The following is a 57671-nucleotide window of genomic DNA, read 5'->3' on the forward strand; positions in this document are numbered from 1 at the left end:
GTCAGCTCAAACAGCTTGAAAGATACTCGCTTAATCAGAGGAACAACTTTGTTGCACTTGACTTGACAATTGGGGAATTCTTTTTGAGACCAGGATCCATCATTTAAAAAAGCAGTATCATAAGGATACAATTTATCAGAACCTTCATACATTTTATTAGATTTTCTTTTTCTATTTGAAGAAGTTCCATACATAAAAAAATCTGATAAATAAACAAAAGCCGAAATTAATAAAGTAACGATAGAGATGATTCCCACCCATATAATACCACTTTCTACTTTTCGCCATGCTTTTTTAACGAATCCTAGTAAAGGATTATTCTTTTCTATAGGAACCGTGCTTATACTATATTCATGAGACGAAATACTTTCTATAATATCAATAACAGCTCCGTCATAGTCTTTGGCTCGCATCTTATCACGAGAGGCATCTAATATTTTCTTAGTCTTTGCATCGGTCAACGTAGCAGCCAAGTGATTAGAAGTTTCAATACGAAACTTTCTATCTTTTATAGCAATCAACAATAATGCACCCTTATTTGAATCCGAATAGCCAATTTTCCATGATCTGGCAATCGTATTTGCTGACTTTTCTAAAGATTCACCTTCCAAGCTATCAACTATATAAATAGCAATCTGAGTATCAGATTTACTATTTAATTCTCTTAGTCTATCTGAAACAACACTTGATAAATAATGATTTGGATCATAAATACCATTAGAAGGTCTATCTGGAATAACAATATCTGCTCGAACAGATCCTATCAAAAATAGCAGTGCTGTAATTAAAGACGCTAGAATTAAAGATAATTTTTTCATAATATACACCAATTTCATTAACGTTCAGTAATTCTCATTACATAAATTTCTTCTATAATTCCCTGTTCAAAAGCTAATTCTGACTTTCGACTCCTTTCCTTACTAGTTCTTAAATTTATTTATTGAAATTTTCAAATTTATCAATATTACAGATTGTATTCATCTACACATTGTTTTAAGTATAGTCATTGTATCACCTTTAGTACTGTAATTCAATACGAATAAATAATAAAATAGACCAGCTTCCTGATCTACTTTATTCTATAATCATTGACCAAAATATATTTTTTGGTCAAAATTTGGTCATGATTTGGTCAAAAAAATAAAAAATACTAAATTATTTTTAAAAATGAACTTGTGATAATTGCCTTTAAATAAACATTTTGAATTTTCTTTGTCTTTCTTTACATTACTAAAAATGCCCCCTGCAGGAATCGAACCTGCAACTACTCCTTAGGAGGGAGTTGTTATATCCATTGAACTAAGGGAGCTAGAGAAAAACTCTGCCGAATGAGCAGAGTTTTTTAGTCGAATTAACGACGGATTTCTTTGATACGAGCTGCTTTACCTTGAAGAGCACGCAAGTAGTACAATTTCGCACGACGTACTTTACCGTAACGAACAACTTCGATCTTTTCAACACGTGGAGTGTGGATTGGGAAGATACGCTCAACACCTACACCGTTAGAGATTTTACGAACTGTGTAGTTTTCAGAGATGCCAGCACCTTTACGTGCAATAACAACACCTTCAAAAATCTGGATACGTTCACGGTTACCTTCGACAACTTTCGCGTGTACACGAACAGTGTCACCAGGACGGAATGATGGGATATCAGTACGAAGTTGACCTTCTGTCAAGCTTTGGATTAATGGATTCATTTTATTCTCCTATCTTTGTCAATCTTGAGGAAACTTCCTCAGCGGATAAACTGTATTTTTGTGCGTCCATTACACACAATATACAGTTTACCAAATTTCCCAGAAGAAGTAAAGAAATTTATAGCAAAATTCCTAAAAAAATCGCTACCAAACCACCGAAGTAAGTTAAGAAATAATAGCTGAAAAATACTTTCCTATCGCTCAACAGTCTCTGGAGTTCATCATTTAAGGTTGAAAAAGTGGTTAGACCTCCACAAAAACCTGTAGCAAGAATAGCATAGAGCCCTTTATCTTCCACATAATTATAGAATAAACCAATTAAAAAACAACCTAAAAGATTTGCAAGAAGTGTTCCTAGTGGTAAAACCCTCTCTTGATTGAGGCTAGAAAGGAAATAACGGACAAGTGCGCCGACTCCACAAGCAAGTGCTAGATAAATGATTACCATTTCTTCCTCCCTAAACAATAAGCCAATAAAAGCCCTCCACCAATGCTCAAAACTAGATAGATTGCTAGACTTAGGTAAGAACCTGTATCCAGTAATTTTACGCCATCTAACATGAGGCTAGAAAAAGTGGTCAGCCCGCCACAAAAGCCAGTTCCAAGCGCTAAAATGACACCTTTACTGCTTCCCTTATAAACCAAATAACCTTTGACAAGATAAACTAAGCAGAAAATTCCTAGATAGTTAGCGAAAAGAGTCCCCCATGGAAAATCTGGGCTGGCTGGCAACCATATAGAAATCAGATATCGGACAAGCCCACCCAACATGGCAGCTAGAAAAATTCCTAACGGATAGAATTGTTCTTTTTTCATTTGATATTTTTACCCTGATAATCGCGCGAACGTTTGAGAATATCCGAAAAAGTCGCAACTATCGTCTCCTGATACTGCTTATCCTCTACACGATTTCTTACTTTCTCAAATATTATGCCCTCTCTTTTACTATCAAAGACTGGCTTTCCTGAAGTTTTTTTAAAGGTCACCACCTGATCTACTAAGGTCATACGTTTTTCTAAAAGGCCAACTAATTCTTGGTCAACTTGATCTATCTGTTGACGAATAACTTCCAAATCCATCTCGTCTCCTTTTTTATTTCATGGTTTTATACAAAAGTCTTCTTCAAAGTGGCGCAAAAAAGAAACTGCTAAGAAATGAAAAAGACTGCACCAACCTTGTTTAGCCAGCACAGTCAGATCTTTATCCTACTTTAGCAGCCAATTCTTCTGCAAATTGTTCCAAGCGTTCAATATCTTCTTCTTCTGCAGAGAGATCCACTTTTACGCACTCTGATCCCTTTTCAGCTCCTGATGCCACAAATACACGATCAAAGTCATCAACAGCTTTGCAGAACTCATCGTAGAAAGTATCGCCTGATCCTACCACACCGTAGATTTTACCACTCAAATTAAGATCTGCTAGGTCTTCGTAGAAGTCCATCATCTCATCTGGTAACTCTCCATCACCGTATGTGTAGGTTGCAACGATTGCGATATCTGCTTCAAGAAAATCAGATGCGTCAACAGTTGTACACTCATCAACATCCACCTCTAAGCCCAACTCACGCAATTTATCTGCTACAATATCTGCAATTTCTTCGGTATTACCGGTCATACTGGCAAATACAATTTTTGCTAATGCCATATCGTCCTCCTCAATTTATCTTTCTCCATTATATCACATCTTTTTCATTTTAAAAATAAAAACTCTTGTGCTACAATGAAATAAGAAAGAATTGAGGTCACTTATGGAAATTTGCCATCAAATTTTAGAAAAAATTAAAGCATACGATACCATCATCATTCACCGTCACATGAAACCAGATCCTGATGCCTTAGGAAGTCAGGTTGGACTCAAAGCACTTCTGGAACACCATTTCCCAGAAAAAAAAATCAAGGTAGTTGGTTATGATGAGCCAACCCTAACATGGCTTACAAAGATGGATCAGGTAGAAGACAAGGATTATCAAGGTGCGCTTTCTATCATATGTGATACAGCAAATACCGCTCGTATCGATGATAAACGTTATACTAATGCTGAAATCATTATTAAAATTGATCACCATCCAAATGACGAAGTCTATGGAGATCTTGTTTGGGTAGATACCAACTCTAGCAGTGCCAGTGAGATGATTGCTCTCTTTGCTGAAGCAACTAACCTAGAATTATCCGACTACGCTGCTAAAATGCTCTGTGCTGGAATTATTGGTGATACAGGCCGTTTCCTTTATCCATCAACTTCTGCACGTACTCTTCGTATAGCAAGTCAACTTAGAGAACATAACTTTGACTATGCTGAATTAACACGTAAAATGGACACTATGAGCTTTAAAATTGCTAAACTTCAAGGTTATGTCTATGATCACCTAGAAGTTGATGAAAATGGTGTCGCACGTGTCTTACTGACTCAAGAAATTCTAAAAACATATCAGGTAACAGATGCAGAAACAGCAGCCATTGTTGGAGCTCCAGGCCGTATCGATACAGTTAATCTTTGGGTAATATTTGTGGAACAAGCAGATGGCCACTATCGCGTTCGACTTCGCAGTAAATTCGTTCCTATCAATGGTGTTGCAAAAGAACATGATGGTGGAGGTCACCCACTTGCAAGTGGTGCTAACTCCTATAGCCTAGAGGAAAATGAAGTTATCTATCAAAAATTAAAAAACTTACTGAAAAAATAGATAAAAAGCTTGCCAAACTTATCAGAATCTGATAGACTAGTATGGTAACAATCTATGGCTCGCAAAGAGACCATGGCAGAAAGGAAATATTGCAAAATGAAAAAAGATATCCATCCAGAATATCGCCCAGTTGTCTTCATGGACACAACTACTGGTTACCAATTCCTTAGCGGTTCAACAAAACGCTCTAACGAAACTGTTGAGTTCGAAGGCGAAACTTACCCATTGATCCGTGTGGAAATTTCATCAGACTCACACCCATTCTACACTGGACGTCAAAAGTTCACTCAAGCAGATGGACGCGTGGATCGTTTCAACAAAAAATACGGTCTCAAATAATTACAAAAAGAACAGTTCCGACTGTTCTTTTTTTGTTTCTTCAAATTAGAAGTCAACCACAACTGCTGTACCACTACAAGTTACCATCAGCATACCATTTTCAGCACCTAAAGTTTCATAGTCCATTTTTATACCTATAATAGCATTTGCTCCTCGTTCACTTGCACGCTCCATCATTTCTGCTAGAGCTTCTTCTCTTGCTTGAGTCAACTCGCCTTCATAACTACTAGCTCGTCCTCCAAAAACATTACGGAAGCCAGCAGCCATATCTTTGAACATATTAACGCCAGCAACCACTTCACCAAAGACGATTCCTTTGTAGGCTAGGATTTTCTTGCCTTCAATTCCCGTAGTTGAAATAATCATCTTCCTTTCCTCCTAACTTCTTTTATATAATTGTAAACCCTTTCAATAACTCTGTCAAGAAATTCTATAAAGGGCTCAGTGCTTGAAAGGAAACTCTTCTCACCATCCTTGTTTGCTATCCATTTAGTGCCAATTGTATGGATGGTGGCCTAAATCTTTTCTTTGCAAGTCTAACTTGAGATAGCTTTCTCAGCTTCATCAATCTTACCAATGGGTATAGCTTAGAATTCATAACTGGCATAAAAGAGACTGTTCTCTCCTGCCCCCTTTTTGCCCCAAAACTACAAAAAAAGCCTATCGACCAAGCTAGAAAGCTTGATACAATGGGCTTTTTCTAAATTCATTATTTAACAGCGTCTTTAAGAGCTTTACCAGCTTTGAATGCTGGAACTTTTGATGCTGCGATAGTGATTTCTTTACCAGTTTGTGGGTTGCGACCTTTACGTGCTGCACGCTCACGAACTTCGAAATTACCAAAACCGATCAATTGAACTTTTTCACCAGCTGCAAGGTAATCAGCTACTGCTGCAAATACAGCATCCACTGCTGCTGCTGAATCTTTCTTAGTCAATTCTGTAGCTTCTGCTACTTTAGCGATCAAATCTTGTTTGTTTGCCATGTTAATAATTCCTCCAAATAATTTCTAATTAACAATTACAATCATATCCTAAATTCTCTTGTAGGTCAAGTCAAAAACGCTATTTCTTGCTATTTTCTTTATTTTTTTAGAGCTCATATCTGATCAAAATAGCCCAAGCATTTTCACCTGTATGGGTCTGAATAATCGACCCTGTTTCTAAAACAGAGATTGGTTTTTCTACGAATGGTTGTAGGATTTCTTTCATCTCTTCTGCCCAATCTCTAGTTCCAGAATAGGAAATACCAATTTCGGCAACAGAACGTTCTGACAATTTTGAAACTAGTTCATCCAACCATTTCTTAAAGGTCTTAGCTCCACGTCCTTTAACAATTGGTTGCAATTCGTCATCCTTCATCTCCATAACTACACGGATATTTAATAGAGAGCTTAGAAGACCTGTCACACGGCCAATACGTCCACCTTTAACAAGGTTTTCCAAGGTAGAAACACCGATGTAGAGCTCTGTATTTTTCTTGACTTCTTCAACATGAGCCACAATTGTTTCTATGTCTTGCCCTTCTTGAGCCAATCTAGCTGCTTCAACCACTTGAAATTTCAGGGCTTGGTCTGTAAAAGAACTATCTACTACAGTTACTTTAGCAGTCGATAGGCTGGCACCCTGACGAGCTGCTTCGACAGTTCCTGATAAGGCATGAGACATATGAATAGCTAAAATTTGACTACCGTCTTTACTCAACTCATCAAAGATTTCAGCAAAGAGTCCAACTGGAGGTTGACTTGTTTTAGGCAGATTTTTACTCGCTTTCATCAAGCGAAGAAATTCCCCTTCTTCAAGATCAGCATCCGAATAAAGAACACTATCAATCATTACAGAGAGCGGAACGATGGTAATATTTAATTCTTTGACCACTTCTGGTTCAATGGTAACAGAAGAATCTGTTACGATTTTTACTTGTGTCATAATTCAAATCTTTCTATGTTTCACTTTTTAAGTGAATTTTTTCAATTTAACTATAACAATTATATCAAAAAATAACTAAAAATTCATACTGTATCTATTCATTTTTATGTTGGAATTTATAGATTTTTAAATCTTTCATTTTATAAAAATAGTCGCCTGCTAAGACGACTATTTTAGTATCATAATAAACGTTCATACAAATCTTGCATCTGTATGTCATCGGGAACCAACTTGAGATAGTGTTGAATCTGCTCTTTTGCTTCTTCAAATTTTCCAAGCTCGCGTAGTAGATGAATGTATTGTTCTAAAAACTCTGGGTTTTCCTTGAGTTCTGCAACCAACACCTGATAAAATTCATAGGCAGAATCCAAATCTTCAGTTTCTTGGTAACTCCGTGCAATCATCCACTTAGTCAAGAGATTTTCTGGCTCATAAACTTCTAGGTCTAAAATATCCTCATACCGTTCTTGCTCCTGATACAGGGTTGCTAGTCGCAAGAGGATTTCCTCTTGGTCCTCTGCATCTTCTTGAGCTTGAAGAAGATAAGCTTCCGCTTGCTCAGGTTGATGCAATTCGTAAGATAATTGTGAAGCCAGGAGTAGCAAACGTGTTTCGAAAGGATTTTTTTCCAAACCTTGTTGAGCTATCTGTAAAGCTTGCTCAGTTTGATGTTCCTTATGTAGAGCCTGGCTATAGCCATATTCATAACCTTCAAAATCTGGAGAAATAGTATCTAACTGTTTAAAATATAAAACTGCCTTTTGATATTCCTCTTGGTCAAAGTAGAGACTCGCTAATTCAAAAGCAGTTTGATCTTCATACTCTAACTCTAAAGCTTTTTCTAAAAACTCTATGGCTGATTCAAACTTTCCAAGTCGAGCATAGGCAGTTCCAATCCGCTGATAAGTCGAAATCCCTGTCTGTTCATATATGTCACGGTTATCCAGTTGAGCATAGCCTTTAATCGCTTCTAAATCGTTTCCTAGTTCACTATCTAGCTCTGCTAACCCGAACGTCAGTAGCGGATCATCAGAGTAATGAAGAGCTTCTAAGAGCTTCTCTCGAGCGACATCCGTCAAGCCTTCCATTTGATAGAAATCAGCCTTTAAAACAAGCGCAGATACATAAGAATCGCTATTGGGTTGAATTTCTTCTAGATAGGCAAACGCTTCTTCAATTTGTCCGTCTTCGCTTGAGATACTAGCTAGATTCAGATTTACCTCTGGAAAAACTGGAGCAAGTTTTTCATAAATTTGACGAGCTTGAGGATAAAAACCAATACCTTCTAGATAATAAGCTAGTTCCAGAAGAAGATCATCCGAGTCTTCTACCAATGCTTTTTGAAAATAATGATCAGCTCTTATTAAATCTTGCTGATCCAAAGCTTCAAGCATTTCTTGACTATTGCTCACCTTCGACCTCCTCTTCTAACTCATACAGACCACTAACTTTTTTATACCATTCAAAAATCGCTGAAATAACAACTTTTGCTGAAGCATAGACAGGAATTCCTAATAGGACTCCCCAAACACCAAACATAGAACCAGAAGTCAACAGAACAAATAGAATCGTGATTGGATGAATATTGAGTTGACTACCTAAAATCAATGGAGATACAAATCGACCTTCAATTGTCTGCTCTACGATAAAAACAATAATAACTTTCAAGAGCATAACTGGTCCAGCAATTAAGCCTAGTACCAGAGCTGGTATCATGGCAAGGAAACTTCCAAGATAAGGGATAAGATTTAAAACCCCAGCAGTAATACCAAGGGTCACCGCATATCTCAAACCAATAATTTTAAAGAAGATGATAAACATAATCGCCACGATAACAGCAACAGTAATTTGTCCTCTAACGTAGTTAGCTAGTTGTTGGTTTACTTCTGATAGAACCTTACCTACTGGTTCTCTCAATTTATTTGGTAAGAATTGAGTGACATGATCTCTTAAACCTTTTCCGTCTCTAAGGAGATAAAAGAGCATAAACGGCATAATAATTAGAGCGACAATGACTTGTGAAGTTCCGCTAATAAGAGCACTAACCCAGTTCACAGCTTTTGAAGAAATATTACTTGCCCAAGCAGTTGCTTGTGTTGAGAATTGAGCTAGAACCTGTTCCAGTTGAGGTCTAAAGTCATCTGGTAGACGTTTGGTTACAAGATCATCAATAACTCTGTCAGCATCTTCGAGATAATTTGGTACATTTTGCGCAAAAATAACCACTTGACGTTGAAGATTTGGAATCGCAACGGCCAGACCAATAATCAAGAGTATGCCAATAATGACAAAGATAATACTAATGGATAAGACACGATTTATCTTGTACTTCTCCATCAAATCTACCAGTGGATTTAACAAATAAAAAAGCAATCCTGATAAAATAACAGGCAACATGACCACTGATAAAAAATCAACGACAGGGATAAATAAAAAACTAATCTTACTTAAAATAAAAATATTCAGACCTAGTAATAAGGTTACCAAAAAAACTGTAACAGCCTTATTATCTAAAAACCATTTAAAAAACCAGGATAAATTAAAATGTTTCTCTTTTTGTTCCATATCTACTTCCTTTCCTTTGTCTTTTCATTATACCATTTTTACAAGGAATAAACTGTTTTAAAAGTGTGGAGTAACCATTGAAAACTTTAAAAAATCCATCTTATATTTTACTGATTTTATACTTAGAAGTTTCATACTTTTTTATCTATTTTCTTCAGGTCTCCTAATTTATGATATAATAGAAACATCTTTATTTAGAGGTATAGATATGATTGAAACAATTTATTTTGGAACCTACACACGTCGTTTATCCCAAGGGATTTATCAAGCTGATTTTGATACAGAAACTGGGCAATTATCCAATCTTAAACTCTTTGCTGCTGAACCAAGTCCTACCTATCTTGCATTTGATCAAGAAAATCACCTATACACTGTCGGTAGCAAAGAGGGACAAGGGGGAATTGCTGCCTATCAAACTGATGGTACTTTACTAAACCATGTTGTAGCTGAAGGTGCACCTCACTGTTATGTGGCTGTCGATGAGAAACGTGGTCTAGTATATGGTGCTAACTATCACAAGGGACAAGTTCTGGTTTATAAACGTAAAGAAGATGGCAGTCTTGAATTAACTGACGTTGTTCAACATAGCGGTCATGGTCCTCATGAAAATCAAGCTTCTCCCCACGTTCACTTTACAGATTTAACACCTGACCACTATCTAGTGACCTGTGATTTGGGTACTGACCAAGTCATCACTTATGACCTTGATCAAGAAGGGAAATTATCTAAGCTCTATACCTACAATAGTATTCCTGGAGCTGGTTCTCGTCATATCGTTTTCCATAACCACTATAAAATTGCTTATCTCATTTGTGAACTCAATAGCACTATTGAAGTTCTAATCTACGATGGTGTTGGCGAATTTGAACGCATGCAAGTCATTTCAACTCTACCAGACGGTTATGAAGGCTTTAATGGTACTGCTGCTATTCATCTCTCTAAAGATGGTAAATACCTCTACGCTTCTAACCGTGGCCATGATTCTATCGCAGTATATACAATCCTTGCGGACGGTAGCTTAGAGTTGTTAGAAATCGTTCCGACACATGGTCAGACTCCACGTGATTTTGATTTGACACCAGACCAAGAATTTGTCATTGCTGTCCATCAAGACTCTGACAATGCAACCGTCTTTAAACGCAATTCTGAAACTGGACGTCTAGCAGAACTTTCTAATGACTTCCATGTACCAGAAGCAGTCTGCATCAGTTTTGCTCCTTAAGAAAACATAAAAAATGAACTTGGTAACTCAAGTTCATTTTTTTCTTATAGTCTATTTCCGACATTAATACGGTTAATGGCACGTTGCAGTGCAATCTTCGCACGACGTTCTTGGTCAATCAAATGCTTGTCATGTGCTTCTTCGATTTCTTGCTCAGCGCGACGTTTAGCGCGTTCTGCACGGCTAACATCAATATCACGAGCACGCTCAGCTGAATCTGCAACAATGGTAATCAAATCATTTGCAATTTCAATGACACCTCCATTCACTGCAATCCAGTTCACATGAGTATCATCATCGATGCGTTTAACCTTTACTTCATCAACTGCTAGAACCGCAATCATATTTTCATGTCGTGGCAAGATCCCCATCTCACCATCCAGAGTTCGTACCGATACAAAGCTGGCATGGTGATCATAGACGAGGCCATCTGGTGTCACGATCTGGACGGTTAACTGAGCCATAGATCACCTCTTAAAATCCCATTTTCTCTGCCTTAGCAATAACATCTTCGATTGAACCGACACCACGGAAGGCATCTTCTGGTAACTGGTCATGTTTTCCTTCAAGGATTTCCTTAAAGCCACGAACTGTTTCCGCTACTGGTACATAAGAACCAGGTTGACCAGTAAATTGTTCGGCAACGTTGAAGTTCTGAGACAAGAAGAACTGGATACGACGGGCACGTGCAACCAAGGTCTTTTCTTCATCAGAAAGTTCATCCATACCAAGGATAGCAATGATATCTTGCAATTCATGGTAACGTTGAAGGACACGTTTAACCTCAGCAGCAACTGCGTAGTGCTCCTCTCCAACAATTTCAGGTGCCAAGGCACGTGAGCTGGAAGCAAGTGGGTCAACGGCTGGGTAAATCCCCAATTGAAGCAATTTACGTTCCAAGTTAGTTGTTGAGTCCAAGTGAGCGAAGGCTGTTGCTGGCGCTGGGTCAGTATAGTCATCCGCTGGCACATAGATAGCCTGGATAGAGGTTACAGAACCCTTCTTAGTTGACGTGATACGTTCTTGCAATTGACCCATTTCTGTTGCGAGGGTTGGTTGATAACCAACGGCTGAAGGCATACGACCCAAAAGGGCAGATACTTCTGAACCAGCTTGTGTGAAACGGAAAATGTTGTCAATGAAGAGAAGAACGTCTTGACCTTCTACATCACGGAAGTATTCAGCGATTGTCAAACCAGTAAGGGCAACACGCATACGTGCTCCTGGTGGCTCATTCATCTGACCAAATACCATGGCTGTTTTTTCGATAACGCCTGATTCTTTCATTTCCCAGTATAGGTCATTCCCTTCACGAGTACGTTCCCCAACACCAGTAAATACTGAGATACCACCGTGTTCTTGTGCAATGTTGTGAATCAACTCTTGGATCAATACGGTCTTACCAACTCCGGCACCACCGAAGAGTCCGACCTTACCACCTTTAAGGTAAGGGGCAAGAAGGTCGATAACCTTGATCCCAGTTTCTAGAATTTCTGAAGAGGTAGACAATTCATCAAAAGTTGGTGCTTTTTTATGAATTGGCTGACGCTCTGCATCTTCATCAAAAGGAGCTTCCAAGTCAATGGTATCTCCCAAAACGTTGAAGACACGTCCTAGAGTTTCTTTCCCAACTGGTACTGAGATTGGACGACCTGTGTCCAATACTTCCAAACCACGGGTCAAGCCATCAGTTGATTCCATAGCGATGGTACGAACCATACCATCTCCCAACTCCAAGGCTACTTCAAGGACGATTTTTGTTTTTCTTTCGTCATTTTTGTAGACGACAAGTGCATTATTAATCTCTGGTAGTTTCTCACCTGCTGCAAACATGACGTCTACAACGGGACCGATAACCTGAGCAATTTTACCTGAACTCATCTACTTCTCCTATTCTATATAAGATACTACCGGTTCCTAGCTCAGCTAGGTCCTAATACTCTTCGAAAATCAAATTCAAACCACGTCAGCGTCGCCTTACCGTATATATGATTACTGACATCGTCAGTTTCAGCTACAACCTCAAAGCAGTGCTTTGAGCAACCTGCGGCTAGCTTCCTAGTTTGCTTTTTGATTTTCATTGAGTATAAGTTCATTTTCATACGAGCTGGACTAGAGCCTATTCTAAAGCACTAGCTCCTGCCACAATTTCTGTGATTTCTTGTGTAATCGCCGCCTGTCTGGCACGGTTATACTGAATGGTCAAATCATTGATAACTTTTTTAGCATTATCTGTCGCTGTTTGCATAGCTGTCATCCCTGCCGCATTTTCAGCTGTCTTGGCATCGATAATAGCACCGTAAATCATACTTTCTGCAAACTGTGGCAATAGTTGATCCAAGATTTCTTCACGGCTAGTCTCTAGCTCAAAGGTCAGGCTATAGTTGTCATCTGCTTCATTTGGATCCAAGTCGACAATTGGAAGCATCTGCTCAACACGCATTTGACTTGTCAGTGTATTCACGTGGTGATTGTAGCAAACATAGAGCTCATCGAAAAGTTCATTTTGGTACATTTCAATAGTTTTTGAAATAATCTTGCGAACTTCATCGAAGCTTGGTTGACTGGCTAGACCACGCAATTCATAAATTGGCTGAATCCCACGAGCTTTAAAGAAGTCTGCTCCCATACCACCAATACAGATGACCTCAAAGTCATCACCTGAAGGATGGTATTCTTGCTGAATTTCCATGACTGCTTTCAAGATGGAAGAATTATATCCTCCAACAAGACCACGGTCAGATGTAATGACGATATAGCCTGTTTTCTTGACCGGGCGGCTAATCAACATTGGATTTGTTGATCCGCCGGCACCATCTCCGTGAAGGATATCTGTAAGGAGTTTACGGACTTTTTGAGCATAAATCTGGAAGTTGCGTGCAGCTTCTTCAGAGCGACCTAACTTAGCTGCAGAAACCATCTGCATCGCGTTAGTAATTTGACTAGTATTTTTCGTTGAGGCGATTTTTGTTTTAATATCATTTAGAGATACTGCCATCTGACACCTCTATTCTTATTGGAAGCTGGATTGGTTGAGAAACTCAGTAATCGCAGCATCCAAGACCGCTTCTTCTGGCAAGTCTTTTGTTTCACGAATAGTTTCCAAAATCTCTGGATGTTGCGCATCAAAGAAGGCATGGAATTCTTCCTCAAAACGAACAATATCATCAACTGATATAGTATCCAAGAATCCATGAGTCAAGGCATACAGAATGGTTACTTGTTTCTCAACAGGTAGTGGTTTATGAACTGGTTGTTTCAATACTTCTACAGTACGACGTCCACGATTCAATTTAGCCTGAGTAGCAGCATCCAAGTCTGAACCAAACTTAGTGAAGGCTTCCAACTCACGGTATGAAGCAAGGTCGATACGAAGAGTACCAGCAACTTTCTTCATGGCTTTAATCTGAGCTGAACCACCTACACGAGATACTGAAGAACCCGCATCAATAGCTGGACGAATACCCGCATTGAAGAGACTATCACTTAGGAAGATTTGTCCATCCGTAATAGAGATTACGTTTGTGGCGATATAGGCTGAGATATCTCCTGCTTGGGTCTCGATAAATGGAAGAGCCGTGATAGATCCACCGCCAAGCTCATCTGAAACTTTAGCAGAACGCTCAAGTAGACGACTGTGAAGGTAGAAGACATCCCCTGGGAAGGCCTCACGACCTGGTGGACGGCGAAGCAAGAGAGAAAGTTCACGATAAGCTACCGCTTGTTTTGAAAGGTCATCATAAACAATCAACACATGCTTACCTTGATACATGAACTCCTCTGCCATAGCAACCCCTGCATAAGGAGCAAGGAAGAGCAATGGAGAAGGTTGTGAAGCTGAGGCTGTCACAACGATTGTGTAATCCAAGGCACCGTACTGACGAAGTGTTTCTACTTGTGTACGAACTGTTGATTCTTTTTGTCCAATCGCTACATAGATACAAATCATATCTTGACCTTTTTGGTTCAAGATAGCGTCAATAGCGATAGTTGTCTTCCCTGTTTGACGGTCACCAATGATTAACTCACGTTGGCCACGACCGATTGGAACAAGGGCGTCAATAGCTTTCAAACCTGTTTGCAATGGTTCTGAGACAGACTTACGTTGCATAACACCAGGAGCTGGTGCTTCAACTGGACGAGTCTTGTCTGTGTTAATCGGACCCAAACCGTCTACAGGACGACCAAGGGGATCGACTACACGTCCAATCAAGCTATCACCAACTGGAACTTCCATGATTTTCCCTGTACGACGAATTGTATCGCCTTCACGGATATCTGTAAAGTCCCCAAGGATGATAATACCGACATCTGTTGATTCCAAGTTTTGCGCCATACCATAAGAGCCATTTTCAAAAATCAACAGCTCACCACTCATGGCATTTTCAAGACCATGAGCACGCGCAATCCCGTCACCAATATAGGTTACAACACCTGTTTCAGTCACATCAAAATTGGGTTTGAAATTTTCAATTTGTTGCTTAATTAAAGCGCTGATTTCTTGTGCGTTAATTGCCAAAAGAACACCACTTTCTATTTCAAATTTTCCTTAACAACTTTAAGTTGTTGTTTAATACTCACATCAATTGTCTTGTGATTGGCAAAAATAACAAAACCACCGATTAAACTATCGTCAATTTTTTCCTTAATGCTACGAACTTTTAGAGACATCTTTTTCTCGATTAGAGGAATTAGTCGTTCTTTCTGTTCATCAGTCAAAGGATGTGCAGACAAAATAGTCACTTCAAAACGATTGGTTTCTTTTTCAAGACGATTCAAGCAATCTACAATCACATCATAAAACAGGTTTGATCTGTGATTGTAAAGTAGAACCTCGATAAAGTTTTGTACTAAAGGTGACACAGAGTCCTGGAAAAAACGAACCGTTTTTTCTTTATCCGACTCATCTACTGCCACCTGAGCTAAAAAAGAAGGTAAGCCTGTTTCTTCAGCTACTTGCTTGATTTGAGACAAGTCTGAAAAAATAGAGTCTTCTTCTCCTTTTTCAATCACCAATTGGACAAAAGGCATGCTGTATTTTTCAATTACCTTTAGAGTCTTTTTGTCCATTAAGCTTCTCCTAGCTGATCGATATACTGATCAATGAGTTCTTTATGGGCCTGACCGTCAAGGTTTTGAGAGATAATTTTTCCAGCTAGACTAATTGTCAAGTCTGCAACATCTCCCTTAACACTTTGTAAAGCTTCAGCTTTATTTTGAGCAATTTCTTGGTTGGCTTTTTCTTTTAAGCGCCCTGCTTCAAGTTTAGCTTCAGCCAAAATATCAGCTTTACTTTTCTCAGCTGTTTCCTTTGCATTCTCTATAATCGTTTTAGCTTCGGTACGGCTACCTGCTAACTCAGCTTCGCGTTTGCTAGCAAGTTCCTCTGCCTTTTTACGGGCTTCCTCGGCACCATCAATATCTGAAGAAATCTTTTCAGCGCGTTCATCTAAGACACTGGTAATATTTCCCCAAGCATATTTATTCACTAAAAAGATCAATAAAAGGAAGGAACCAGCGATCAGAATAAAGTCACCAATAATGGTACTAATAGTTAAATCCATCTTCTAATCCTCCTCTACTTACTCTTCCCCTTCATTTATTTTTTTACCAATGTACATAGATGACAACATAGTAAATACATAAGCTTGAATACATGAAATGAAAATCGAAAATGCTGTCCATAACATGTTTGCAATAAAGGCAAAAGGATACCAATACAAGGCATGTTGTGACAAGGCCAATAGCAATCCTGCTAAGACCTCACCGGCAAAGATATTTCCGTAAATCCGAATCGCCAAAGAGGCAAAATTGGTGAACTCTTCTAAAATGTTCATCGGAGTCATAAAGCCAGGTGTAACAAATGCTCTCAAATATTCTTTAACGCCTCTACGACGCACTCCTTCTACATGAGCAATCAAAGTGATCAATAATGAGAGGGATAAATCGTATCCAAGGTTGGCTGTTGGAGAAGTCCACAAGTTATAACCGTTTGTTGTTTGTACTTTTGCCATTAAACCAATATTATTGGCAACCAAGATAAACAAGAATAGAGAAAATAGGAACAAGGAATAGTCCTTGATGTATGAATCTCCAATGTTTGGTTTTGCAAAACTAACCACAAAGTCATAAATCATCTCAAGAGCATTTTGTTTGCCCTTGGGACGGATGGTCATTTTTCGACTTGCCCAATAGACAAAGGCAAAAACCATCAAAACAGTTACAAGAGACATGGCAAGCAGGGTCAAATCAAAGGATATTGGTCCAATATTAACGGTTGGATTCAAACTTTCTTCCATGGTTTGACACCTCCATTTCTAAATAGAGTTGTCTATTTAATGACAAATGCCATCGCTAGGGTTACAAAGAAGGTACCTTCTACAAAGGCAACACCAAGAATTAAAAGGCTACGTAATTGGTCGATAATTTCAGGTTGACGAGCGGCAGACTTGAAGAGATTACTCATAATCATTCCTTCAGCAATAGATACACCCATACAGGCAAGACAAAGTCCGAAAAATGTTAAATTCATGACGAATTCTCCTTTTTTTAATTAAATTTACTTCCCTAGTTTAGTCCTAAAATTTGCTTTTGTCAACTTTTTACTAGTATTGAAAGCGTTTCTAATCATTTATTTCTATTTTTACGATTTTCAAGGCAATTATATAGAAATTTTTAATGTCATTTCATATTTTTTCCTTATCTTTCCTATTTTTCTGAAAAGAAAAGATCCAAGTTTCAAAACCTGGATTTACCTTTTATTATTTAAAATAATATGAATGATGGCTCTGGCAAGCTGGATTAAATTGAGCTTCACAATAAGGACAGTTGCCTTTCTTTTTATACTCCTCATACGTTAGTGTCTGCTTACAGGAGCCACATAAGATGGGCTTATCCAGAGTCAGACTTAAAGGATAAGGAGAAAATGTGTGCTTTTCTAGTGCATTATGACACTGATAACAGGCGTAGTATTTCTTACAGTCATAGCACTGAAGGGCTACGATATCTTTGTCACTATGGTAATGAACACATCTGCTTTCATCGTCTACTAGTAATCCCTGAGCTTGAAGCATTGATTTTTCCTTATCTAGGCACGAACTGTGACGCTTGTTCCATCTTCTTTGTAAAGATTAATCAGACCTTCTTTCAAAGCACGGACCATATCACCAGCTTGTACTGGTTGGGGAACCTTGATAGTCAAAAGTTCCATTGGATTTGGTGCACGGTCAATCTTGTTACCTTTGGCATCGTGAAGGTCTTCGATATAAGTTTCAAAATGACGGAAGCCAGGTCCGTAGAACTCAACTTGGTCACCTTCATTGATAACATTACGTTGACGAATAGTTGCTGTTTGTGTTGCCTCATCATAAGCTACTACTTCCGCAACAAACTTGTATTCAGGAATCTTACGACGAGCACCAAACAGTTGCTCGTTTTCAGATGGAGTTCCGTAGTAGAAACCTGTAGCCAATTCACGTTGGGCTACCTTCCACATTTCATCTACCAAATCTTGTTTGATGGCCTCAAATTTTTCAGGGCTCTCAAGATAAGCGTCAACCGCCGCCTTGTAGCAGTTTGTCACTGTTGAAACGTAGTGGATGGACTTCATACGACCCTCAATCTTCAGACTGTCCACACCATTTTCAATCATATCTGGGATATGATCAATCATAGACATATCAACAGCTGACATGGAGAATTCTTCAGGAATTTCTCCCTTGAGGCTCTTACGTTCTTTACCGAATGGCATGTCGTAAAGATCGTATTTCCAACGACAAGATTGTGAACATCCACCACGGTTGGCATCACGCATACTCATGTGGTTAGAAAGGGTACAACGACCAGAGTAGGAGATACACATCGCTCCGTGGACAAAGGCCTCAATCTCCACATCTGTACGTTTACGAATTTCTGCCAGTTCTTCCATGGAAACCTCACGTGCCAATACGACACGAGTCAAGCCAAGTTCTTTCCAGAACTCAAGAGTTTCATAGTTGGTCGCACTAGCTTGGGTTGAAAGGTGGATTTCAAGTCCTGGTGCTTCTGTTGCCGCAATCATGATCAAGGCAGGATCAGAAACGATAACCGCTGCAATACCAATATCACGTAACTTACGGAACCATTCTCCGGCACCTTCTTCATTTCCTTCGTGCATAACCATATTAGCTGCTACATACACTTTAGCGCCATACTTAGCCGCAAACTGAACTCCTTCTTCCATCTGTTCGAAAGTGAAGTTACCCGCACGGCTACGTAGACCATAGGCCTGACCACCGATGAATACTGCATCTGCTCCGTATTGAACTGCTACTTTTAGTTTTTCTAAAGTTCCTGCAGGTGATAGAACCTCAGGACGTTTCAAAGTTTTTGTCATTTTTTCTCCTATTTGCAATATAAAAGTTTGACACCAATCTTAACTATTTTATAGTAAACAGGGTTCAAAATCAAGCCTTGAATGAATGTTTAGACAATTTTAATTTTCAGTTTTAATGGAAAACGTTATTGAATAGTTTCAACATTCCAAGTAGTCCATCCCTTAAAACGAATGGCACCTTGCTGGTTGGTATGGTGAACCTTACTAATCTTGTCTCTCTTTTTTAGCACACTAGCTTGGTGTTGAGTTTTAAAGTTTTTCTTCTGATCTGCTGAAATGATAGTTATGTTAGGATTTAGCATATTGAAATTCTCCAGATCTGATTGACCTTTTGAAGCCGTTTGGTCAGTTATGACAACATCTACTTGTAGATTTGGATATTGCTTAGATAACTCCTTTTCCTTGATATTATTAGCTAAAAGAAAGGTTTGATTTAAGAGTTTTCCATGGAGAAACAGGGAGTCCGAATTCTCTCCAGATTTATCTCTGCTTAGATAGCCCACCTCTAATCTACTGCCAAAGATAGATAAGTCTTCTACCTTCTTAATGGATCCTACCTTGACCTTACTAGTCTTCAACTTTTCTATAAAATCCTTTTGCTCTAAAATACCCTCTGGCAATAACACTTCATCTATTTCAAAAGCCTTAGTTAGCTCTCGTAGGTTTCCGAGTTGCTGAGCATCACTAGTAGTTAAAACCAGCTGGTCAATCTTAGACACACCTCGACTTTTCAGATAGGGAATCAAGTTGCGCTGGGCAGTGCTTGATGAAAATTTCTCCTGCCAGACCTCTTTCTTTTCACTCTCTTTCTCCCTTCCAACATCAATCAGGATAGTCTTTCCAGTCATATCCCTCAAAAAAGTACTCCTTCCTTGGTTCATAGCTAAAACTGTGATTTCATTTTCCAGTGGATGTTTGATTACAAAAAAGAGAGCTAGGACAAATAGGACAATGATCGGTATTTTTTTCAAATTTTTACGATGATCATAGACAAGAGCCAAAGATATTAACAGAGATACCAGCACCCAAAGACTCGGTTGACCAAAAACTAAGGGCCTAGTAGATAGCTGAGAAATATAGCGTATGATGTTTTCAAGCCATTCAAAAAGAAAGTTGAACTGGGTGATGGGATATATAAATGACAGACAGAAGAGAATCGATAAAAGTGGCAATAGGACCATGTCAAACAAGAATGAAAAGACAAATGTCAAGAGGATAGACCACGGTTGAAATTCAGAAAAGTAAAATGACAAAATCGGCAGGATTCCTAAGGAAATAATGAAACTCTCTCTCACTAGACCTTTTATTCCTTCTACTTCCTCACCAGTCATTGTCAGGATAAAGGCATAGGCGCAGGAAAGAACTCCTCCAGCAGTTAGGAAAAAGTTTGTCATGACTATAAACAAAAGGAGGACTGTCATAGCAAAGTTATCCAAGCCCTTAAAACCATGCTGGGACAAGATTTTTTGTAGCAGACTTCTAATCACAGATGCTGAAAATCCTGTCAATCCTGCATAAAACAAAGAAAATGGATAAGCTAACCATTTGAACTTCTCTTGAGTCAAACCCAAACGCAAGAGTGACTTTTTAAAAGCATTCATAAAGAATCCTACTTGCATTCCTGATAAAGCAAAAAGGTGAATAATTCCTAGACTGGAATAGAGTTCATTCATTTCCTCAAAGTCTGTGTCCAAGTGACCTAATAACAGACCTGTCATATAATTGCGCATGGGGTCGGGAAAATTCCTTTTTATCCAAACAACTGCTTTTCTCCTCAGGCTTGATAGATTTTCTCCTATATCCCAACTAGAAATTTGCTTTAATTCGACAATTTCCGATATAGTTAAGGTCTGATAAATACCCTTTGTTTTGAGATAGTTTCGATAATCAAATCCAGCAAAATTATTTGCTCCTTGAGGAATAGCTAGCTTTCCTTTTACTACTATCTCATGCAGTTCAGATAACTCTTTAAACCTTTCCTTTTCAGCCTCTGACTGAAATTTATAATAGACCTGAAAGAGTCTGCCATCAGCCTTCCCACGAAAGGATAAACGATCTCCATTGACCTTGATAGTATCAGGCAAGATTCGTACCGTATTAACGGAGTCAACAAGATGCTGACTCGCTTCTTCTTGTTGCCATTTTTGAAATATAAACCAGCTTCCAAAAAGACCACAAACAAAGAGAACCTTGGTCACAGTTTTCCATGGAAATTGAAAAAAGAGGCAGAGAAGTAAAAAGACAAAGCCCAAAAGTGCTAAAAAGCTTGCTGAAAAGATAGCATAGTAGAGCCATAATAAAAGAAAACTGAGATAGATTTTTGGGATAGGAAATCGACTAATCCACTGTGACATACTCTTTTAACTTTTCTATCGTTTTTGCACCAATACCAGAAACCTTTTTGAGCTCATCTACTGACTTAAATTTACCATTGGATTCACGATGGTCAATAATGTCTTGAGCACGTTTAGCACCTAAGCCTTTAACTTGTTTCAGTTCCTCTAAACTAGCTTTATTAAGATTGACTTTCTTATTGTCTTTGGTGTTGGAAGCATTTGAATGTGCCTCTTGGCTTGTAGCTTCTTCCTTAGTTGGAACATAGACAAGTGCTTCGTCACTAATTCTCTGAGCAAGATTGATAGACTTACTATCAGCATTATCTGTCAGTCCGCCCGCTTTTTGGACAGCATCATTGATACGACTTCCAACTGGCAAATCATAGATTCCAGGTGATTTGACAGCACCTTTGACATCGACAGTAATTAGATCTTGCTCCACTGCTTCTTCCTTCTGATTTCCATCTTCCTTTTCATCCGTCGAATCCTTTGGAATAGCTACAACTTCAGTCTGCACCTTTGTTTCCTTAGCAGGTGTTTGCCTAGCTGGGTTAAGCAGGAAAAATCCACCTAAGACCAAACCCAAACCAGCACAGATAACAATGATTTTATATTCTTTGATTTTCTCAATAAGTTCTTCCATATTTTCTCCTCTCTTACTTTATTCGTAAGAGAAAGAAAAAACAGCTGAAAAATCTTTTCAACTGCTTACTTATTTGCAAAATAATCTTCCTTGGTCAAGATATAATGCACTCTTGTCACGATACGACCTTTTTCATGCTGGTCCATACGAGCATAAGGTTCTTCGTGAGAGAAGCGCATGCCTGATTTCTCCATAACCTTTCCTGAAGCAGGATTATCCTTATCGTGAAGGGCTGTCAACTTATTCATTCCAATTTCTTCAAAGGCCAGTTTAATGACGGCACGATTGGCTTCAGTTGTCAAACCTTGATTCCAATATTTTTGATGGATAATGTAACCAATGGCTGCCTTCTTTAGAACAGTATCGATCTTGTGCAAGTCAATAGTTCCGATAAACTCTCCACTATTTTTTAGTTCAATACCCCATCGGCCCAATGGATTGGCTAGATAAAACTGGGCAATATTATTCTTGGTTTCCTCCAGACTTTGATTGGTTGGAAAAGTATAGCGCGTATTTTCTTTATTTGAAGCATATTCAAACATGGCTTCTGCATCATCAAGTGTTACAGGTCTAAGCACTAAGCGTTCTGTTTCGATAATTTGATGCTTAGCTAGTTTGATAAATAGTGATTCCATGATTGCACCTCCTAAAATAGGTTGCTAAAAGAATAACATAAAAGAAATAGGTTTACAAGTTTTTCTTGCAATTTAAAACGGTTTCATATACAATAAAATCATCACAAAAACTCTGACGAATGATGTGATACATAAATTGAAACAGCTTAATAGAAAGTGAGTTATCCTATGTTAATTGGAATTCCAAAGGAAATTAAAAATAATGAAAATCGTGTTGCTTTGACACCTGCTGGTGTACAGAGTCTTGTTGGTCGTGGTCACCGAGTCCTCATCGAAACAAATGCTGGACTTGGTTCAGGATTTACTGATGCTGACTATGAAAAGCAAGGAGCAGAAATTGTCGCAACTGCTGCTGAAGCCTGGGCTGCAGAATTAGTTGTTAAAGTAAAAGAACCCCTTGCTAGTGAGTACCAGTTCTTGCGTGAGGATTTACTTCTCTTCACCTACTTGCACATGGCTGCTGCCCCAGAATTAGCTGATGCTATGCTTGCAGCTAAAACAACTGGTGTTGCTTATGAAACGGTTCGTGATACTCAAGGACAACTCCCTCTATTGGTTCCAATGAGTGAGGTTGCTGGTCGTATGGCAGTCCAAATCGGTGCACACTTCTTGACTAAACAAGCTGGTGGTTCAGGAGTTCTACTCGGTGGTGTTCCTGGTGTTCCAAAAGGAAAAGTAACCATTATCGGTGGTGGTGTCGTTGGAACACATGCAGCTCGTATCGCTCTTGGTTTAGGAGCTCAAGTAACTATTCTTGATATCAGCGCTAAACGTCTCTCTGTACTTGAAGATGTCTTTGGCCACCAAATCCAAACCCTCATGTCTAATCCATTTAATATCGAAGCAAGCGTACGTGAAGCAGACGTTGTTATCGGTGCTGTCTTGATTCCTGGTGCCAAAGCTCCGAAATTGGTGACAGATGAAATGGTCAAACAAATGCGTCCTGGCTCTGTCATTGTTGACGTTGCTGTAGACCAAGGTGGTGTTATTGCAACGGCTGACCGTGTGACAACCCATGATGAACCTGTCTATGAAAAACATGGTGTTCTTCACTACGCGGTTGCTAATATTCCTGGAGCTGTTGCTCGCACATCTACCATCGCCCTTACAAATGTGACTCTTCCTTATATCGAAGCCTTGGCAGATAAAGGATTTAAGAAAGCTATCCTTGAAGATGCTGGTTTATGCGAAGGTGTGACAACCTATCAAGGCTACCTCACCAGCCAACCAGTTGCAGAAGGATTGGAACGTGACTTCACACCTATCAGTGAACTTGTTTAATATGAGTTTTTACAAAAAAATTAAGAGCAGCTCTTCAACTGCTCTTTTTTACTATTCTGTTTCTTCTTGATTTTCTTCATCTTTGACAGGTCGAGGTTCATAGGCTCTAATAATCTGAGCGACTACTGGATGACGAACCACATCCTTGGCTGAGAAATGTACAAAGTCGATTTGATGAATGTTCTTAAGTTTTTCTTGGGCATCGATCAATCCTGACTTAACATTGCGAGGTAGGTCAATCTGGCTAATATCCCCATTGACAATCATTTTTGAATTGAATCCTAAACGTGTCAAGAACATCTTCATCTGCATGATGGTCGTATTTTGTGCTTCATCCAAAATGACAAAGGCATCATCCAAGGTACGTCCACGCATATAGGCCAAAGGTGCAATCTCAATAATTTCACGTTCCATGAGACGAGTTGTTTGGTCTTTTCCTAAAATCTGATATAAGGCATCGTAGACTGGTCGAAGATAAGGATCCACCTTTTCCTTGAGATCTCCTGGAAGAAATCCAAGGCTCTCTCCCGCTTCAACTGCTGGACGTGTCAGTATGATTCGCTTGACTTGTCCACGCTTGAGGGCTGTTACGGCCAAAGTCACTGCTAAGAAGGTCTTACCTGTTCCTGCCGGCCCAATACCAAAGGTCACATCGTGTTGCTTGACACTATCCACATAAAGCTTTTGACCCAGGGTTTTAACACGGATGGGCTTACCTGTATTATCCTTGATAATTTCTTCTTCATAGAGGGCGACAAACTTATCGATTTCATTATTCTTAACCATGGTAATAGCTGTCACTACATCCGGAGTGCCAACGGTCATTCCACGATTGACCAAGACCATCAAGGCTTGAATAACTTGTCGGGCTTCCTCACAAGATGCCTCCTCTCCCAAGACTTGTACAATCTCTGTACGAGCATGGATGATGACACATAACTCATCCTCCATCAAACGAAGGTGGCGCTCATTAGAACCAAAAAGATGAAATAAATCATCTGGATGACTTAACTGAATGTCTATTGAATGTTCCTTCAAACAAAGAACCTCTCTAATTCTTTTATTTCGTTTTATAATTTTTGTTCTCTTTTAAGTATGAAATAACTTTCAAAAATCCTATCATTCTGGCAATTCGTAACGGTATACAATACTTGTCAAAATAAGGAAAATCCTCGTAAAAGATAAACTGAATGACTATATTATAGCAAAGAGGCTGAGAAATTACTATCCCCAACCCCATCTAGTAGCCTTAATGTTCTAGATATTCTTGCCAAATTCGATCAAAGTCTCCCATATTAAAGGAAAAACTGGCATGTTCCTCTAAAAATCGACTGACTTGATCAAAATCATCGGTATGTTTTGGAAAAGCTGATTCCTCGAAAGCTAAATCCGCTAAAATTGCTTTGGGACTATTACTTTTAGGATTACGCTCTGTCATCAGCCAAGTATAGAATGATTTTCGCATAAGTCTCCCTAAATTAACTCCGTACCAAACTGGTCTTGTTTAATTTTTCCAGCCTTCATTAAACCACCGAGTGCTTTTTTAAATTGACCTTTTGAGATACCAAAAGTTGCTTTTATGTCATCTGGTGAAGATTTGTCATTTAAGGTCATAAATCCACCATTACTTTCCAAGTAGGTCAAAATCATTTGTGCATCATTTTCTAACATCTCAAAAGAGCGAGGTTTAAGTGAAAGATTAAGTGTACGATCCACCTCACGGAAACCAATGACACGTACATCTAGGACTTGACCCAAACGTGGCTCTGCATAACGTTCGCTAGGATGAATAAAGCCCAGCATGTTATTCTCAGGCAGATAGACAAAGGTACCCGATAATTTGAGACGATAAACGATTGCAGGCCAGTTTTGGTTCTGCATGTTATTGTAGGCAGGACGAGCCAATCGTTGGAAATCTTCCTGATAAGCCAGTAGGCCCCAAATACGGTCTTTCTTGTCTACTTCTAGACGAATGTATAGACGATCGCCTTTTTTTGGCCAAAGTTCTTTAAGCTCAGGAAGAATATCAAGTGACACAACAATTTCCTTGTCAGGAAGACCTGTATCAACAAAGACACCTAAATCCTTGCGGACTTCTGTTACGGTCCCCCAACCAAATTGGTCCTGGGTTGCAGTTACTTCTAGGGTCGTCAAGCGAAGTTTTTGCTTCATATCCGTGTAAGCAAAACCTTTGACAGTATCACCTACCGTATGCTGACCTTCTTCTTTAGCTAGGGCATATGTTTGACCATCTTTTTGGACAAAGTAAAAACGGTCATTTTCATCGATGATGAGTCCAACGATAAAACTTGCAAGATTTGTATTCATGTTTCCTTCTTTCGAATAAAACTCAGCCAGCAATGCCAACTGAGTTTTTCTGTTTATTTCTTAGACTTCCAAGATTTCTTTTTCTTTATTGGCAGTCATGTCGTCGATGTGTTTAACAGCATCGTCTGTAGCTTTTTGAATATCTTTTTCAAGAGTCTTCAATTCATCTTCAGTGATTTCTTTAGCTTTTTCTTGTTTCTTAGCTTCATCCATAGCGTCACGACGGATATTACGGATAGCAACTTTAGCATTTTCACCGACCTTCTTCACTTCTTTAGCAAGGTCACGACGAGTTTCTTCTGTAAGAGCTGGGATAACTAAGCGAATAACAGAACCATCGTTAGCCGGTGTTATACCAAGGTCTGAAGCGTTCAAGGCACGTTCGATATCTTTCAAAGATGATTTGTCAAATGGTGTTACCAACAAGACACGCGCTTCTGGGATTGTGATAGAAGCAATTTGGTTAAGTGGTGTTTCAACACCATAGTATTCAACATGGATGCGGTCAAGTAAGCTAGCGTTAGCACGGCCGGCACGAATACTTCCAAACTCACGAGCAAGTGAGTGGTGAGATTGGGTCATTCTCTCTTTTGCTTTTTCTACGATTGTGTTTGCCATAATGATTTCTTATTCCTTTTCTTCGATATTATTTGAAACTGTAGTTCCGATATTTTCACCAAATACAACACGTTTAATATTTCCTGGTTGGTTCATGTTGAAAACTACCAAGTCAATATCATTATCCATTGAAAGTGTTGAAGCAGTTGAGTCCATGATACGGAGACCTTTATTGATCACGTCACGGTGAGTCAACTCTTCAAATTTAACGGCTGTCTTATCTTTTTTAGGATCAGCATTGTAGACACCGTCGACACCATTCTTAGCCATTAAGATAGCATCCGCTTCAATCTCAGCTGCACGAAGGGCCGCTGTTGTATCTGTTGAGAAGTATGGTGATCCAATTCCAGCACCAAATATAACAATACGTCCTTTTTCAAGATGGCGAAGGGCACGTCCACGAACGTAAGGTTCTGCTACTTGTTGCATGGCAATGGCTGTTTGAACACGTGTATCCACACCAACTTGTTGCAATGAATCTGCCATCACAAGAGCATTCATAACTGTTCCAAGCATTCCTGTGTAGTCTGCCTGAACACGATCCATTCCAGCTTCTGCTGCAGGTTCTCCACGCCAGAGATTTCCTCCACCAATTACGAGGGCAATCTCAATACCTAAGTTATGTACTTCTTGAATTTCTTGAGCCATTGCTTGAACTGTTTTGATATCAATTCCGACACCACGTTCGCCTGCAAGGGCCTCACCTGATAACTTAATCAAAATACGTTTATATTTGGGTTCCACCTGACTTCGCTCCTTTATTTTATTCAAACTATTTTATCACATTTTTTGAGAATTTTATAGTCTCATGAGTTATTCTTTTGAAAATTTTAAACGGATAAAAAGTTTTCCAAATCAGCCAAGGCACGCCCTGCAATTTTTTCATAACGAGTCTTCTTATCACGAATTCGTTCGCCTTCCAACTCCTTGATAATGCCGAAGTTAACATTCATGGGTTGGAAGTGTTTGCTATCGGCATGGGTGATGTAATGAGCCAGACTTCCAATTGCTGTTGTTTCAGGAAAAACAGCTGGGCTTTCTCCTTTGAAAAGACGAGCCGCGTTAATTCCTGCAACTAAACCTGAAGCTGCTGACTCAACATAGCCTTCTACACCCGTCATCTGACCTGCAAAGAAGAGATTTGGTTGTTTTTTAGAACGGTATGTTTGCTCAAGAAGATTTGGTGAATCCATGTAAGAATTACGGTGCATAACTCCGTAACGAACAAACTCCGCATTTTCAAGACCTGGAATCATTCGGAAGACACGTTTCTGTTCTCCCCATTTAAGGTGAGTTTGGAATCCAACGATATTATAGAGACTACCTGCCGCATTATCCTGACGAAGTTGAACGACTGCATAAGGTGTTTTAAAGTCTCCATCACGAGGACCTGTGTAATCGTCTGGATACTCCAAACCAACTGGTTTCATTGGTCCATAAAGCATGGTTTTGATGCCTCGTTTAGCCATGACTTCAATTGGCATACAGCCTTCGAAGTATTTTTCTTTTTCGAAAGAATTCAACGGAGCTTCTTCTGCATTGACCAAGGCTTCATGGAAATCCATAAACTCTTGTTTGGTCATTGGAGCATTCAGATAAGCTGCTTCTCCCTTATCATATCGAGATTTGAGATAAACCTTGTTCATATCGATTGTATTGACATCCATAATAGGCGCTGCAGCATCGTAGAAATAAAAACCGTCTCCTCCATTTAGAGAGTGAATTTTCTCAGCAAGGGCATCACTAGTCAAAGGACCAGTTGCAATAACTGTAATGGCATCTGTTGGCAATTCTGTAATTTCGTCACGAACGACCTCAATCAAAGGATGATTGGCAATCTTTTTAGTAACCATTTGCGAGAAACCATCACGGTCAACCGCCAGAGCACCACCAGCAGGAACACGTGTTGCTTCTGCCGATTCCAAGATAAGAGAACCTAGGCGACGCATTTCTTCCTTAAGGAGACCAACGGCATTTGTAAGTGCATCCCCACGCAATGAGTTAGAACAAACCAATTCTGCAAAATTGTCAGTTTTGTGTTGCGGTGTTGACTTGACACCACGCATTTCATAAAGTTTAACTGGAATACCACGCTCTGCGATTTGGTAGGCTGCTTCAGAACCCGCCAAGCCCGCACCGATAACATTGATATAAGATTGAGACACGACACTAATACCTCTTTGGGAGTGTGAATTTCCTGAATCGGGTTAAAAAAGTTCAACGAACTTGCTTCGCTTTCGAATTTTTTGGCTCAGGCTGAAAAAGTCCACAGGACTTACTTCGCTTTCGAGTTTTCAGGCTCAGGCTGAAAAAGTCCACAGGACTTTTTCACTCCCACAAATCTTTCTATTTTTTTCTTCTTCTAGTATAACAAAAAAAGGGAAGAAGGCAAACTTCCCTGTTTAGTCATTGGATTGATTGTCTTCCCATTCGTGATAAGCTGCGTATAGCTGGCTTTTGTTCCATTGGTAAATCTTTGCAACTTCCTTAATGGCTTGATTTTTCTTCATGCCTTGCTGAATGCGGTCCTGTATCTCAGAAAATAAATCCTCTTCATCCTTATCCTCTACTTCTTGACTAGCACCTTCTACAATGAGAAGGCATTCGCCTTTAAGAGGTGTTTGAGAAATACTTTCTAATAATTCAGTAATAGTTCCACGCTGATATTCTTCAAAGATTTTGGTCAATTCTCTGACCAAGACCACCGAGCGATCACCATAGACTTCTAGCATATTCTCCAGTGTATCCGCTACACGGTGAGGAGATTCATAGAAAATCTGAGTTTCTGGATAAGCTTCTTTGACTTCGAAAAATTGCTTTTGTTGGCCTGACTTTCGTGGTAGAAAACCATAAAAGATGTGGGGTTGTGGTGCCAAGCCGCTGGCAATCAAGGCAGAAATTCCTGCACTAGCTCCTGGAACCGTGACAACTGCGATATCTTCTTCAATCGCAGCCTTAACCAAATCATGACCCGGGTCAGAAATACTAGGCATCCCTGCATCAGATACTTGGGCAAGATTTTGACCTTGCTTCAACAAACCAATCAAATCAGGAATTTTTTCCTTGGCATTATGTTCGTGAAAACTGATTTGCTTGGTTGAAATTTCAAAATGCTTGAGCAAAAATCCCGTATTACGAGTATCTTCTGCCGCGATCCAGTCGACCTCTTTCAAGGTCTGAATGGCGCGAAAAGTCATATCATCTAGATTACCAATTGGCGTTGCGACTAGATAAAGCTTGCCGTAGGGAGTTTGTCCCTTAAAACTCTTTTGAATCTGCATACTTACTCCCTAAACAACAGTTCATCACAGAACATACATTCTGCATCTTGCTCCCGACGTTGGCCATAAAAGTCACGGCAAACATGAAAACCATCCTCATAAATGCGACGGACATTTTCCCTTACATGTTTAGTCTTAGCTGGAGCTGTCTCCTCAACCTCTCCCAAACGTTCTCTCAGTTTATCATTTTCTAAACGAAGAGCTGTATTTTCCTCTACCAAACTCTTGAGATTTTTCTTGATAGCTTCGACGTCTGCCAAGGTTACCAACAATTGCTGTGAAAAGTCATCTAAAGCATCAAATAATTCTTTTTTATTCATTACAGCCCTTTCTATAATCTATCTTTACTTTAAATTTTTTTGTAAAACCAGGTATTCCAAAGCGTTTTGAAAGCTAACATTGGCCCGCCACATTTTTCGAGTTTGGACGAGATTTTGCAAAATATTTCGAGCTGAAACATCGAGAATCTCTTGACCAGCTAGTACCTCTAAAATCCTGAGCACTTGATCTTGCTTTTCTTTATCATCAGCCAAACTCGTTAATTTTGCAACTTGCAAATAGGATTCTTTTTTATGGGATAAAAGCCAAGAAAAGAGGCGTTCACTTTCATCTACTAGTGTCCAAAATCCTGCTTGATGGACAAGCTTATCAGCCTCCGCCTGCGATTGACTAAACTGAGCCAATAGCTTAGCTTTATTTTTTACTAAACCAGCCTCTTCGAGCTGTGACATTAAAGTAGAGACTTGTTTCTTAAATTGGAAAATCTGTGTCCGACTTCGAATCGTTGGTAACATCTGTTCCTCATCATCGGTCAAAAAGAAAATATAAATCTCACTTTGTGGCTCTTCAATAACCTTCAAGAGTGAATTTGCAGCATTCACATGCATTTTTTCTGCTTGTTCGATAATAAAGACCTGACGTTGATTTTCAATACCAGACTGGGAAAATTGACCAACTAATTCTCGAATACGCTCTGTCTTAATGACTTGATTCAGAGGTTTAATTATGGTCACATCAGGAAACTCTTCCTGCTCAATCAATTTACAATTCCGACATTTTTCACAAGGAAAAATACCAGTTTTCTCACTACAAAAGAGACTTTTAGACAAGAAAAGGGCCATCTCTAAACTTCCAAAATTACCTGAAAAGAGATAGGCGTGATTGAGTTGCCCTTGCTCCAAGATATGGACAAAACGTTCAAATTGTAGAGGTTGACAAGCTCTTAATTGCTCTTGTTTCATCTCCTTAATCCCATCCTGTCAAAAAGTTGCTGCTGCGTATTTTCAATCACTTGATCAAGAGGTAGACTTGCATCAATTTTTACAATGCGGTCTGTTTCCTTTTCCAAAAGAGATAGATAACCTTGACGAACTTTTCGGTGTAGATCCAGACCTTCCATGTCCAAACGATTGACTTCCCGATTACTGTTGGCAGCAATACGTGCCAGTCCCTCTTCGACCTCAATATCAAAATAAAGAGTCAAATCAGGTTTCAGTCCATCTGTTGCAAACTGATTAAGCCAATCAATGGCATCGATATCTAAACCACGCCCAAAGCCCTGATAAGCAACAGAACTATCGATAAAGCGATCCATGATAACCAGTTTTCCAGCTGCAAGTGCTGGTAAGACCTTTTCCACCAAGTGTTGTCGACGACTAGCAATATAGAGGAGAAGCTCAGTCTTAGGATCCATTTCAGTGTGACTAGGATCTAGGATAACTTCGCGAATTTTTTCTCCAATTAAGACCCCACCTGGTTCACGGGTTGTTAAAACTTCCACTCCCCTATCCTCTAATATAGGGATTAGGGCTTCAAGAACGCTTGTTTTTCCTGCTCCCTCTGGTCCCTCAAGAGAGACTAAAAATCCTTTTGACATGTCTGACTCATTTCTATTTTTCTCTCTTCTATTCTATCAAAAAAATAGGGATTTGTGAAAAGCTTTTTTCATTTCCTTCTTTGTAAGAAAAAAAGAGGTTGAGTTTTAACGCTCACTCTTATTTGCCTAATTCTTGAGTTTTTTTGTAGGCTTGATTGACAGCATCCATAACGGTTCCTCTAAAAGCATGCTCTTCTAGACTTGCTACACCAGCAATGGTCGAACCTCCTGGGCTGCAAACTTGGTCTTTCAAGACTCCAGGATGTTGCTGACTTTCTAGGACCATTTGACCTGCACCAACTACTGTTTGAGCCGCCATTTTCAATGCCGTTTCTCTTGGCAATCCTGTTTGAACTCCTGCATCTGCCAAGGCTTCGATAAATAGATAGACAAAGGCTGGTCCACATCCTGCAAGTCCTGTTGCTGCATCTATTAAACCATCACTTATTTCAACCAACTGCCCTGCATTGGCTAACAGTTGACAGAAAAGTTCACTGTCTTCTGGATGACAATTTGCAGACAAAGCATAGCTAATCACTCCTTGCCCAATAGCAACAGGTGTATTAGGCATGATGCGAATAATCCTATGGTGACTTGGAAGAAAACTAGCAAGTTTTTCCAAGGTCAAACCAGCTGCCATGGAAATCAAAAGAAGACTTTCTCGTTTCTCAAGGATTGACTGATATTGAGTAAGGAGTTCAGAGAATTGAGCTGGCTTCACTCCTAGAAAAATCACATCTGCTTCTGCAAAGATTTCGTCATTACTAGAAGCCAGACCACCATAATTGGCAATAAAAGCATCCACCTTAGCTTGACTACGATTAGCGAGGAGAATCTGATGACTCATTTTTGCCTGCAAGACAGCCTTAGCCAAGCTGGAACCTATATTTCCCAAACCGATAAATCCAATCCTCATCTCTTACTCCCTTATCTGTCCATCACCAGTAACTACATATTTGTAGCTAGTCAATTCCTTCAAGCCCATTGGACCACGCGCATGCAATTTCTGAGTAGAAATCCCCATTTCACAACCAAGACCAAATTGTCCACCATCTGTGAAACGAGTCGAAGCATTGACATAAACCGCTGCCGAGTCCACTTGATCTGTAAAGTAAGCTATAGCATCAGCATTTTCAGTCACAATCGCATCCGAATGATGGGTGCTGTGGGCTTCGATATGCTCTACAGCTTCCTCAAGACTAGAAACTACTTTAACAGCTAAGACATAGTCTAAAAACTCAGTGTCAAAGTCTTGAGCCACTGCTGCTTGTCCAGAAATATATTGACTTGCTTTAGCATCCAAACGAAATTGAATCGGTTCAAGACCAGCTTCTTTTCGCTCAGCAACTAGAACTTGTTCTAAACGAGGAAGGAAGCTTGCCGCCTTGTCTTGATGAACAAGCAGCACTTCCATGGCATTGCAGACTGAAGGACGACTAGTTTTAGCGTTATTGATAATAGACAGTGCCTTGTCTTCATCCGCGTCCTTGTCAACGTAGACATGAACAATCCCAGTCCCTGTCTCGATAACAGGTACAATAGCATTTTCAACCACGGCATTGATCAAACCAGCACCACCACGAGGAATGAGAAGATCTAGATAACCCTTAGCCTTCATCATGGCATAACTACTTTCACGGCTAGTATCTTCTACTAATTGAATGACGTCTGGATGAATGGTAGTAGTCTCCAAGCCCTTCTTCAAGGCTGTGACAATGGCATGAGCTGTTTGATAGGCATCCTTACCACTACGAAGAACAACCGCATTTCCACTCTTGAGAGCAAGGGCAGCTGCATCAGAAGTCACATTAGGACGACTTTCATAGATAATGCCAATAACACCCATAGCCACACGCTTCTTAGTAATGACCAAACCATTTTCAAGCTGACTTCTTTCTAGGACTTCACCGATTGGATCTGGTAAAGCAATCACTTCACGAATCCCAGTTGCCATTGCTTCTATACGCCCTGCATCCAAATAAAGACGATCCAACATAACATCTGAGATTTTCCCCTTAGCCGCTTCCATATCACGAACATTAGCTGATAAAATCTCTTCAGTAGCTGTCAATAAGTGATCGGCCATAGCTAGCAAGGCTTGGTTTTTTACTGTTTCACTAGCAGTATTGATGGTTTTTTTAACTGCCTGTACCAGTTCAAATTGTTCTTGTGTACTTACCATAGTTTACCTCTAAAATTCTGTAAAGAGTAGTTGGATTTCAGGAGTGATAGAAATCCAGTCATCACGATGAATCAGGACTCCCTTGGCTTTTTGAGAACGAAGGACATCTTTGAGACCCGATGCACCTAGTTGCACTCTACCTTTTCCGAGTGATTTTCCAGTTTCCTTATCAAATACCGTTACAATATCACCATAAGAAAAATTGCTCTCAACATCTACAACCCCTGATAAAAGGAGACTCTTTCCATGTTGAGAGAGGGCTTCTGCCGCCCCTTTATCAACCCAAATTGCTCCCTGACTTTTGGCATAAAAGGCCAGCCACTGCTTCTGGGTACGAAGTCCCTTTTCCTGTGCAACAAAGTAAGAACCATCCAAAGTCTTCTCTGCCGCCTCTATCATAGCATCAGCTTTCAAGGATGAACAGATATAAACCGGTACTCCTGACTCTGTCGCAATGGTCGCTGCCTTTATCTTAGTCAGCATACCTCCAGTTCCATTAGATGAACCTGCTCCGCCAGCCATATCGATAATTTCTCGATTGATGATCTCAATTCTCTCTAACCGCTTCGCACTTGGATCCGAGTTAGGATTACCAGTATAAAGACCGTCTACATCTGTTAAGAGGACCAAAAGATCTGCCTGCACCATTGCAGCTACCTGAGCACTGAGTGTATCATTATCTCCGACCTTGAGCTCATCAATAACGACACTGTCATTTTCATTGATAATAGGAATCGCGCCACGATTGAGAAGGACAGATAAAGCTTGATGGGCATTTTTATAACGTCGCTTATCGACAAAATCATCCTGAGTTAGCAAGATTTGCGCTGAAACAATCTGTCTTAAGAGCAAATTTGTTGTATATTCTTCCAGAAGCAATCCTTGACCAACCGCCGCTGAAGCTTGCTTATCCGCAATCTTGGTCGGTCGTTTTTTAAATCCTAAGGCTCCAAAACCTGCCGCAACAGCCCCAGAAGACACCAAAATTAGCTCATGACCTGCTTCATGCAGCATTGCAAGCTGTTGTGTAATTGCTTTTACTTTACTGCGAGATAAACTTCCATCCTTATGTGTCAGGGATGAAGTTCCCACTTTAAATACGATACGCTTGTACTTCATATTTTTCTCCAAATTTAATATTTAACCATTTTACCATGATTTTATGAAATTGTAAAAAAGGAACTCTCTCACTTATGATCGCAAAAAAGAACCTTGCATAGCAAGATTCTTTTAGTGTCTGACTTAAATAATTGTTCTTCTGGGAACTAAATCGAATTAAGCTTCGATTTCTGTAACCATACCTGAACCAACAGTACGTCCACCCTCACGGATAGAGAATGTAGTACCTTGTTCTACGGCGATTGGGTGGATCAACTCAACGTCGATTGTCACGTTATCACCTGGCATTACCATTTCAGTACCTGCTGGAAGTTCGATTGAACCTGTAACGTCAGTAGTACGGAAGTAGAATTGTGGACGGTAGTTGTTGAAGAATGGAGTGTGACGTCCACCTTCTTCTTTAGTAAGGATGTAAACTTCACCTTTGAATTTAGTGTGTGGGTTGATTGAACCTGGTTTAGCGATAACTTGTCCACGTTCGATTTCGTCACGTTGAACACCACGAAGAAGGACACCTACGTTATCTCCTGCAAGACCTTCGTCAAGTTGTTTACGGAACATTTCAACACCAGTAACAACTGCTTTTTTAGTTTCTTCTTTGATACCAACGATTTCGATTTCGTCGTTGACACGAACAGTACCACGGTCGATACGTCCTGAAGCAACTGTACCACGTCCAGTGATTGAGAATACGTCTTCGACTGGAAGAAGCAATGGTTTGTCAGTGTCACGTTCTGGTTCTGGAATGTACTCATCAACAGTGTTCATCAATTCCATGATGATGTCTTCGTATTTAGAGTCACCTTCAAGAGCTTTAAGAGCTGAACCTTGGATAACTGGAAGATCGTCACCTGGGAAGTCGTATTCTGAAAGAAGGTCACGGATTTCCATTTCAACCAATTCAAGCAATTCTTCGTCGTCAACCAAGTCGATCTTGTTCATGAAGACGATAAGGTGCTTAACACCAACCTGACGTGAAAGAAGGATGTGCTCACGAGTTTGTGGCATTGGTCCGTCAGTTGAAGCTACTACAAGGATAGCTCCGTCCATTTGAGCGGCACCAGTGATCATGTTTTTAACGTAGTCCGCGTGTCCTGGAGCGTCGATGTGAGCGTAGTGACGTTTTTCAGTTTCGTACTCAACGTGCGCAGTGTTGATTGTGATACCGCGTTCGCGTTCTTCTGGAGCAGCATCGATAGACGCATAGTCTTTAGGTTGGTTAACTGCTGAAGGCAAGCGACGTGCCAAAACAGTTGTGATAGCTGCAGTTAGGGTAGTTTTACCGTGGTCAACGTGTCCGATAGTACCAATGTTAACGTGTGGTTTACTACGATCGTATTTTTCTTTTGCCATTTGAGTAAAAGCCTCCAATAAAATATATTTTATAGATAGACAGTAGGCAATACAGTCTAACTTTCCTTACTATTTTATCAAATTTCAGCTAAATTGCAAGTGTTTTACAAAGTTTTTGTGAATTATTCTTATTCTCGCTCTACTTCCTCTACCAATTTATTTAAAATATCTATAAATAGGCTTATTTCAGCAAAAGGCGATAGACCATCAATCGATAACCCAAGTCTGAATTTCCTATTTCCAGCCCCGAAAGACTTCAATCATTCAGTTGTTTGTAAAGAGTTGTGTATTGAAAAAATTAAAGTTTCATCATAAGAGATTAGAAAGTTTTAAAACCAATAAAAAGTTGATCAAATACAGCACCAAAGATACTATAATCAAAAAAAGGTCGGGAGCTTTTATCCCGACATCTTTATTCTGATAGATGTTTCTTAACTTCTTGTGCTTCCTTATGATTTTCATACAGTCGCGCTAAGAATTTAGCGATCTCTTTTAAAATGGAATAGGTAGGAACAGCAACAATCATCCCAATCACACCGTAAATATTACTTGATAATAAAAGCAAGACTAAAATAGTAATTGGGTGAACCTTCATAACTCCACCCACGATACGTGGATATAAAATATTTCCATCAACTTGCTGAATAATCAACATATAAATGACAGCAATAATCATTTTATGAGGATCTGTGAAGAGATTTGAAATAATCATTGGAATCAAGCCAATGCTTGGTCCTACATATGGAATCAAATTAGCCAATCCAGAAAAAATGGCGAAGACCAAGGCATATCTTAGACCAATCACACTATAACCGATAAAAGCTAAACATCCAATAATAACTGCATCTATAGACACTCCACTAATGTAACGAGAAATAGTTGTATTTAGGTTTGTCAATAAACCAGATATGTTCAATTTATCTCGTTTTAATACAGTTCTTTCTAGCATCGGTAAAAATTTATGACCATCAAGTAGGAAGTAAATCAAGAAGACTGGTGTCATGATGATAATCAATACAGTGCTTACGAGTGCAGAGAGAACACTGCCAACACTATTTGTCACACTGTTCAAGATATTTTGCAAAATATCAACATATGAGAGATTTAGTTGTTGAATAGTTTGTTGAATATCTAGATTTTGCAGGGCTGGATGTTTTGATAACTCAATGACTAAATCTTGAAGACGACCATAAATGTTTTGACTCGAATAGATTAGGCTACTCAACTGATTAATCAAAATCGGTAGCAGATAGACAAAACTAAGTACGATTGCACAAATTAAGGCACAAAGGGTTAACAAAATCCCAATGATGCGATTGATTTTGCATTCCTTCTCTAAAAAGATAACAATTGGGTTGGTTAGGTAATACAAAAATCCTCCCAATAAAAAAGGAATCATGATCGTATTTGCAACACTGACAAAGGGTGTAATAATAGCACCCATTTCTCTCCATAAGTAGAAAATAAGGGTTATTAATAATATCTCAGTGGTCCAGAAGAATAATTTATTTCTCCGAAACATAAGCCACCTCCTCTTTTTCCTATTTTACCATATTTCAAAAAAGATTGATAACCTACATTATAAAAACAAGAATATTTTTTGTCTTTATGATAGAATACAATTACTATGAAGAAATTATTTTTAACACTATTAACACTTATTTCGTTTGGTTCCGCTACTACGGTTTTTGCCCAGGATTTTGATGTAGCAGCAAAACATGCCATTGCTGTTGAAGCTAATAGCGGTAAGATATTATACGAAAAGGATGCTACTCAACCTGTTGAAATTGCTTCTATTAGCAAATTGCTTACCGTATATCTCGTTTACGAAGCCTTGGAACAGGGGAAAATCTCTCTTTCTACTCCTGTAGAAATTTCTGATTACCCCTACCAGTTGACAACTAATTCTGCGGCTAGTAATGTTCCCATGGAAGCTAGAAATTACACTGTCGAAGAGTTGCTAGAAGCAACTTTGGTATCTAGCGCTAACAGTGCTGCTATCGCTTTAGCTGAAAAAATTGCCGGTTCTGAGAAGGACTTTGTAGATATGATGAAGGCCAAACTACAAGAATGGGGAATTCAAGACGCTACACTCGTCAACACAACAGGGCTCAACAATGAAACTCTTGGCACTAATATCTATCCTGGTTCAAAGAAAGATGATGAAAACAAATTGAGCGCTTATGATGTTGCTGTCGTTGCTCGCAATCTCATCCTCAAGTATCCTCAAGTTTTAGAAATCACAAAGAAACCTTCTTCTACTTTTGCAGGGATGACCATTCATTCTACCAACTATATGTTGGAGGGAATGCCTGCTTATCGTGGTGGTGTTGATGGACTTAAAACTGGTACGACTGATAAAGCTGGAGCATCCTTTGTAGGTACGACTGTAGAAAAAGGAATGCGCATCATCACAGTTGTCTTAAACGCTGACAACCAAGATACTAATCCATATGCACGCTTCACAGCTACTTCTTCTATTTTAGATTACATCTCATCAAACTTTGCTCTTCAGACAATCGTCAAACAAGGAGAAAGTTATGAAGATAGTAAATCGCCTGTATTAGATGGGAAGGAAGATACAGTTACAGCTGTCGCCAAAGAAGATATCAAAATCGTACAACGTCTGGGTAGTCGTACACAATCAACTATTACTTACACAGCGGACACGACTGAACACACTGCTCCACTAGAGGCAGGAACTGTCGTTGGACATTTGACTTATGAAGACAAGGATCTAGTTGGTCAAGGATACATTACAACTGACAAACCTAGTTTTGAGATGGTCGCAGAAAAAAATGTCGAAAAAGCCTTCTTCTTAAAAGTTTGGTGGAATCGCTTCGTTCGTTTTGTTAACGAGAAGTTATAAAAAATCGAAAAATCGCGAATTTCGCGATTTTTTCTTTATTCATTTTCAGCTACAGTCGAATGGTTATATCCATAAACAAAGTAAATAATAACGCCTATTAATAAAGCTAGTCCAAATGCCATCCATGTTTCAAGAGTATATTGAAGCATAAATGAAAGGCAGATCAGAATAGACAAGATTGGTAAAAAAGGAACTAGGGGTGTTTTAAATTCTCCCTCTTTGGGCATACCCTTATCTTTTCTCAATTTGATAATCCCATAGGCTAAGAGAATAAGATAGGCTAAGGTGCAGATATTGAGGAAGGCTGCGATACTTGCCAGAGGGAAGATCCCAGCTGCAATCGCTGAAACAAAACCTGTTAAAATGGTCGCATTCTTAGGAACACGACTGGTCTTAGTCACTTGTTTGAAACTCTGAGGCATGAGCCCATCACGTGCCAAACTATAAATCATTCGTGACAAGGCATAGGTCATGGAAATACATACCGTAATCAAAGTAAAAATTGCAACGAGAGAAACATAATTAGCTGCCCAACCAATACCAATACTTCTAAGAGCAAAAGCCACTGCATCATCAACATTGAGCTTGCTATAGTGAACGATACCTGTCAATATCAAGGTAACCAAGGCATACAGAATGGTTACAATGGTTAAGGATAAAACAATCCCACGTGGAATATTCTTTTGTGGGCTTTGAATTTCATCAACTGCCATAGAAATGGACTCAAAACCTAAGAATCCAAAGAACATGAGTGAAGCACCTGCCATAATTCCAGTGCTTCCTCCATAAATCTGACCAAAACCAAATGGTGCAAAATCTGACCAATTTTCAGGTTTAATGTACCAAATACCAACCAGGATAAATAAGGCAAGAGCAGAAAATTTTAAAACAACAAGAATAGAATTAAAACGAAGAGCTGCTTTCGAATTTAAAAGTACAACACCTGTAACAAGTAGAATTACTAAAATTGGTAAAAAATCAATATAAGTACCATGTTCAGGATTAAAAGTTCCATTCAAGACTTGTGGCAAGGAAATTCCATAATGACTTAGCAAACCTTTAAAATAGGCTGCCCAACCAGAGGCAACACCTGAAACTGCTGTCATAAATTCCATAATGGTTAACCAACCAGCTATCCAGGCTGGAAATTCACCCAAAATTGCATATAAATAACTATATGCTCCACCCGTTGCAGGAACACGAGAGGCAAATTCTGCGAAAAAGAGGGCGGATAAGGACACACAAATCGCAGAAATCACGATAGATACAACAAGAGCAGGCCCTGCTAGTGTTGCTGCAGCTGTTCCTGTAATGGTGAAGATACCTGTTCCCACCATAGCACCAATTCCCAAAAGAATTAAATCCCATAGTTTTAAATGACGATGCATTTCTGTTTTACCTAGACTAACGTCCTTGGTTCTAAAAATATTCATAATTCATCTCCAAATTTATAAGATTGTATTATTTTATCATATATAAGGATTTTTGTGAATATTTATTAGCCTCATAAACCAAAAAAACTGAGAGTGGGACAGAAATCGGTAATTCGTTAGAATACGATTTCGTCGTCCCACCTCCGCACAGTTGAGTAAGGATGTAAAAGCTGATGAAATAAGCGTAGTAGAGCCCACTCAACCACTGCGTCTTGCTCGACAATCCAAAGCCAATTAAGAGGCTAGGACTTTTGTCCCAGCCTCAGTTTTTCTTTATAAAAATTATCCAACTGATCCTTCCATTTCGTAGCTAATCAAGCGGTTCAGCTCAACTGCATATTCCATTGGAAGTTCTTTGGTGAAGGGCTCCACAAATCCCATGACAATCATCTCTGTTGCCTCGGATTCTGACAATCCACGACTCATGAGGTAATACAATTGTTCTTCTGAAATCTTAGAAACCTTAGCTTCGTGTTCCAAAGCTACTTGCGAGTTGTGGATTTCATTAAACGGAATAGTATCTGATGCTGACAAGTCATCCATGATAATGGTGTCACACTCGATGTGAGAAACAGATTTCTTAGAGTTTTTATTAAAGGTTACTTGTCCACGGTAGTCTACCTTACCTCCACCTTTTGCAATAGACTTAGACACGATAGACGAACTGGTATGTGGAGCGTTGTGGATCATCTTGGCACCAGTATCCTGATGTTGCCCTGCATTAGCAAAGGCAATAGAAAGCATGGTTCCACGCGCCCCTTCTCCATCAAGGTAAACAGATGGATATTTCATAGTTGTTTTGGCACCCAAGTTCCCATCAATCCACTCAACAGTCGCATCTTTTTGAGCCTTAGCACGTTTTGTAACCAAGTTATAGACGTTATCAGACCAGTTTTGGATGGTTGTATAACGCATGTAAGCTCCATCCAAAGCAAAGATTTCTACGATGGCAGCGTGCAAGCTGTTACTTGAATAAGTAGGCGCTGTACATCCTTCTACATAGTGGACACTTGCTCCCTCATCAACGATAATTAAGGTACGTTCAAACTGACCAGTATTTTCGTTGTTGATACGGAAGTAAGTTTGAAGTGGAATATCAACCTTGACACCTTTTGGTACATAGATAAAGGTTCCACCTGACCACACTGCTGAGTTGAGGGCTGCCAACTTGTTATCTGTCGGCGGAACCAACTTAGCGAAGTATTGTTTAAACAAGTCTGGGTATTCTTTGAGGGCAGAATCTGTATCTGTAAAGATAATTCCTAACTTCTCAAATTCTTCCTTCATGTTATGGTAAACTACTTCTGACTCATACTGGGCAGAGGCACCTGCTAGATAAGCACGCTCAGCTTCCGGAATCCCGATACGTTCAAAGGTTTCTTTAATCTTTTCAGGAACTTCATCCCAAGAACGGGCTGGTTTATCAGATGGTTTTTGGTAATAGATCAAGTCATCAAAGTCAATCTCTGACAAGTCTGCTCCCCAGGTTTGCATGGGCATTTTTTTGAAGGTTTCATAAGACTTCAAACGGAATTCTAACATCCACTCAGGTTCTCCCTTGGCAGCTGATAGTTCACGAATGACATCTTCATTCAATCCTTTTCCTGTCGATAGGACAGGCTCTACATCGTCATGGAAACCAAATTTATATTCACCAAGGTCAATTGGTTTTGGTTCTACTCTTTCTTCAGCCATAATATCCTTTCTTTCATTCTTTAATGCTAATGATTCATAAGACAAAAGAATCTTGTCTTATTTGTTTTCTTGATTTTCTATTGTTTTCTTAAGGGCGTTCCAAGCTATGGTTGCGCACTTGATCCGTTGAGGGAACTTAGCAACACCTGATAAGAAAGCTGCGTCTCCAAGCTCGTCTTGACGCTCATCTTTTTGTCCTTGGACCATTTCAGAAAAGATAGTCGCAAGTTCTAAGATTTCTTGTTTGGTTTTTCCTAAAACGGCATCTGTCATCATACTTGCAGAGGCAGTTGAGATGGTACATCCTGAATTTAGAAAAGCGATATCTTCCAAACGATCCTCTGCATCAAACTTGACAGAGAGATTGATAACATCCCCACAGGTTGGATTATTTAGACTGATTTGCTCAGCATCTTCCAACTTCCCTTGGTGATGAGGATTTTTCGAATGGTCTGCTACCACTGCCATATAGAGGCTATCTAGTTTAGAAAGTGCCATTGAAAAACTCCTTTGTCTTTAGTAAGGCATCGACTAGTTTGTCGCAATCTGCCTTGGTATTGTAGATATAAAAACTTGCACGAGCTGTTGCTGGAACGTCCAAATACTGGAGCAAGGGTTGGGCACAATGGTGACCCGCACGAACTGCTACTCCTTCATAATCCAGAGCAGTCGCAAGGTCGTGAGGATGAAGATCACCTAGGTTAAAGGCAATAACACCTGAACGTTGAGCCAAATCTTGCGAACCATAAATGGTCAAACCTTCAATTTCCTGTAATTTTGGATAGACGTATGCGATCAATTCTTGTTCATGGGCTTCAATGGCATCCATACCAAGACTTTCCAAATAATCCACTGCAGCAGCCAGTCCGATAGCACCTGCCATGTTAGGAGTTCCAGCCTCGAATTTCCAAGGCAATTCCTTCCAACTAGCAGATTGCTCATAGACAAAATCAATCATTTCGCCACCAAATTCAACTGGTGACATTTGCTCCAGATACTTTTCTTTGCCATAAAGAACACCGATACCAGTTGGACCAGCCATCTTGTGACCTGAAAAGGCAAAGAAGTCCACATCCAAGTCCTGGACATCAATCTTCATATGTGGTGTAGACTGGGCGCCATCCACCACCATAATGGCTCCAACTTGATGAGCCAATTGAGTAATTTCTTTGATAGGATTGACCACACCAAGAACATTTGAGGCGTGAGCTAGCGAAACAAACTTAACCTTAGCGGTCAATTTAGAACGCAAATCATCCATATCTAGAGCCCCATCCTTGAGATAGACATAGACAAGCTCAGCCCCAGTCTTGCGGCAGGCTTCTTGCCAAGGAATGATATTGGAATGGTGTTCCATGATAGAAATCAAGACCTGGTCACCCTCAGTCAAGATTTCTTCAGCATAACGTGCTACCCAATTAAGACTAGTAGTCGTTCCTCTGGTAAAGAGCACTTCCTTTGTTGAAGGTGCATTGATGAACTTCCGAATAGTTTCACGAGCAGCTTCATAGGAAGCTGTAGCCCGTTCCGCCAAGGTATGAACTCCACGGTGAACATTGGCATTATCCCGTTCATAGTAGCGGTTAATGGCTTCCAGAACAGCTAGTGGTTTTTGTGTCGTCGCAGCATTATCCAAATAAACCAGAGGTTCGTCATTAACAATCTGATCTAAAATTGGAAAATCCTTGCGAATCACTTCTACATCTAACATAGGCTTCCCCTTAGCGTTTTGACAATTTTTCTTCGATTGTCGCAATCATTTCATCACGAACTTCCTTGACAGGGATCTCAACGATAACGGATCCAAGGAAACCACGAACAACCAAACGTTCTGCAGTTGCCTTGTCCAGTCCTCGGCTCATGAGGTAGTACATGTCTTCTGGATCAACTTGACCAATAGAAGCCGCGTGACCTGCAGTGACATCATTTTCATCAATTAAAAGAATTGGGTTGGCATCGGAACGCGCTTGGTCAGAAAGCATAAGAACACGGCTTTCTTGTTGGGCATCTGCTCCCTTAGCACCCTTAATAATGTGGCCAATACCATTGAAGGTCAAAGTTGCTTTTTCAAGAATAACACCATGTTGGAGGATATTACCGATAGAGTTGCAACCATAGTTAGTTACTCGAGTATCAATTCCCTGTACCTGACGGCCACTTGAAAGTGCTACGACCTTGAGGTCTGCATGGCTACCATTCCCAAGTAAGTCACTATCAAAGTCAGCAACCACGTTTCCTTCGTTCATGACACCAATTGCCCAGTCAATGCTTGCATCGTTGCCTAATTTACCACGACGGCTAATGTAGGCAGTGACATTTTCGCCTAGACGGTCGATAGCCGCAAATTTCACTTGCGCACCTGAACGTGCAATCACTTCAACTGTGATATTGGCAGTTGCCTTAGCACTAGCTCCCCCACGTGACTCTAGACGTTCAAGATAGCTAATTTTAGAATTTTTACCAGCAATGATCAAAATATGCTTGTTAAATGGCACATCACTATCTTGGTAGAAAATTCCTTCGATTGGTTCTGTGATTTCTACGTTGTCAGGAATGTAGAGAACTGCACCACTGTTAAAGTAAGCCGTGTGGTAGGCCGCCAACTTGTCATCGTCGTACTTGACTGATGACATGAAAAATTCTTCTACAAGTTCTGGAATTTCTTCTAAAGCTGAATGAAAGTCTGTAAAGACAACTCCTTGTTCAGCCAATTCAACTGGAATTTGCTCAAAAACTGTTTGAGTTCCTACTTGTACCAACTTTAAGTGATTATCTAGAGCTGTGAAGTCTGGAACATTTGCTGACGGCTCACTTTCTGTAATCGTTCCATCCCCCAGATTCCAACGGTGGAATTTGACACGCTCAATAACTGGTAATTCTAAACTCTCAATCTTATCAAAAGCTTTTTGACGGAGTTCAGCCAACCAGCTTGGTTCAGCGTGCATTTCTGAAAAAAGTTTAATAGTTTCTTTAGTCATTTACTTCTCCTAAAAGATACGAGGGAATTACAATTCTTCCTTGTAGTCGTAGCCAAGTTCTTCAGCTAGTTTTGCGTATCCTTCACGTTCTAGACGCGCAGCCAATTCTGGACCACCAGAAAGGACAACACGACCTTCCATCATCACGTGTACCACGTCTGGTGTGATGTAGTTCAAAAGACGTTGGTAGTGAGTAATAATCATAGCACCAAAACCTTCACCACGCATAGCATTAACACCTTTCGATACGACTTTAAGAGCGTCAATATCAAGACCAGAGTCAATCTCGTCCAAAAGGGCAAAAGTTGGTTCCAACATCAAAAGTTGAAGAATTTCATTACGTTTTTTTTCACCACCAGAGAAACCTTCGTTAAGGTAACGCTCTGCCATTTCTTCTTTCATGTTGAGCAATTCCATCTTCTCGTCTAGTTTAGTAATAAACTCACGAACAGAAATCTTTTCATCATCTTCTTTTCCAGCATTCATGGCTGCACGAAGAAACTCAGCATTAGTAATACCTGGAATTTCTGATGGGTATTGCATAGCCAGGAAAAGCCCCATACGCGCACGCTCGTCAACTTCCAATTCAAGGATGTTTACGCCGTCAAACAAGACTTCACCTTTGGTTACTTCATAGTTAGGATTTCCCATAATAGCGGCAGAAAGAGTTGATTTCCCAGTTCCATTTGGTCCCATGATAGCTGCAATCTCTCCTGTTTTAAGAGTCAGATTGACCCCTTTTAAAATTTCTTTTCCTTCAATTTCAACGTGAAGATCTTTGATCTCTAATACTGACATGATAGTTCCTTTCTTTTTCAATCCGTTCTACCATTTTTGCTAGAAAATTGTCCTTATTTTTCTAGTAAAAAACGATAAAATGTCAATAAATATACTTTAATAGTATAACAAAAAAAAGCCTAAAAGGCTTTAATTTTGTCTAGAAGCTGAGGGTTACTTCTTTCCTCGAAAATGGTCATCTATAGCGTTGACAATTTTACCCATAATATAGCTGACTCTAAAATTTCTTAGGATTAAAATAGCCCAAAGCAAGGCCATAATATACCGTTGCTCCATGATGGATTCATTAAGGAAATAGGTCTCAGCAGCAGTAAAAAAGGCCATAATTATAAATTGTTGTCTATTCATTGTATTGTTTCACAAAATCCTTTTAATCTTCTGCTATGGTCACTTTATCCGCTAGGAATTCAAATCCTTGGGGAAGAACAGATTCTTCAACATCTTCCTTGACAGAGTTTCCTTGAGCCGATTTAGCCTTAGCTGAAAAGTCCGCTCTGACTTCTTTCCACTCGTCCATAGATATAGCAAGAATTTCTGGAGAAAAACCAGCTGCTTGACTAAGGATATTGCCAAACATGGTGTTGAGATTATCACGTTTCATGGTTTGCCCAGCATTGAAGTTAGATTCAAATGCAAGAATGGCATGATGCTCATTCGCCGCAACAGGTTGAGAACCAACTAAAAGTGCCTTATCAGGACCTGACAAGCTTTCAATAACTTCTCCCCAAGCATTTTGTAGACGGATTAGATTTTGACGAGCCAAATCAGGATTTTCAACAGCTTCTTGAAGAATAGATTGGACCTTATTGCGATCTACTCGGTAAACTGACTTAGTGTTAACTGGACGACTTGGTGTTGGTGTAGCCGGCTTGGGACTTGCATTAACATTTGCTAGGGCCTGTTTCAATCGTGCTACTTCTTCTCTTAGAGTTGCCAATTCACCAGCGACTTGACCTGTTATTGCTGGCTTAACCTCAAGCTCAGCTAGACGAATGGTCATCATTTCTGCGTAAATCTTTGGTTGGAGGCTAGCCTTCATATCAGCTAAACTTCCAGTTGCTATGGTAATCATTTCAAATAGGAGATCCTGTGGCAGAGATAAATTATTCTTGAATACCTGGCTATGGTGAGTATTCTCTCCTCCCGTTTGGACAATCAAAATATCTCGTAAATATTGCAACAAATCCGTTACAAATCGTGTCATGCTCTTTCCATTATCAAAAATCAAATCAAGTTTTTCCAAAGCACGAGTTACATCCTTTTGTGCCAAAGCAGCCACATAATCGTCCAAAGCACTTAGACTGATAGTCCCAGTAATTTCCTCAGAAACAGCTGTTGTCAATCTAGCTTCCTGCGTCAAACTCAAAGCCTGGTCTAAGATGGACAAGGCATCCCGCATACCACCTTCAGCTCGACGAGCAATAATCTCAACAGCTTCTGACTCATAATCAATCCCTTCCTTTTCTAAAATATGGAAGATATGATCTCGAATATCCTGAGTCTTGATAGATTTAAATTCAAATCGCTGAACCCGAGATAAAATAGTTGCAGGAATCTTATGAAGCTCTGTCGTTGCTAGAATAAAGACAACATTTGGAGTTGGTTCCTCAAGAGTTTTCAAAAGGGCATTAAAGGCTCCTGTTGAAAGCATATGAACCTCGTCGATGATATAAACCTTATAGCAAGCAACACTCGGAGCATAGGTTGATTTATCACGGATATCACGAATTTCATCAACCCCATTATTAGAGGCTGCATCCATTTCGATAACGTCCTCCAAGCTACCGTTTGTAACTGCCTGACAGATATAACAGTTATTACAAGGTTCTCCCCCTACTTGATTAGGGCAATTCATTGCCTTAGCAAAAATTTTGGCTACACTGGTTTTACCAGTTCCACGAGGTCCTGAAAATAAATAAGCATGGCTTATTTTTTCCTGTTCAACAGCTTGTTTAAGAGTTTTTGCAATAACCTCTTGACCTACTAGCTGTGAAAAGGTTTGGCTTCTGTATTTTCGATAAAGGGCCTGATACATTACGCTTTCTCCTCAAACATTGAAAAGTTCCATTCAGTTTTATCTAACAAAATAGCTACAAACTCTTCTAGATACTTCTGATCCAGATCATCATAATCATCGACAAGAGATGAATCCAAGTCTAATACACCCAGTAGTTGTCCATCTTTGACCATTGGCACAACAATTTCACTGAGTGCTTTACTATCACAAGAGATATAATTTGGATAGGTCTTTACATCACCAACAATAACTGTTTGACGACTAGCTGCCGATTCGCCACACACACCTCTACCAAGAGTGATTCTCACGCAAGAAACCCCACCTTGAAAAGGACCCAAGATGAGTTCATTCCCATCGAATAGGTAGAAACCTGCAAAAACAGTATTAGGAAAGTTTGTTTTTAGTAGGGCACTGGCATTAGATAAATTAGCCAACACATTGGGCTCTCCATCTAAAAGATAAGAGAGCTGTTCATTTATTGTTTGATAAAGTGATTCTTTTTCTGAATATAACATAAAACCATTATATCAAAAAATGCTAGTAGAAAAAAGAAAAATCCTCTGTTTAAAAAACAAAGGATTTTTTTCAAATTCGAATGAATTAAAGTTCGATGTCTCCGAACAAGTCAGCCATTGAGAATCCTGTTTGAGTTTCAGGAAGTTCAAAGTCACGTTTTTCTTGACGTTTTGGACGACGTGGACGTGGAGCACGTTTTTCTTCGTTTTGTCCTTCTTCTTGAGCTGGACGTTCCTCAAGAGCTTTGATAGAAAGTGATACACGTTCTGCATCAGCATTAACTTCAAGAACTTTAACAGTAACTTCTTGACCAACTTTAAGAGCTTCTTTTGGATTTTCAATACGTTTGTGTGAAATTTGTGATACGTGAACAAGTCCATCGATACCTGGCAGTACTTCAACAAATGCACCGAAGTCAGTCAAACGTTTAACTGTACCTTCTACAACATCACCTTTAGCCAATTTTTGCTCAACGCCATCCCATGGTCCAGGTGTTGTAGCTTTAAGTGAAAGTGATACACGTCCTTCTTCTTCGTTAAGATCAAGGATTTTCACTTCAACTTCTTCACCAACAGTTACAACTGATTTTGGTGAAACGTTACGTTCGTGTGACAATTCAGTCAAGTGAACCAATCCGTCAACACCACCAAGGTCGATGAAAGCACCGAAGCTTGTGATACGTGCAACTTTACCAGTTACAACATCACCAACAGCCAATTTACCAAATACTTCAGCACGAGCTGCTGCTGTAGCTGCTTCTACAACTTCACGACGTGAAAGAATGAAGCGGTTTTCTTTAGGATCAACTTCTTTGATTTTAGCATCAAACTCTTGACCTACAAAACGCTCAGTGTTACGTACAAAACGAGTATCCAACATTGAAGCTGGGATAAATCCACGTACACCTTCAAATTCTACTGAAAGTCCACCCTTAACAGCGCGAGTTCCTTTAACTGTAACAACTTCTTCTTCACGTCCTACAAGTTTGTCCCATGCTTTGCGAGCTTCAAGGCGTTTTTTAGATACAAGGTATGTTACTGTATCAGTATCTTTACCAACTACTTGACGAAGTACAAGAACATCCAATACTTCACCTACTTTTACAAAGTCATTGATATCTGCATCGCGATCGTTTGTCAATTCGCGAAGAGTCAAGACACCTTCAACACCAGTTCCAGAGATTGCAACATTAGCTTGAGTAGCATCAACTGTCAATACTTCAGCACTAACAACATCACCTGGCTCAACTTGGCTAACGCTATTTAGCAAATCTTCAAATTCGTTCATCTAAAAAATCCTCCAACAATCAAGTTTTTCTTAAACTTGACATACTTATAATTTTTTCCTAAGCACCCGCAAAGACATGTTATATCGTTCACGTCCTTCAATTATAAAAATAAAATACCCTAAGATATTTTTCTTTTTATCTTGAATATATTACCTAAGAACTGGGGTAGCTGGATTCGAACCAACGCATGAGGGAGTCAAAGTCCCTTGCCTTACCGCTTGGCTATACCCCAAAAGTGAAATGGAGAGAGAGGGATTCGAACCCCCGAACCCGAAGGAGCGGATTTACAGTCCGCCGCGTTTAGCCTCTTCGCTATCTCTCCAATGTTCAACGAAAACTATTATATCATGAAAATTTACAAAAAACAAGCTTTATTTTGCTAAATTATAGTTTTCAATCAAAATTTCCACAGCTTTTTCAAGTTTTTTATAAAAACTATCGACATTTCCATTCTTTATGATCGCAAATTGATTATCTAGTTCAGCAATTTCACCAATAACCTTTTTACCAATCGTTAAAGTATATCCTTCATACTTTTCCTTACCAACTAAAACAGTTGCGTCTGTTAATTGAATTTCAATTTTTTTATCTTTTTTACTCATACGATACCTCTTTTCACTCTTCCTATTGTACAAGAAATTTAAAAAACTGGCAAGAAAAAAACTCTTTACCAAGCTAATCTTGAGAAAGAGTTTTTGTGACAAAATCTAAGTTTTTAATCTAGGGAAGGCTCATTGTTAGTGGGTTGTCCCACCCACTAATTTTATGTCCTTATCTTTATAATCTACGATAGCACCAATCGCAGTTTGGATACCTCTGACGATATCAGTTAAATTCATAGAAGCTGTATTAGATTTATTAATCACCTGTTCTGTCATATAGGGAATATGCATAAAACCTGCTCTCATATTTGGAAACTTTTTATCCACTAAATAGAGAGCCTGATACATCAGATGATTACAAACAAAGGTTCCTGCTGTATTGGACACTGTAGCTGGCAACCCTTCCTCTTTAATCGCTTGAACCATTGCTTTGATAGGGAGTGTGCTAAAATAGGCAGCTTGACCGTCCAGGCGTATAGGTGTGTCTATCGGCTGATTTCCTTGGTTATCTGGAATTCTTGCATCATCTTGATTGATGGCAACTCGTTCAGGAGTTAAACTAGCTCTACCTCCTGCTTGTCCGATGCAGAGTACCACATCTGGTTGATAACGGACAATTTCTGCTTCTAAAACCTCTGCTGATTTATAAAAGACTGTTGGAATCTCTACCGAGCGTATCTCCGCTCCATGAATTACAGACGGTAATAATTTAACAGCTTCCAAGGCTGGATTGACCTTTTCACCACCGAAAGGATCAAAACCTGTTACTAATATTTTCATTTTATTTCCTTTGCTAAAATGCCAAAAAGTACATCAAAAATACATGTAGGATAATCATGATAACAGCTACTCCTACTTGAGCTTTGATAACCCCATTTGGATCTTTCATATCCAGGAGAGCTGCTGGTAAAGCATTAAAGTTAGCAGCCATTGGAGTTAATAAGGTTCCACAGCAACCTGCTGTCATTGCTAGAGCAGCGGCTACGATTGGATCAGCTCCCAAGGCAAATACAAAGGGAACTCCAATTCCAGCAGTAATAACAGTAAAGGCAGCAAAGGCATTACCCATTATCATGGAGAATAGAACCATCCCAAGGACATAAGCTACCACACCCATAAAACGACTGCCCGATGGAACTAAACCACTTATCAAGTGAGAAATCAGATCTCCAACTCCTGCTACGGTAAAAATTGCCCCTAAAGCTCCTAAAAGTTGAGGCACAATCCCACTGGTTGAAACTTGTTGCACCATGCGATTGTTTTCTGCTAACAAACTTCTAGGAGAACTCTTAGTAATCAATAAAAGAGAGATGGTTGCGAAAAATGCAGCAAGACTGATAGCAATCTTACTGAACTCAGGGATCATTTTTGCTAATACCAAAGCAATCAAAGCCATTAACATGACTGGAATAAAAATTTTATTCTTTAGTCGTTTAGCTTCAATATTTGCCTTGACTTCATCCAGAGACGGTAAGGTGCCGATACGAACCTGTTTAAAGAGAGTTAGCAGGGCTAATAGCACTACGATAACTCCAATACAGACAGAAGGTAGATAGGAACCACCGATAAAACTGATGCCCAATAAAGCCCAAAACCCAGCCGTTCCAAAGCGAACTGGGTTTGTTTTATCTTTATAGCTACAATAAGCCGTATGAAGGAATTGACAGCCAATCACAATATAAGTCAACTCTAATAACTGGCTTGCTAGATTGGTCATTCTTCTTTTCCTTTACTAACCTTATTTGCTAGCAGTTTTCTATCAAAGAGGTAATTGTAAATCCCTACAACAAGAAGGGCAATTCCTGCAACTATAAGTGAAGCTGATGCAATGCCTGCATAATTACTTTCGTAACCTAATTGGTCCAGGGTGCCCCCAACCAAGAGGACACCACCTGCACCAACGAAAGTGTTTTGAGCAAAGAAATTTGCAAAATTATCATTTGCTGCTGCACGTGCTTTTAACGCTTCGCTCTCCTGCTCTGTTAATTTTCTGCCTAATTGTGACTCTGCTGCTGCTTGTCCCATGGGTTGAACCAAAGGCCTTACAAACTGCGGATGTCCTCCTAGTCGAATGGCAAAGAAACCATCGAGTTCCCGAAAAAAGAAATACACTGTATAAAAACTTCCTACGGTCAGTCCTTTAATCTTTTGAATCAAGTCAATCGATCGTTGCTTGAGCCCAAAAGTTTCAGATAAACCAACCAGGGGCAAGGTTACCATAAAAATCGTAAGAACACGTTGATTGCTAAATTCTTTTCCCAAAATTTCCAAGAATTCAACAAGAGAAACTCCAGAAACTAGAGCTGTAACTAAACTAGCTAAGACTACCGTTGCAATGGTATCTAACTTATAGATAAAACCAACCACAATGATAAATATCCCTATTAGTTTAATCCATTCCATATAGGCCTCTTTTCCAAAACACTAGTCAGTTTTATTTGACATGACTTTCTAGTTCTTTTTGGTATTTATTGTTTGATTCCAATTTTTCTTTTTGCCATTTTTCAAGAGCTGCTTGATATTCTTTAGCAGATACAATCTCTTTTTGCAATTTCATACCCTTAAAGATATAAGGATCACCCTTAATACCAACTTGTGAGTATGGTTTTGAGAAAGGAACGATGTTGCTGACAACTGGTGAACCACCTGATGAGGCTGTCGGTATCAAGAGAGAGCTATCTGTGAGCCAAGCTTGGGCTTTAGCATATTTTTCATATCTCTTATTCAAATCGTTTGTCTCAGAAACTGCATCATCTAGGAGTTTCTTATATTGGTCCAAACCAAGTTGAGCTACTACTTCCTTGTCTTTTCCTTTAGTAATACCAAGGTGTTTCATAGCAGAACCTGTCTTAGGATCCATGATATTGAGATAACTTGCTGGGTCTTGATAACTTGGAGCCCATCCAGTACTGTTCAAATCATAGTCTTTTTGAGCAGGTACACGCGCTTGTGATGTAATACTTTCCTTTTCATTGTCAGTCATTTGAAGAACATCGATTACGACATTTTCAGAACCAAGAGTTGATTCGATTGATTGCTTGAAGGAATTGCTTTGCTGAACAGCAATTGTATTTGTCTGTTCAACTGGGACATCCAAGTGAATTGGGAAGGTTACACCTTTTGCTTCCAATTCTTTCTTAGCTTTTTCAAATGAAGCCTTGGCTTTGTCAGGATTGTAGATGGTATCTTTTCCGTCAACGAGCTCAACACCTTTCCATTGGTCCCCATAGTTGACCAATTCTTTTTGAGCGATATCACCAAAGTTTTTGCCACCAGATTGAACGAAATTGTCTGGTACTAGGCTATTACGAATAATCTTGTCCGCACCATCTTCACCATTAAGCTGAGCTGAATAAGAATGACGGTTGAAGGCAAAGTTGATGGCTTGACGGAAGTCCTTGTTCAACATTGCTTCTTTTGTAGAAGTTTTCTGTTCTTCACTTGTTTTCGCTGTCTTATTGAAAGATTGACGGTTTACGTTAAAGGTAAAGTAGTAACTAGTTGAATCCTGTGGACTATATGTAATTTTATCCCCGTATTGTTCCAAAGTAGAAGCAAAGTTTGAGCTACTTGGGAAGAGGCGAGCTGTTGTGTAAACACCCGAAGAGAAGCTACGGATCAAGGATTCTTGATCTGATCCATCATAGTAAGTTAATTTAACTTTCTCGATTTTAACCTTCTCTTTATCCCAATAATTTGGATTCTTTTCATATTCGATTAAAGATTTGGAAGTCAATGTCTTCAAAATATATGGACCGTTATAAAGAATACCAGCTGGACTGACCGTTCCATAATTTTTACCAGAAGCTTTGAGGAATTCTTCATTTACTGGCAACATAGTTGCTGAAGTTACTTTGGAATTCCAGAAAGTTTCAGGTGCGTTTAGAGTGTACTCAACAGTATAATCATCCACTGCCTTAACTCCAACTGTTGAGAAGTCGTTAGTCTCACCAGTCATATATTCATTCAAGCCCTTAATTGAGTTTTGAATAAGAGTGACACCGTCTGATTTGCCATCTGCTACGTGTTTCAATCCAGTAACAAAGTCATGCGCAGTTACTTCAGCATATTCTTCACCTTCTGACGTGTACCATTTAACCCCTTTACGAAGTTTATAAGTATAAGTCAAACCGTCTTGTGAGACACTCCAATCCTCAGCGAGGGAAGGAATCAAATTCCCATATTCATCGTTTTCTAACAAACCATCAACGACGTTACCGATGATATCAGTTGTTGAAGTACGAGTTGCGATACTGTAGTCCAAAGATGATGGGTCTACTCCATAGACATAAGAGAAAGTTGTAGGCGCATCTGCTTCCTTGTCGGCTTTACCACAAGCTACAAGAAGAACTGCTGTACTCAGGACCACTCCTGCTGTTAACATCCACTTTTTCGTTTTCATAAAGATCTCCTTTAATAATTTTTAATCTACTTTTACAATCCAACCTTCTGGTGCTTCAATGTCACCAAATTGAATACCTGTCAATTCGTCGTATAGTCTACGAGTCACTGGACCAACCTCTGTCTCACTGTAGAAAACGTGGAAGTCATCACCATGTTGGATTCCTCCAATTGGTGAGATTACTGCTGCTGTTCCACAGGCACCTGCTTCTACAAATTGATCCAGACTATCAATTGGTACATCTCCCTCAACAGGCTTCAAGCCCAAACGATGCTCTGCCAAATAAAGTAATGAGTACTTGGTAATCGATGGCAAAATTGACGGACTAAATGGGGTTACAAACTCATTATCAGCTGTAATTCCAAAGAAGTTTGCTGAACCGACTTCTTCAATCTTGGTGTGGGTTGATGGGTCTAGATAAATAACATCTGAGAAATGACGGGATTTAGCCATTTTTCCTGGTAAAAGGCTAGCTGCATAGTTACCTCCGACCTTGGCAGCTCCTGTTCCATTCGGTGCAGCACGGTCATACTCATCTTGAATTAAAAAGTTCGTTGGAACCAATCCACCCTTAAAGTAATTTCCAACCGGCATGGCAAAGATGGTAAAGATATACTCTTCTGCTGGTTTTACCCCGATGATATCTCCCACACCAATCAAAAGGGGACGAAGATAAAGGGTTCCACCTGTTCCATAAGGTGGTACGTATTCTTGATTGGCACGGACGACTGCCTTACAAGCCTCTACAAACATTTCTGTTGGCACTTGAGGCATCAAGAGACGGTCGCAAGTACGTTGGAGCCGTTTAGCATTTTCATCTGGACGGAAAAGTTGAACACTACCATCCTTTGTACGATAGGCTTTTAACCCTTCAAATGCTTGCTGTCCATAGTGAAGGCTCGGAGATGATTCGGAAATATGCAAGGTTGCGTCTTCTGTTAATTCTCCTTGAGTCCATTGTCCATGTTTAAAATAAGCGATATAACGATAAGGTAGTTTCATATAGGAAAAACCGAGATTTTCCCAATCAATCGTAACTGTCATGACAATCTCCTTTATTCTAATCAAGCTCTGTGTTCTATTCTACACTATTCTCCTAAAAATTCAAGTATTATTTGTAATTTTCTGAAAATTTTACTTATTAAAAATCAGTCACTAGGACTGATTTTTAATTTTCTTTGATTTCTTTAAAGATTTCTTTAAGATAAGCATCAAAAACTTCTTCATCAGAAATGCTATCTGAGATAAAGCTTCCATTGCTTGTACGTTCTGATAGATTCAAATCTTGTAGGATTGCTTCGTAAATCGTTCCATTATTTGATTGGATGACAAGCGTTTGCTCTCCATCTTCTACTTCTGTACTAAAGAGATCTCCAACAAATCCTTGCTCTGATACTGCACCAGCAAGGAAGACACGATGTGGTTTGCTCTTTAATTCTCTAAGGACTTGAAGACCACGATTAGCACGACTGGTTGCTGGAATTTCCTCAATCGAAACGCGCTTAAGACTTCCACGATGCGTCAAAAGATAGAAGGATGAAGTATTGCAGATAAAGGCTGCTTGTATCACATCATCTGCTTTCAAGTTCATGGCTTTGACACCTGCTGCCTTGGCACCGATGACAGGCACTTCTTCGATGTTAAAGCGAAGAGCATAGCCATTTTTACTGATTAATAGAACATCATCCAATTTAATCGGAGCTACTGCTACAATCTGGTCACTATCATCTTTCAACTTAGCATACTTGACAGATTTAGAACGGTAGGTTCTCCATGGAGAGAATTCTTTGCGTTCTACACGTTTGGTTTGGCCAAGGCGAGTCGCTGCAAAGTAGGTTGTCGCATCGTCAAATTGATCCACAACTTCGACATAGAGCACTTCTTCATTGGTTTCAAAGTTGGTAATCGTTTGACTCAAGTGCTCCCCGATATCCTTCCAACGAATATCTGCCAACTCATGGACTGGTCGATAAATGACGTTCCCAAGCGTTGTAAAGATTAAAAGATGCTGGGTAGTTTTCACATTTTGAACAAATAGCAATCGATCATCATCCCGTTTACCAATTTCTTCTAAGGTTGAAGCAGCAAAGGAACGAGGGCTAGTACGTTTGATATAACCTGCCTTGGTCACGCTGACGTAAGTATCTTCTTCAGCAATCAGACTAGCTGTATCAATCTCGATGACTTTTGCTGTATCTTCTAAAGTACTCAAACGTGGAGTCGCAAATTTCTTCTTGACCTCACGGAGTTCTTTCTTCATGAGATTGTACATAGTTCGTTCGTCACCGATGATAGCCGCAAGCATAGCAATCTTCTCACGAAGTTCTGCTTCTTCTTCCTGCAAGACAACCACGTCAGTATTGGTCAAACGATACAGTTGCAAGGTAACGATAGCTTCTGCCTGTTCTTCCGTAAATTCATAGCTGACCTTGAGGTTTTCCTTAGCGTCAGCCTTGTTCTCAGAAGCACGGATAAGGGCAATAACTTCATCCAAAATAGAGATGACACGAATCAAACCTTCCACGATATGAAGACGTTTTTCAGCCTTTTCCTTATCAAAGCGAGAACGCGCCAAGATAACTTCTCGACGGTGGGCGATATAACTAGACAA

Annotated in this window: 61 protein-coding genes and 3 tRNA genes (1 of these 64 running past the window's edge); 5 read left to right on the forward strand and 59 right to left on the reverse strand. The window is 39.6% G+C overall.

Annotation, left to right across the window (positions count from 1 at the left end; genetic code table 11):
* The 7 genes from K1I67_RS04385 to K1I67_RS04415 form a co-directional block, all read right to left on the reverse strand.
* A partial coding sequence (locus K1I67_RS04385; RefSeq protein ID WP_223338965.1) for a TPM domain-containing protein occupies positions 1-818 on the reverse strand: 818 nt, incomplete at its 3' end.
* 419 nt (positions 819-1237) lie between these two features.
* Positions 1238-1309 (reverse strand) — tRNA-Arg (locus tag K1I67_RS04390).
* A gap of 42 nt (positions 1310-1351) precedes the next feature.
* Positions 1352-1699: a 50S ribosomal protein L19 gene (rplS, locus tag K1I67_RS04395; protein ID WP_001068669.1), complete on the reverse strand. Its 348-nt coding sequence runs from the start codon at positions 1697-1699 to the stop codon at positions 1352-1354.
* A 118-nt stretch (positions 1700-1817) separates the two neighbouring features.
* The gene (gene crcB / locus K1I67_RS04400) at positions 1818-2147 is read right to left on the reverse strand and encodes a fluoride efflux transporter CrcB (protein WP_223338966.1); all 330 of its coding nucleotides are present in this window, start codon (positions 2145-2147) and stop codon (positions 1818-1820) included.
* Positions 2141-2515, reverse strand: coding sequence for a fluoride efflux transporter CrcB (gene crcB, locus K1I67_RS04405; RefSeq protein ID WP_223338967.1), 375 nt, complete (start codon positions 2513-2515; stop codon positions 2141-2143). The genes crcB (K1I67_RS04400) and crcB (K1I67_RS04405) overlap by 7 nt, the downstream gene beginning before the upstream one ends.
* Positions 2512-2778 (reverse strand): chorismate mutase, encoded by a 267-nt coding sequence (locus K1I67_RS04410; protein WP_223338968.1) that lies wholly within the window; start codon positions 2776-2778, stop codon positions 2512-2514. The genes crcB (K1I67_RS04405) and K1I67_RS04410 overlap by 4 nt, the downstream gene beginning before the upstream one ends.
* A gap of 121 nt (positions 2779-2899) precedes the next feature.
* Positions 2900-3343, reverse strand: coding sequence for a flavodoxin (locus tag K1I67_RS04415; protein WP_223338969.1), 444 nt, complete (start codon positions 3341-3343; stop codon positions 2900-2902).
* A gap of 103 nt (positions 3344-3446) precedes the next feature.
* Between K1I67_RS04415 and K1I67_RS04420 the strand changes: the two genes are divergently transcribed.
* Positions 3447-4382, forward strand: a complete 936-nt coding sequence (locus tag K1I67_RS04420; RefSeq protein WP_223338970.1) for a DHH family phosphoesterase — start codon at positions 3447-3449, stop codon at positions 4380-4382.
* Between the two features lie 96 nt (positions 4383-4478).
* Positions 4479-4721, forward strand: coding sequence for a type B 50S ribosomal protein L31 (locus tag K1I67_RS04425; protein WP_000710764.1), 243 nt, complete (start codon positions 4479-4481; stop codon positions 4719-4721).
* Positions 4722-4766: 45 nt separating this feature from the next.
* Here K1I67_RS04425 and K1I67_RS04430 read toward each other — a convergent pair whose 3' ends face one another.
* The 5 genes from K1I67_RS04430 to K1I67_RS04450 all read right to left on the reverse strand — a co-directional run bounded on the left by K1I67_RS04430 (position 4767) and on the right by K1I67_RS04450 (position 9214).
* Complete coding sequence (locus K1I67_RS04430) at positions 4767-5087, reverse strand: heavy metal-binding domain-containing protein (RefSeq protein ID WP_223338971.1); 321 nt, start codon at positions 5085-5087, stop codon at positions 4767-4769.
* 343 nt (positions 5088-5430) lie between these two features.
* Positions 5431-5706: an HU family DNA-binding protein gene (locus tag K1I67_RS04435; RefSeq protein ID WP_001284633.1), complete on the reverse strand. Its 276-nt coding sequence runs from the start codon at positions 5704-5706 to the stop codon at positions 5431-5433.
* A 106-nt stretch (positions 5707-5812) separates the two neighbouring features.
* The gene (locus K1I67_RS04440; protein ID WP_223338972.1) at positions 5813-6649 is read right to left on the reverse strand and encodes a DegV family protein; all 837 of its coding nucleotides are present in this window, start codon (positions 6647-6649) and stop codon (positions 5813-5815) included.
* A 179-nt stretch (positions 6650-6828) separates the two neighbouring features.
* Positions 6829-8061 carry a tetratricopeptide repeat protein gene (locus K1I67_RS04445; RefSeq protein WP_223338973.1) on the reverse strand — a complete coding sequence of 411 codons (1233 nt, stop codon included), beginning with the start codon at positions 8059-8061 and terminating at the stop codon, positions 6829-6831.
* Complete coding sequence (locus K1I67_RS04450; protein ID WP_000435438.1) at positions 8051-9214, reverse strand: AI-2E family transporter; 1164 nt, start codon at positions 9212-9214, stop codon at positions 8051-8053. The genes K1I67_RS04445 and K1I67_RS04450 overlap by 11 nt, the downstream gene beginning before the upstream one ends.
* Before the next feature lie 208 nt (positions 9215-9422).
* Here K1I67_RS04450 and K1I67_RS04455 point away from each other — a divergent pair, with 208 nt between their 5' ends.
* On the forward strand, positions 9423-10436 hold the full coding sequence (locus K1I67_RS04455; protein ID WP_223338974.1) for a lactonase family protein: 1014 nt from the start codon (positions 9423-9425) through the stop codon (positions 10434-10436).
* Positions 10437-10480: 44 nt separating this feature from the next.
* Here the strand turns inward: K1I67_RS04455 and K1I67_RS04460 are convergent, their stop codons facing one another.
* The 13 genes from K1I67_RS04460 to K1I67_RS04520 form a co-directional block, all read right to left on the reverse strand.
* Positions 10481-10900: a F0F1 ATP synthase subunit epsilon gene (locus K1I67_RS04460; protein ID WP_223338975.1), complete on the reverse strand. Its 420-nt coding sequence runs from the start codon at positions 10898-10900 to the stop codon at positions 10481-10483.
* Between the two features lie 10 nt (positions 10901-10910).
* On the reverse strand, positions 10911-12317 hold the full coding sequence (atpD, locus tag K1I67_RS04465; RefSeq protein WP_223338976.1) for a F0F1 ATP synthase subunit beta: 1407 nt from the start codon (positions 12315-12317) through the stop codon (positions 10911-10913).
* Positions 12318-12555: 238 nt separating this feature from the next.
* Positions 12556-13434: a F0F1 ATP synthase subunit gamma gene (locus K1I67_RS04470; RefSeq protein ID WP_223338977.1), complete on the reverse strand. Its 879-nt coding sequence runs from the start codon at positions 13432-13434 to the stop codon at positions 12556-12558.
* A gap of 15 nt (positions 13435-13449) precedes the next feature.
* Positions 13450-14955 (reverse strand): F0F1 ATP synthase subunit alpha, encoded by a 1506-nt coding sequence (gene atpA / locus K1I67_RS04475; RefSeq protein ID WP_004253321.1) that lies wholly within the window; start codon positions 14953-14955, stop codon positions 13450-13452.
* A 14-nt stretch (positions 14956-14969) separates the two neighbouring features.
* On the reverse strand, positions 14970-15506 hold the full coding sequence (locus tag K1I67_RS04480) for a F0F1 ATP synthase subunit delta (RefSeq protein ID WP_223338978.1): 537 nt from the start codon (positions 15504-15506) through the stop codon (positions 14970-14972).
* Complete coding sequence (gene atpF, locus K1I67_RS04485) at positions 15506-16000, reverse strand: F0F1 ATP synthase subunit B (protein WP_223338980.1); 495 nt, start codon at positions 15998-16000, stop codon at positions 15506-15508. The genes K1I67_RS04480 and atpF overlap by 1 nt, the downstream gene beginning before the upstream one ends.
* 18 nt (positions 16001-16018) lie before the next feature.
* A complete protein-coding gene (gene atpB, locus K1I67_RS04490; RefSeq protein WP_004253312.1) occupies positions 16019-16735 on the reverse strand; it encodes a F0F1 ATP synthase subunit A in 717 nt (238 codons plus the stop codon).
* Between the two features lie 32 nt (positions 16736-16767).
* Positions 16768-16968: a F0F1 ATP synthase subunit C gene (locus K1I67_RS04495; RefSeq protein ID WP_061863189.1), complete on the reverse strand. Its 201-nt coding sequence runs from the start codon at positions 16966-16968 to the stop codon at positions 16768-16770.
* 229 nt (positions 16969-17197) lie between these two features.
* Positions 17198-17509, reverse strand: coding sequence for a CHY zinc finger protein (locus tag K1I67_RS04500; RefSeq protein WP_223338982.1), 312 nt, complete (start codon positions 17507-17509; stop codon positions 17198-17200).
* A gap of 14 nt (positions 17510-17523) precedes the next feature.
* Complete coding sequence (locus tag K1I67_RS04505) at positions 17524-18810, reverse strand: peptidase U32 family protein (RefSeq protein ID WP_223338985.1); 1287 nt, start codon at positions 18808-18810, stop codon at positions 17524-17526.
* A gap of 125 nt (positions 18811-18935) precedes the next feature.
* On the reverse strand, positions 18936-21164 hold the full coding sequence (locus K1I67_RS04510) for a ComEC/Rec2 family competence protein (protein ID WP_223338987.1): 2229 nt from the start codon (positions 21162-21164) through the stop codon (positions 18936-18938).
* On the reverse strand, positions 21148-21789 hold the full coding sequence (locus tag K1I67_RS04515; protein ID WP_223338989.1) for a helix-hairpin-helix domain-containing protein: 642 nt from the start codon (positions 21787-21789) through the stop codon (positions 21148-21150). Before K1I67_RS04515 ends, K1I67_RS04510 begins: the two co-directional genes overlap by 17 nt.
* Before the next feature lie 65 nt (positions 21790-21854).
* Positions 21855-22424, reverse strand: a complete 570-nt coding sequence (locus tag K1I67_RS04520) for a GNAT family N-acetyltransferase (protein WP_223338991.1) — start codon at positions 22422-22424, stop codon at positions 21855-21857.
* Positions 22425-22592: 168 nt separating this feature from the next.
* Between K1I67_RS04520 and ald the strand changes: the two genes are divergently transcribed.
* Positions 22593-23705, forward strand: coding sequence for an alanine dehydrogenase (gene ald, locus K1I67_RS04525; RefSeq protein ID WP_223338992.1), 1113 nt, complete (start codon positions 22593-22595; stop codon positions 23703-23705).
* 51 nt (positions 23706-23756) lie between these two features.
* On the opposite strand, the gene K1I67_RS04530 is transcribed toward ald, so the two are convergent.
* The 15 genes from K1I67_RS04530 to K1I67_RS04600 form a co-directional block, all read right to left on the reverse strand.
* Positions 23757-24743 carry a PhoH family protein gene (locus K1I67_RS04530; RefSeq protein WP_223338994.1) on the reverse strand — a complete coding sequence of 329 codons (987 nt, stop codon included), beginning with the start codon at positions 24741-24743 and terminating at the stop codon, positions 23757-23759.
* 211 nt (positions 24744-24954) lie between these two features.
* Positions 24955-25170: a YozE family protein gene (locus K1I67_RS04535; RefSeq protein WP_001232087.1), complete on the reverse strand. Its 216-nt coding sequence runs from the start codon at positions 25168-25170 to the stop codon at positions 24955-24957.
* Between the two features lie 8 nt (positions 25171-25178).
* Positions 25179-26033, reverse strand: coding sequence for an RNA-binding virulence regulatory protein CvfB (gene cvfB, locus K1I67_RS04540; RefSeq protein WP_223338996.1), 855 nt, complete (start codon positions 26031-26033; stop codon positions 25179-25181).
* A 60-nt stretch (positions 26034-26093) separates the two neighbouring features.
* Positions 26094-26651, reverse strand: coding sequence for a ribosome recycling factor (frr, locus tag K1I67_RS04545; protein WP_223338998.1), 558 nt, complete (start codon positions 26649-26651; stop codon positions 26094-26096).
* A gap of 9 nt (positions 26652-26660) precedes the next feature.
* Positions 26661-27395 carry a UMP kinase gene (pyrH, locus tag K1I67_RS04550; protein WP_000433488.1) on the reverse strand — a complete coding sequence of 245 codons (735 nt, stop codon included), beginning with the start codon at positions 27393-27395 and terminating at the stop codon, positions 26661-26663.
* 86 nt (positions 27396-27481) lie between these two features.
* On the reverse strand, positions 27482-28816 hold the full coding sequence (gene trmFO, locus K1I67_RS04555; RefSeq protein ID WP_223339001.1) for a methylenetetrahydrofolate--tRNA-(uracil(54)-C(5))-methyltransferase (FADH(2)-oxidizing) TrmFO: 1335 nt from the start codon (positions 28814-28816) through the stop codon (positions 27482-27484).
* Between the two features lie 237 nt (positions 28817-29053).
* Positions 29054-29932 carry a 16S rRNA (cytidine(1402)-2'-O)-methyltransferase gene (gene rsmI, locus K1I67_RS04560; protein ID WP_223339002.1) on the reverse strand — a complete coding sequence of 293 codons (879 nt, stop codon included), beginning with the start codon at positions 29930-29932 and terminating at the stop codon, positions 29054-29056.
* A gap of 2 nt (positions 29933-29934) precedes the next feature.
* Entirely contained in the window at positions 29935-30252 is a 318-nt protein-coding gene (gene yabA, locus K1I67_RS04565; protein ID WP_001034369.1) for a DNA replication initiation control protein YabA, read from the reverse strand.
* Positions 30253-30276: 24 nt separating this feature from the next.
* Complete coding sequence (locus tag K1I67_RS04570) at positions 30277-31173, reverse strand: DNA polymerase III subunit delta' (protein WP_223339005.1); 897 nt, start codon at positions 31171-31173, stop codon at positions 30277-30279.
* Complete coding sequence (gene tmk / locus K1I67_RS04575; RefSeq protein ID WP_223339006.1) at positions 31170-31808, reverse strand: dTMP kinase; 639 nt, start codon at positions 31806-31808, stop codon at positions 31170-31172. Before tmk ends, K1I67_RS04570 begins: the two co-directional genes overlap by 4 nt.
* 118 nt (positions 31809-31926) lie before the next feature.
* Positions 31927-32724 carry a pyrroline-5-carboxylate reductase gene (proC, locus tag K1I67_RS04580; protein WP_223339007.1) on the reverse strand — a complete coding sequence of 266 codons (798 nt, stop codon included), beginning with the start codon at positions 32722-32724 and terminating at the stop codon, positions 31927-31929.
* A gap of 3 nt (positions 32725-32727) precedes the next feature.
* Positions 32728-33990 carry a glutamate-5-semialdehyde dehydrogenase gene (locus K1I67_RS04585; RefSeq protein WP_223339008.1) on the reverse strand — a complete coding sequence of 421 codons (1263 nt, stop codon included), beginning with the start codon at positions 33988-33990 and terminating at the stop codon, positions 32728-32730.
* A 9-nt stretch (positions 33991-33999) separates the two neighbouring features.
* Positions 34000-35109: a glutamate 5-kinase gene (proB, locus tag K1I67_RS04590; RefSeq protein WP_223339009.1), complete on the reverse strand. Its 1110-nt coding sequence runs from the start codon at positions 35107-35109 to the stop codon at positions 34000-34002.
* A 156-nt stretch (positions 35110-35265) separates the two neighbouring features.
* The gene (gene tuf, locus K1I67_RS04595) at positions 35266-36462 is read right to left on the reverse strand and encodes an elongation factor Tu (protein WP_001040718.1); all 1197 of its coding nucleotides are present in this window, start codon (positions 36460-36462) and stop codon (positions 35266-35268) included.
* 412 nt (positions 36463-36874) lie between these two features.
* Positions 36875-37984 (reverse strand): AI-2E family transporter, encoded by a 1110-nt coding sequence (locus K1I67_RS04600; protein WP_223339010.1) that lies wholly within the window; start codon positions 37982-37984, stop codon positions 36875-36877.
* A 105-nt stretch (positions 37985-38089) separates the two neighbouring features.
* Between K1I67_RS04600 and pbp3 the strand changes: the two genes are divergently transcribed.
* Positions 38090-39331 carry a D-alanyl-D-alanine carboxypeptidase PBP3 gene (pbp3, locus tag K1I67_RS04605; RefSeq protein ID WP_223339011.1) on the forward strand — a complete coding sequence of 414 codons (1242 nt, stop codon included), beginning with the start codon at positions 38090-38092 and terminating at the stop codon, positions 39329-39331.
* 35 nt (positions 39332-39366) lie between these two features.
* Here pbp3 and K1I67_RS04610 read toward each other — a convergent pair whose 3' ends face one another.
* The 19 genes from K1I67_RS04610 to parC form a co-directional block, all read right to left on the reverse strand.
* Positions 39367-40764, reverse strand: coding sequence for an APC family permease (locus tag K1I67_RS04610; RefSeq protein WP_223339012.1), 1398 nt, complete (start codon positions 40762-40764; stop codon positions 39367-39369).
* Between the two features lie 282 nt (positions 40765-41046).
* Complete coding sequence (gene sufB / locus K1I67_RS04615) at positions 41047-42459, reverse strand: Fe-S cluster assembly protein SufB (RefSeq protein WP_000797051.1); 1413 nt, start codon at positions 42457-42459, stop codon at positions 41047-41049.
* Positions 42460-42516: 57 nt separating this feature from the next.
* Complete coding sequence (gene sufU, locus K1I67_RS04620) at positions 42517-42957, reverse strand: Fe-S cluster assembly sulfur transfer protein SufU (RefSeq protein ID WP_223339014.1); 441 nt, start codon at positions 42955-42957, stop codon at positions 42517-42519.
* The gene (locus K1I67_RS04625) at positions 42944-44170 is read right to left on the reverse strand and encodes a cysteine desulfurase (RefSeq protein WP_223339016.1); all 1227 of its coding nucleotides are present in this window, start codon (positions 44168-44170) and stop codon (positions 42944-42946) included. The genes sufU and K1I67_RS04625 overlap by 14 nt, the downstream gene beginning before the upstream one ends.
* Before the next feature lie 10 nt (positions 44171-44180).
* A complete protein-coding gene (sufD, locus tag K1I67_RS04630; RefSeq protein WP_223339017.1) occupies positions 44181-45437 on the reverse strand; it encodes a Fe-S cluster assembly protein SufD in 1257 nt (418 codons plus the stop codon).
* A 27-nt stretch (positions 45438-45464) separates the two neighbouring features.
* Positions 45465-46235: a Fe-S cluster assembly ATPase SufC gene (sufC, locus tag K1I67_RS04635; protein ID WP_000114489.1), complete on the reverse strand. Its 771-nt coding sequence runs from the start codon at positions 46233-46235 to the stop codon at positions 45465-45467.
* Positions 46236-46388: 153 nt separating this feature from the next.
* Positions 46389-46583, reverse strand: a complete 195-nt coding sequence (locus tag K1I67_RS04640) for a DUF3272 family protein (protein ID WP_223339018.1) — start codon at positions 46581-46583, stop codon at positions 46389-46391.
* Between the two features lie 22 nt (positions 46584-46605).
* Entirely contained in the window at positions 46606-48270 is a 1665-nt protein-coding gene (dnaX, locus tag K1I67_RS04645) for a DNA polymerase III subunit gamma/tau (protein WP_223339019.1), read from the reverse strand.
* Entirely contained in the window at positions 48270-48767 is a 498-nt protein-coding gene (locus K1I67_RS04650; protein ID WP_223339020.1) for a GAF domain-containing protein, read from the reverse strand. Before K1I67_RS04650 ends, dnaX begins: the two co-directional genes overlap by 1 nt.
* An 85-nt stretch (positions 48768-48852) precedes the next feature.
* Complete coding sequence (gene rpsA / locus K1I67_RS04655; protein ID WP_223339022.1) at positions 48853-50055, reverse strand: 30S ribosomal protein S1; 1203 nt, start codon at positions 50053-50055, stop codon at positions 48853-48855.
* A 161-nt stretch (positions 50056-50216) separates the two neighbouring features.
* A tRNA-Gln gene (locus K1I67_RS04660) sits at positions 50217-50288 on the reverse strand.
* Positions 50289-50297: 9 nt separating this feature from the next.
* Positions 50298-50378: transfer RNA gene (locus K1I67_RS04665), tRNA-Tyr, on the reverse strand.
* Between the two features lie 49 nt (positions 50379-50427).
* On the reverse strand, positions 50428-50658 hold the full coding sequence (locus K1I67_RS04670; RefSeq protein ID WP_000037108.1) for a DUF2969 domain-containing protein: 231 nt from the start codon (positions 50656-50658) through the stop codon (positions 50428-50430).
* A gap of 135 nt (positions 50659-50793) precedes the next feature.
* Positions 50794-51438 (reverse strand): pyroglutamyl-peptidase I, encoded by a 645-nt coding sequence (pcp, locus tag K1I67_RS04675; RefSeq protein WP_223339024.1) that lies wholly within the window; start codon positions 51436-51438, stop codon positions 50794-50796.
* A gap of 13 nt (positions 51439-51451) precedes the next feature.
* Positions 51452-52375, reverse strand: a complete 924-nt coding sequence (locus tag K1I67_RS04680; protein ID WP_223339025.1) for a DUF979 domain-containing protein — start codon at positions 52373-52375, stop codon at positions 51452-51454.
* Positions 52372-53061: a DUF969 domain-containing protein gene (locus tag K1I67_RS04685; RefSeq protein ID WP_223339026.1), complete on the reverse strand. Its 690-nt coding sequence runs from the start codon at positions 53059-53061 to the stop codon at positions 52372-52374. Before K1I67_RS04685 ends, K1I67_RS04680 begins: the two co-directional genes overlap by 4 nt.
* Before the next feature lie 31 nt (positions 53062-53092).
* Complete coding sequence (locus K1I67_RS04690; protein ID WP_223339027.1) at positions 53093-55060, reverse strand: peptide ABC transporter substrate-binding protein; 1968 nt, start codon at positions 55058-55060, stop codon at positions 53093-53095.
* Positions 55061-55081: 21 nt separating this feature from the next.
* Positions 55082-56104, reverse strand: coding sequence for a branched-chain amino acid aminotransferase (locus K1I67_RS04695; protein ID WP_223339029.1), 1023 nt, complete (start codon positions 56102-56104; stop codon positions 55082-55084).
* Between the two features lie 124 nt (positions 56105-56228).
* Positions 56229-57671, reverse strand: partial view of a DNA topoisomerase IV subunit A gene (gene parC, locus K1I67_RS04700; protein ID WP_223339031.1) — the 3' portion only. It continues 1035 nt past the right edge of the window; the window shows 1443 of its 2478 coding nt (coding positions 1036-2478); its start codon lies off the right edge, out of view — the gene reads right to left on this strand; it ends in the stop codon at positions 56229-56231.

Origin of the sequence: Streptococcus infantis, from assembly GCF_019929575.1 — a bacterium.
GTDB lineage: Bacteria > Bacillota > Bacilli > Lactobacillales > Streptococcaceae > Streptococcus > Streptococcus infantis_L.

Bases quoted from the DNA above. Each gene is read 5' to 3' on its own strand.
- rplS (WP_001068669.1), bottom strand. From the start codon at position 1,699: ATGAATCCATTAATCCAAAGCTTGACAGAAGGTCAACTTCGTACTGAT.
- crcB (WP_223338966.1), bottom strand. From the start codon at position 2,147: ATGGTAATCATTTATCTAGCACTTGCTTGTGGAGTCGGCGCACTTGTC.
- crcB (WP_223338967.1), bottom strand. From the start codon at position 2,515: ATGAAAAAAGAACAATTCTATCCGTTAGGAATTTTTCTAGCTGCCATG.
- K1I67_RS04410 (WP_223338968.1), bottom strand. From the start codon at position 2,778: ATGGATTTGGAAGTTATTCGTCAACAGATAGATCAAGTTGACCAAGAA.
- K1I67_RS04415 (WP_223338969.1), bottom strand. From the start codon at position 3,343: ATGGCATTAGCAAAAATTGTATTTGCCAGTATGACCGGTAATACCGAA.
- K1I67_RS04420 (WP_223338970.1), top strand. From the start codon at position 3,447: ATGGAAATTTGCCATCAAATTTTAGAAAAAATTAAAGCATACGATACC.
- K1I67_RS04425 (WP_000710764.1), top strand. From the start codon at position 4,479: ATGAAAAAAGATATCCATCCAGAATATCGCCCAGTTGTCTTCATGGAC.
- K1I67_RS04430 (WP_223338971.1), bottom strand. From the start codon at position 5,087: ATGATTATTTCAACTACGGGAATTGAAGGCAAGAAAATCCTAGCCTAC.
- K1I67_RS04435 (WP_001284633.1), bottom strand. From the start codon at position 5,706: ATGGCAAACAAACAAGATTTGATCGCTAAAGTAGCAGAAGCTACAGAA.
- K1I67_RS04440 (WP_223338972.1), bottom strand. From the start codon at position 6,649: ATGACACAAGTAAAAATCGTAACAGATTCTTCTGTTACCATTGAACCA.
- K1I67_RS04450 (WP_000435438.1), bottom strand. From the start codon at position 9,214: ATGGAACAAAAAGAGAAACATTTTAATTTATCCTGGTTTTTTAAATGG.
- K1I67_RS04455 (WP_223338974.1), top strand. From the start codon at position 9,423: ATGATTGAAACAATTTATTTTGGAACCTACACACGTCGTTTATCCCAA.
- K1I67_RS04460 (WP_223338975.1), bottom strand. From the start codon at position 10,900: ATGGCTCAGTTAACCGTCCAGATCGTGACACCAGATGGCCTCGTCTAT.
- atpD (WP_223338976.1), bottom strand. From the start codon at position 12,317: ATGAGTTCAGGTAAAATTGCTCAGGTTATCGGTCCCGTTGTAGACGTC.
- K1I67_RS04470 (WP_223338977.1), bottom strand. From the start codon at position 13,434: ATGGCAGTATCTCTAAATGATATTAAAACAAAAATCGCCTCAACGAAA.
- K1I67_RS04480 (WP_223338978.1), bottom strand. From the start codon at position 15,506: ATGGACAAAAAGACTCTAAAGGTAATTGAAAAATACAGCATGCCTTTT.
- atpF (WP_223338980.1), bottom strand. From the start codon at position 16,000: ATGGATTTAACTATTAGTACCATTATTGGTGACTTTATTCTGATCGCT.
- atpB (WP_004253312.1), bottom strand. From the start codon at position 16,735: ATGGAAGAAAGTTTGAATCCAACCGTTAATATTGGACCAATATCCTTT.
- K1I67_RS04495 (WP_061863189.1), bottom strand. From the start codon at position 16,968: ATGAATTTAACATTTTTCGGACTTTGTCTTGCCTGTATGGGTGTATCT.
- K1I67_RS04500 (WP_223338982.1), bottom strand. From the start codon at position 17,509: ATGCTTCAAGCTCAGGGATTACTAGTAGACGATGAAAGCAGATGTGTT.
- K1I67_RS04505 (WP_223338985.1), bottom strand. From the start codon at position 18,810: ATGACAAAAACTTTGAAACGTCCTGAGGTTCTATCACCTGCAGGAACT.
- K1I67_RS04510 (WP_223338987.1), bottom strand. From the start codon at position 21,164: ATGTCACAGTGGATTAGTCGATTTCCTATCCCAAAAATCTATCTCAGT.
- K1I67_RS04515 (WP_223338989.1), bottom strand. From the start codon at position 21,789: ATGGAAGAACTTATTGAGAAAATCAAAGAATATAAAATCATTGTTATC.
- K1I67_RS04520 (WP_223338991.1), bottom strand. From the start codon at position 22,424: ATGGAATCACTATTTATCAAACTAGCTAAGCATCAAATTATCGAAACA.
- ald (WP_223338992.1), top strand. From the start codon at position 22,593: ATGTTAATTGGAATTCCAAAGGAAATTAAAAATAATGAAAATCGTGTT.
- K1I67_RS04535 (WP_001232087.1), bottom strand. From the start codon at position 25,170: ATGCGAAAATCATTCTATACTTGGCTGATGACAGAGCGTAATCCTAAA.
- cvfB (WP_223338996.1), bottom strand. From the start codon at position 26,033: ATGAATACAAATCTTGCAAGTTTTATCGTTGGACTCATCATCGATGAA.
- frr (WP_223338998.1), bottom strand. From the start codon at position 26,651: ATGGCAAACACAATCGTAGAAAAAGCAAAAGAGAGAATGACCCAATCT.
- rsmI (WP_223339002.1), bottom strand. From the start codon at position 29,932: ATGCAGATTCAAAAGAGTTTTAAGGGACAAACTCCCTACGGCAAGCTT.
- yabA (WP_001034369.1), bottom strand. From the start codon at position 30,252: ATGAATAAAAAAGAATTATTTGATGCTTTAGATGACTTTTCACAGCAA.
- K1I67_RS04570 (WP_223339005.1), bottom strand. From the start codon at position 31,173: ATGAAACAAGAGCAATTAAGAGCTTGTCAACCTCTACAATTTGAACGT.
- tmk (WP_223339006.1), bottom strand. From the start codon at position 31,808: ATGTCAAAAGGATTTTTAGTCTCTCTTGAGGGACCAGAGGGAGCAGGA.
- proC (WP_223339007.1), bottom strand. From the start codon at position 32,724: ATGAGGATTGGATTTATCGGTTTGGGAAATATAGGTTCCAGCTTGGCT.
- K1I67_RS04585 (WP_223339008.1), bottom strand. From the start codon at position 33,990: ATGGTAAGTACACAAGAACAATTTGAACTGGTACAGGCAGTTAAAAAA.
- proB (WP_223339009.1), bottom strand. From the start codon at position 35,109: ATGAAGTACAAGCGTATCGTATTTAAAGTGGGAACTTCATCCCTGACA.
- tuf (WP_001040718.1), bottom strand. From the start codon at position 36,462: ATGGCAAAAGAAAAATACGATCGTAGTAAACCACACGTTAACATTGGT.
- K1I67_RS04600 (WP_223339010.1), bottom strand. From the start codon at position 37,984: ATGTTTCGGAGAAATAAATTATTCTTCTGGACCACTGAGATATTATTA.
- pbp3 (WP_223339011.1), top strand. From the start codon at position 38,090: ATGAAGAAATTATTTTTAACACTATTAACACTTATTTCGTTTGGTTCC.
- K1I67_RS04610 (WP_223339012.1), bottom strand. From the start codon at position 40,764: ATGAATATTTTTAGAACCAAGGACGTTAGTCTAGGTAAAACAGAAATG.
- sufB (WP_000797051.1), bottom strand. From the start codon at position 42,459: ATGGCTGAAGAAAGAGTAGAACCAAAACCAATTGACCTTGGTGAATAT.
- sufU (WP_223339014.1), bottom strand. From the start codon at position 42,957: ATGGCACTTTCTAAACTAGATAGCCTCTATATGGCAGTGGTAGCAGAC.
- K1I67_RS04625 (WP_223339016.1), bottom strand. From the start codon at position 44,170: ATGTTAGATGTAGAAGTGATTCGCAAGGATTTTCCAATTTTAGATCAG.
- sufD (WP_223339017.1), bottom strand. From the start codon at position 45,437: ATGACTAAAGAAACTATTAAACTTTTTTCAGAAATGCACGCTGAACCA.
- sufC (WP_000114489.1), bottom strand. From the start codon at position 46,235: ATGTCAGTATTAGAGATCAAAGATCTTCACGTTGAAATTGAAGGAAAA.
- K1I67_RS04640 (WP_223339018.1), bottom strand. From the start codon at position 46,583: ATGAATAGACAACAATTTATAATTATGGCCTTTTTTACTGCTGCTGAG.
- dnaX (WP_223339019.1), bottom strand. From the start codon at position 48,270: ATGTATCAGGCCCTTTATCGAAAATACAGAAGCCAAACCTTTTCACAG.
- K1I67_RS04650 (WP_223339020.1), bottom strand. From the start codon at position 48,767: ATGTTATATTCAGAAAAAGAATCACTTTATCAAACAATAAATGAACAG.
- rpsA (WP_223339022.1), bottom strand. From the start codon at position 50,055: ATGAACGAATTTGAAGATTTGCTAAATAGCGTTAGCCAAGTTGAGCCA.
- K1I67_RS04670 (WP_000037108.1), bottom strand. From the start codon at position 50,658: ATGAGTAAAAAAGATAAAAAAATTGAAATTCAATTAACAGACGCAACT.
- pcp (WP_223339024.1), bottom strand. From the start codon at position 51,438: ATGAAAATATTAGTAACAGGTTTTGATCCTTTCGGTGGTGAAAAGGTC.
- K1I67_RS04680 (WP_223339025.1), bottom strand. From the start codon at position 52,375: ATGACCAATCTAGCAAGCCAGTTATTAGAGTTGACTTATATTGTGATT.
- K1I67_RS04685 (WP_223339026.1), bottom strand. From the start codon at position 53,061: ATGGAATGGATTAAACTAATAGGGATATTTATCATTGTGGTTGGTTTT.
- K1I67_RS04690 (WP_223339027.1), bottom strand. From the start codon at position 55,060: ATGAAAACGAAAAAGTGGATGTTAACAGCAGGAGTGGTCCTGAGTACA.
- K1I67_RS04695 (WP_223339029.1), bottom strand. From the start codon at position 56,104: ATGACAGTTACGATTGATTGGGAAAATCTCGGTTTTTCCTATATGAAA.